We start from the raw sequence: 57,671 nt of genomic DNA, 5'->3' as shown, positions 1-57,671 counted from the left end.
ACCAACGCGTCTACCAGTTCCGCCACCTGGGCAAGTGGGGTATTTCCCGTTCCTTGCTGAACGGGATGCAAATATGGGCAAAGAATTTTTTACAAACAAATATTTTGCCCCTCCGAAACCTCGATTTTTTATCTTTTTTATGGCCCAATCACACAAGGCCTATACTGCCAATGGGTTAATCCATTAATTATCAAAAATTTAAACTTCAAAATTGATAAAAATAGGACTGTCGTACCTTAAACCTAATAATTCTGCCCCATGCCCATGGTTAATGCCAATTTCCAATAAATCCAAGCTATTGAAGAACGCCCAACAATCGCCGGGTTCAACTTCATCGTAATTGGTTTGAAGTTGCTGAAGGGATTCCCTGCCAAAAACAATCTCAAATTTTCCCGGATTTAATTTCTCAAAGACCTCCTTGGGAATATTGGTGATCAGGTTGCCATAGATGTCTACCCGGAGCACATAGCCTACTATTTGTTTCTTGCTCGCCTTAAAGTGTCTTCCCATCATCTTTTTGATGGCTTGTAAAGGACCTCCAAAGTCATGAATGGCTGCACCACTGGCCACTTTGGCGGCTATTGGTGCTAGAATATCTTTTGCCGGAAAGGAACTGTTTTTTATATGAATGTCTGAAAATTTAACAATAATGCCGGGATCATGATCTGCAAGCATGCTCAATACCCCATTGTTTGGCCCTATAAATATATGTTCGTTAAGCTTGATGCCGATATAGCCGTCTGTAATGCTACTTGTAGTATTTAAGGCAACAAGGTGAACAGTGCCCTTAGGAAAATCGTTATAAATAGACCGCAATAGAAAAGCGGCATGGGCGATGTCATACAAAGCAATTTCATGGCTAATGTCAACAATGGTTAACTGGGGATTGATGGATAGCATTTTGGCCTTGACTGCTGGTACATAGTAGTCTGAGTTGCCAAAATCTGAAATGAATGTTACCAAAGCCATATAAGTAAGTCAATTAAAAATTCGTACTTTTGCGTTAAGGATGCACAAAAATAGGTATTTTTAATTTGTTTTTAGAATTAGGTAAACAGAAGAAAACATATTGGTAGAAAAAGTCATTACATTGGAAAACGTTTCCCTCCTGGATTTCCTGGGCTCGGAAAACGAAAATATCAGGCAGATTTCTGCCGCTTTTCCCCAGAGTAAAATTGTTTCTAGGGGCAATGAAATCAGAATCAAAGGGCAAGCGCCGGAAATTCTTAAAATCAATGATATTTTAAACATGCTTTTGGAGCATTTTAACCGCTATGGCTTGGTTACTCCAGAGAATGTGAAGGAATACATTGATTTGGAAGGTGCCCCTCAAAAAAAATCTGAAAACATCAATGCAGTTATTCTCTATGGAAACAAAGGGGTTATCGTTCGTCCCAAATCCCCTAACCAGAAAAAACTTGTCGATGCTTCTTACAAAAATGACCTTGTTTTTGCTTTAGGTCCTGCCGGTACCGGTAAAACCTATATAGCCGTGGCTTTAGCAGTAAGGGCTTTGAAAAATAGGGAGGTAAAAAGGATTATCATTACCAGACCTGCAGTGGAAGCGGGTGAAAACCTTGGTTTCCTTCCCGGAGATCTTCAGGAGAAATTAGACCCTTATCTAAGGCCCATTTATGATGCTTTGAGTGATATGGTGCCTACCGAAAAGCTAAGGTTTTATCAGGAAAATAGGGTGATTGAAATCGCTCCTCTTGCCTATATGAGGGGGCGGACCTTGCATGATGCCTTCGTTTTACTGGATGAAGCACAAAACACCACCTCAGAACAAATCAAAATGTTCCTCACTAGAATGGGGCCTAATTCCAAAGTGATTATCACAGGGGATCAATCCCAGGTAGACCTTCCTACCCGGCAAAAATCAGGTTTACGAGAATCCCTTCGAATTCTAAAAGGAGTAAAAGGAATAGGAGTGGTCAACCTTTCAGGAAGCGATGTGGTACGACATAAACTCGTAAAATCCATTATTGAAGCTTACGAGAAAAATGAAGTGGAAACGAAACCTTCCAAATGACCTTAGCAGTAAAGAAAATCACAGAGGAAAGTTCACTGGAAAAGGCTTTTTATATTCGTGAACAGGTTTTTGTAAAAGAACAAAATGTGGCTCCGGAAGAGGAATATGATTCCTACGAAAACTTGTCCACCCATTTTCTTGTTGTGGAAGGAGACATAGGCGTCGGGACTGCGCGGTGGAGGTTTACCAAAACTGGCATCAAACTTGAAAGATTTGCTGTATTAAAAGCTTACAGAGGGCTTGGTGTAGGTGGAATGTTGGTGAGAGCAGTCTTGGAAGATGTGTTGAAAAATCCCTCAAATAAGAATAAAACAATATATTTGCATGCCCAAGTGACAGCCTTGGGCTTGTATGAAAAGCACGGGTTTGAAAAAGTAGGGGAGCGCTTTATGGAATGTGATATTGCGCATTACCTTATGTATTATAAACCAATAGGAGAATAAACAGAGTATTTAAATTATAGTTAACAGGTTTTTTTTATGAAAAATTTTATAGGTGCATTGTTGTTGGTAGTGTTTTTTGGAGGTATTGAGGCGAAGGCACAATCTCTAGAAAATCCCGGTCTTCCTCAGAATGAGTTGAAATTAAATATTTTCAATACAATCATTAATGGCTCCTTGGAACTTGGTTACGAGCATTTTCTTGACCAAAACCAATCTATTGGTTTGGGAATGACATTTATGGACCGCTTTGCATATGTGTCTGATCAAGGGGAGGGGAAAGATTTTCAGGCCACGAGTGCCACCTTGTCTTACAATTATTACTTTGTAACAGAATCAAACCCATCAGGAATTTATGTGTTTCCATTTTTGAAGTACAGGGGAGGGTCCTTTACGGAAGGCTTGGAGGACGTTGGAACTGTAGAAACTTCCATGAATAGTTTTATTATTGGATTTGGTGCCGGGTATAAATGGGTACACAATGATAAGTTTGCGCTGGGTCCATACATAAGTTTAGCCAGAGGATTTAACGACGAGGTAAGCGATCGCTTTGAGCCGGTAGAATTCAATGGTGGCTTTACCATTGGTTTTAGGTTCTAAAAATACTTTCAATACCTTCTTAATTAGAAGCTCATCAAATCCGGCTGTTTATGCTTGATTTGATGGGCTTTTTCTTTTTTAATATTTTCATATTAGTTGCTATAAGCAGGATGTTTTTCCGATAGTTGATTTTATCCTAAAAGTTAACTAAATTCTATTTCGAAAGTCTTTGGACAAGTTTACACAAAAGAGATATGTCTCTCTCGATCTAAAGATTCATGGACAACTGTCCATCAAGTTGGCCGCTTAATTTTCAGTTAAGCAGTCAGGAGCTTCTGGAGAATACATCAGAAGATTTGTAAGCGTTAGGGTTTTAGGTGTTTTGCCGTCCAAAAATGAAATTCAATGAATTTCCCTTTATTCGCTATACCATTTTCTTTGTTGTTGGAGTTTTATTGTACCCAATAACAAAGCAATTTTTTGGTGAAGCAATTTTGGCTATTCTGCTTTCTTGTTTAATGGGTTATATAGGGTTGACATTTTCCTACAGTCCAAAGAAAAGGACTTATTTTAAGGTGCTACTCCCCTCATTGGCCTACCTCGGTTTGCTTTTTTCCGGAATGTATGTGGCATCATTAAGAGATGTGAATTTAATTCCTGATCACCTGATTCACTTTTCTGAAATTAAAAGTTATCTCGCAAAGGTGGAGGAGGTAGATCAAATCAAACCGAATAGTCGCGGGAATAGACTGTCGGTACAAGCTGTTGAAACCAGCGATGAATGGTTACCGGCTCAAGGAGAAGTTCAAATTTATCACCAAAGTACCATGACTTTAGCGCCGGGAGATGTGATTTATATAGAAGGTGCCCCTCGTTTAATTGCTCCTCCTGCCAACCCGTCCATGTTTGATTATTCGGAATACATGGCCAGAAAAGGGATTTATTTCAGTCATTTTATAGGGAAGAAATTCAAGCTGGTATCTAGGCCGGAAAAAGCCTCTTGGTCTTCCGTAATCGTTGCTTGGCGACAATACTTAAAGGAGAAGATCGAGTTCCATATCAAGGATTCTCAGGCGAAACAAATCGCTTCAGCTTTATTATTAGGGCAAAAACAAGATTTGGATAAGGGGCTGAGCGAAGCTTATGCTACCGCGGGAGCCATGCATATTTTGGCCGTATCAGGTTTGCATGTAGGTATTGTGTATGGCTTTTTTTTCTTACTGTTTAGGCCCACAAAAATGGAAGGATTTAAAAGGGCAGGCTACCTAATTGTGATTGTCGGGGTGATCTGGTTTTATGCCATTTTAACCGGCCTTTCTCCTTCAGTACTTAGGTCGGCCACCATGTTTACTTTTATTTGTCTGGCACAAATGAATTCCAGAAACCCTTCTATTTTTAACCCTTTGGCCCTTTCAGCTTTGTTGCTCTTGGTTTATGACCCTTTTTTGATTTATGCTGTAGGTTTTCAGTTAAGTTATGTAGCTTTATTGGGAATCTTATTGTTTCAACCGCTTATTAGAAAAATGTGGTATCCCAAAAGCAAGGGGCTTAGATACCTTTGGGACATCACCAGTGTTGGGCTGGCGGCGCAATTGACCACTTTCCCTCTTGCGGTTCATTATTTCCATGTATTCCCTACCTATTTTATTTTTACCAATCTGCTAGCTATTCCGGCAGCATTTGTCATCATGTCCATTGGTGTTCCATTCTTATTGTTTGCAGCCTTTCCCGGTTTGGCCAACGTCCTTGGTTGGCTTTTGGATTATGCCATTCAATTTCTGAATCTGGGTATATTCGGTTTGCAGAAACTTCCTTTTGCTCGCATGGATGACTTGTTTATGCATTTGCCTGAAATGATTTTGTACTGGGCCTTTCTTTTTTGCCTTTATCACTGGATTTTGGACAGGAGAAAGCACCGGCTTGTGGCGATATTCGCCTTGGTTTTCGTATTGGGGTTTTATCGGATAATTTTAAGTTTAGATAGGACTTCAGAAGAATATATGGTCATCTACAAGCTTAATAAAGGTGTGGTAATGGATTACAGCCACCAAGGTCAGCTTTATACAATAGAATGGGAGGTAGATCCTGACGAACTAAATTATAATGTTCGACCCCACAGGGTCAAAGTAATGGGGGGCGCTGCAAAGCCTCTTGCTTTTTGGGTCAAGGAGGGACTGTGTGGTATTTCTCTCCCGATGAATAAAGAATTGCTTTTGGATGCCAATACTTTATTGCCAACAACATCTCATGGCTTGACTATGTATTTTTGGGAGAATGGAAAATGGTGGCCTCACCAAGAAGCTAGCCCTCAAAATCCTATTTCTAAAGGAGCGATTAAAATAAGTTTCAACAATTAGGAGCAGACCTTGTGAATGGGGCCAATGAAACGTAATTTGGATAAAAATTGTATGCGATTAGCAGCTCAATTGCCACTCTATGGATAAACAAGATACTTCAGCGCTGGCAATCCTAAAGAAATTCTTTGGGTACCAAGATTTCCGCCCCCTTCAGGGAGAGATAGTTAAGGCTATTTCTGAGGGGAAGGATTCTTTGGTGTTATTGCCGACAGGTGGAGGGAAATCCATTTGTTTTCAGGTGCCTGCCCTGATGAAAGAGGGACTTTGTTTGGTGATTAGTCCCCTAATTGCCTTAATGAAAGATCAGGTAGATCAATTGAAAAGTAGGGGTGTGAAAGCCATGGCTATTCATTCCGGGCTAAGAAAAAGAGAGATTGATACCCTCCTGGACAATTGCGTTTATGGTGATTATAAATTTTTATATGTTTCTCCGGAAAGGCTCAAAACCGAGCTATTCATAGAGCGCTTCAAAAAAATGAATATTAACCTTATTGCAGTGGATGAAGCCCATTGTATTTCCCAATGGGGCTATGATTTTAGACCTTCTTATCTGGAGATAGTCAAAGTAAGAGCGTATTTCCCCGAGGTTCCCATGGTGGCCCTTACCGCATCTGCAACCCTTAAAGTTAGGGCTGATATTAAAGAGAAATTAGAACTGAAAGCACCTTCTGTTTTTGTAAAATCCTTTAGAAGAGAGAATTTATCTTATGCTGTTCGCTGGGTGGAGAATAAGCTGGAAAAGGCTGTAGAAATACTTCAAAAAGTACCCGGTAGTGCCATTGTCTATGTTAGGAGTAGGAAAGGTACCAAGGCTGCCGCACAACAGCTCAGTCAATTAGGGATTTCGGCCACTTTTTACCACGCAGGTTTAGATCAAAATACCAGAAATGATAGGCAGGGAAGTTGGATTAGGGGAGATATACGGGTGATGGTAGCTACCAATGCCTTTGGGATGGGGATTGACAAGGCGGATGTACGGTTGGTGATACACCTGGATCTTCCGGAAAACCTTGAAAACTATTACCAGGAAGCCGGAAGAGCAGGTCGTGATGGCATCAGGGCTTATGCGGTACTTTTGGTTCGAGAAAAAGACTGTATCGCCTTGAAGGAAATGGCAGAAATAGCTTACCCTCCCGAGGAGATGTTAAAAAAAGTTTATCAGTGTTTGGCCAACTATTATCGTCTGGCCGTAGGAAGTGCCAACATGGTAAGCTTTGATTTTGATTTTCTTGACTTTACCAGCTCGTATAATTTAGATATTTCACTCACCTACAATTCCATAAAAGTTTTACAAGAAGAAGCCTTGCTACTTTTTTCAGAGAGTGTATTTCTTCCTTCTTCCTTGCATTTTCTGGTTTCTCAAAGTAAAGTGTATGAAGCCCAGATAGCCTATGCCAAATTGGACCCATTGATTAAATTATTGTTGCGACTGTATGGTGGAGAACTCTTTGTAAACTATATTCATATAAGTGAAAGTAAAATTGCACAACTGCTGAAAGTCTCGGAGAAAGAGGTATTGCAAATGTTGAAGAGAATGGATGAGCTTGGATTGGTAGATTATTCAGGAAGAAAAGATCAGCCGCAAATTACTTTTGTCACCCCAAGGCTGGATGCAGGAGCGCTACCTTTGAACAGAAAGAGAATAAGTGAAAGAAGAGAGGAGGCGGTTAGTAAAGCGGCAGAAATCATAGAATATGTAAAAAATAATAAAATTTGTCGTACGGGGCAAATTGTAAATTATTTTGGAGAGAAAAGTGACTTTACCTGCGGTATTTGCGACAATTGTATACAAAATAAAAAAGATAATAATAAGGCACTTTTAAAGAAAAAATTGATAGATCAAATACTTAAAACTTTAACATCCGGAGTGGCGTTTTCAATAGAGGAGTTGTTTACTGAGATCGGTGAAACCGTAGATGATTTTTCTGTGGGTTTGATTAGAGAATTGGAGGACGAAGGATTGATTTTCACAGAAAAAAATGGTAAAATCAAATTGAAATGAAGTTTATAGATTCATTATTAGGAAATCTGTTTTCCGGAAAAAGCAACCGGGCAGTCATAAGGGAGAATTTTACCCGCTCTCAACAGGAAGAGCAGGAGGTGTCCTTATGGTTGGAAGGGGAAGAAGGGGCAGGTACCTTGAAAATGGTCTATGATAATTACCATTTGAACCGGGCCGGAGTTAATAAACAGCCGGAAGTTCACCTGTTTCAATCTTCCTATGCCAATGGGTTTGCTGTGATATACAGTGATCCATTTACATTGGAGAGCTTTTCTAAATTGTTTTTTGGTTTAGGGCAAAGGATGTTGGATCTGGGGTACAGGAAAGTAAGTATGGACCGTAAAATTGATGATGTAAATGATCAAGTAAGAACGACTGAAAAATTGTACTTTAAGCCTTTGACTTCCGGGGAGGCCATTTCAGGAAAAATTGATCAGCTATTTGGAAATGTAAGCTTAGAAAAGATATATTTAGACAATAAGCCCGACTATCTGAAAGTTCTGGTAACATTGTATTCCGACAGGCAATACCATGATGCCAAACCTTTTGACCAGTTTATGGATAAATTATTCAAAGCAGATTAGTATATGGACAGAGAAAATCTAAAGTGCTTGATTGAAAATTACAGGACACCTTTTGAAGAGGAAAAAGCCATGGTACCCGGGTTTTTGGAACTTTTAAATGATCCTGATGCCTTCAAAAGAGAAAGAAAAGCCGGGCATTTCACAGCCTCTGCATGGATTGTTAATAAAAGACGTACACATGCGCTACTTACGCTCCACAGAAAACTTCAGCGTTGGCTCCAATTGGGTGGGCATGCAGATGGTAATGAAAACCTTTTGGAAGTGGCTTTAAAGGAAGCTCAAGAAGAAAGTGGTTTGCAATCCATTCGATTGGTGGACAAATCTATTTTTGATTTGGATCGGCATGTGATTCCGGCAAATGATAAGGAAGAAAGACATTTTCATTATGATGTAAGGTTTTTAATAGAAGCAGAAATGGATGAGCCGCTTATCATAAGCCCGGAGAGCAAGGACCTTGCATGGGTAGGCTTTGACCTGACGGCAGAACTGGTTGGTTTCAATGATTCAGTATTGCGGATGTTGGAGAAAACAAGTAAATCTGAGATTCTATTGTAAGACTTTTCTTTGTACTTGTTTTTTGTTCAAACCTTAAGTGGATTGTGCACCAAGTATTCTTATCTTTGCAAAAAATTAATGAAATGCATAAAAATATATGGAGTAGCTTCATTGTTCTCTTTTTCCTGATTTCCTGCCAGCCTTCTTCAGAGGAGCTGTTTGAAGCCGGAATAGTGGCTTTGGATGAACAGGATTTTGACACAGCAATTGGGCATTTAAACAGACTGGTGGAAAATGACACTAGCCATGCTCCGGCGTGGAATGCCAGAGGGGTGATATTTTTCCAAACCGGTAAATGGGATGATGCCATTGATTCTTTTTCCCGGTCCATTGAATTGGATGAAAACAACTATAAACCTTTTTTTAATAGGGGGAATGTTTACATGGAAAAGGAGGAATATAAAAAGGCTTTGGTTGATTATAATCGAGCAAACGGCCTTGACTTTAATCAGGTAGATATTTATTATAACCGTGGCCTTGCTCTGTTGGGTCTTGAAATGTATGAAGATGCCTTGATTGATTTTGACAAGGCGCTGCATGCAAACCCTGAACAACCACAGGTATTATTCAACAAAGCAAAAGCCCACCTGGGGAATAATGATCCCTTAACTGCTATTGCCACTTTAGAAGAGTTGATCAGAATAGATAAGCGAAATGGCGCTGCTTTTTACCTTTTGGGTGTAACGGAAATGAGTGCCCTGGGTAACAAAGATAAAGGCTGTGAATATCTTCAAACTGCCTTGTCCTTGGGATACACGCAAGCAAAAGATTGGATTGACGAATTTTGTGCGGAATAATGGCTGAGATTGGTAAAGACATTGAGAAATCGGCAGCATTATTGTCTGAAGGGCAATTGGTTGCTATTCCCACGGAGACGGTTTATGGATTGGCTGGAAATGCCTTGGATGAGAATGCGGTATTGCAGATCTTCAAAGCGAAAAATAGGCCAAAATTTGATCCATTAATTGTCCATTTGCCGGGCATTGATCAGGTGCATGCCTATGTTGAATCGATCCCTCATGAGTTAAAGGCCTTGGCAGAAGCTTTTTGGCCCGGACCTCTTACTCTGTTACTGCCAAAAAAATCCATTATTCCTGACTTGGTCACTAGTGGTTTGGCTAAGGTGGGCGTAAGGGTGCCCAATCATCCAATAACGCGTAGTTTATTGGAGTTGGTGGATTTTCCATTGGCTGCTCCCAGTGCCAATCCCTTTGGCTATATCAGCCCTACAAGTGCCGGCCATGTGGCCAACCACCTTGGAGACAAGTTGTCCTATATTCTAGATGGAGGTACTTGTGATGTTGGTTTGGAAAGCACCATTGTTGGCATGGAGCAAGGTCAGGTGATTATTTACCGGCTTGGAGGAATATCAGTAAATGAAATAGAAAAGTTGGTAGGGAATGTATTGATTCTCCCCCAGTCAAGTAGCAACCCGCAATCTCCGGGGATGCTAAAAAGCCACTATGCACCTAGAAAGCCAATGGTTTTGGGGAATTTAGATGAGCTGATGCAGCAATACCAACATGAAAAAGAAAATTTAGCGGTGCTTTCTTTTAAAAGGTTTTTCCCTGAGGTAAAAGCAACCAATCAGGTAGTGTTAAGTGAGTCAGGTGATTATGACGAAGCCGCAAGGAACTTGTTTTCCGCCATGCGTTCCTTAGATGAAACCCCCGCTACAATAATTTTAGCTGAGGAATTACCGGAAATACATCTGGGTAAAGCGATAAATGATCGGTTAAGAAGGGCTGCTGCCAAATAAAATGTTTATTTTTGACGTATATTTTAAACCTACAAAGCATGAACAATCGAATTAAAACAGTAGATAACGTTGATTTCAGTGGAAAAAAAGCACTTGTAAGGGTGGATTTTAATGTTCCTTTGGATGATCAGCATACCATTACAGACAATACGAGAATCGTATCTGCAGTCCCAACCATCAAAAAAATCCTTAATGATGGAGGATCTGTTGTGCTTATGTCTCACCTTGGAAGGCCTAAATCAGGTCCTGAGGATAAGTTTTCCCTTAGGCATATTATCACTGAGCTGAACAAAGAACTGGAAGTATCGGTAAAATTTGCTAAAGACTGTATTGGCACAGAAGCAACTCAGTTGTCTACAAGTCTTAAGCCTGGTGAAGTTCTACTATTGGAAAACTTAAGGTTTCACAAAGAGGAGACAAAAGGGGACAAGGAGTTTGCGAGAAAATTAGCACAGCACGGAGATATTTACGTAAATGATGCCTTTGGTACGGCACACAGAGCACATGCCTCTACTGCTATCGTTGCTGAGTTTTTCAACGACAAAGTGGCCGGCTATTTGATGCAGGCAGAACTTGAAAATGCAGATAAGGTTTTGGGTTCTCCAGAAAGACCATTTACAGCCATTATGGGAGGAGCAAAAATTTCCGATAAAATCTTGCTTATAGATAAATTATTAGACAAGGTCGATAACTTGATTATTGGTGGGGGAATGTCTTATACCTTTGCCAAAGCTCAAGGTGGAACCATAGGCGATTCATTGCTTGAAGCAGATAAGATGCCTCTTGCTCTTGAGCTTGTAGAAAAGGCCAAGCAAAAGAATGTAAACCTTATTCTCCCTGATGATGCGGTTACCAGCACAGACTTTGCAAATGATGCAGAACAAAGTACAGCCAAAAAAGGGCAAATTCCTGATGGTTGGATGGGATTGGATATTGGTCCGGAAACAAGAGTGAAATTTGCAAATGTTCTAAAAGACTCAAAAACAATTCTTTGGAATGGTCCTATGGGCGTATTTGAAATGAGTAGCTTTGAAAAAGGCACCAAAGCAGTCGCAGAAGCAGTTGTGGCAGCCACAGAAAATGGTTCTTTTACCCTAATTGGTGGTGGAGATTCAGCTGCAGCTGTGAATAAGTTTGGCTTTGGAGAAAAAGTTTCCTTTGTATCTACCGGTGGAGGCGCATTGTTAGAGTTGATGGAAGGAAAAGTGTTACCGGGTGTAAAAGCTTTAGAACCATAAAATTGGGTTAAAGTCAACACAACAAGTTGCTTTAAAAGCAGGACTTGAAAGAAACTTAGGTTTTTTAATTAAACTTTCATTTCTGTGCTTCTTATATATGAATTTTAGTCAGACACCGTTATCTTTATAACGGTGTCTGCTTTTTTACAAGCATTTTTATTGCTGAATCAAATTTAATTACCCGTTGTTCGGTAAATAATTATTGGAGATAAGTGGATGCTAAAGGCTGGGTATATGAAGATGTATTACCCTATTATAGAATTATAGCCTAGAACAGTAGTGAAGGCCTCTACTTCCGGATTGATTTTCATTTGAACCATGTCCATAGAAATTAATCATCTTTCAAAAAGTTTTGGGGAGCAAAAAGTGCTCAATGATATCAGCTTTCAAGCAAGCCCCGGTCAGGTTTTAGGGTTTTTGGGACCCAATGGAGCCGGCAAATCCACCACCATGAAAATTATTACCGGCTATTTACAGGCCGATGCGGGAGAAGCCTTGGTCAATGGGATTTCTGTTAAGAAGCACCCCATAGCAGTAAGTAAATTGATTGGTTACTTACCTGAACACAATCCCTTGTATGATGAAATGTATATTCCTGAATTTTTATCATTTATAGGAGGACTTTACCAAATGAAAAAAAAACATCGCCTGGAAAGGGTGGAAATGGTGATGGACCAATGTGGGTTAACAGATGAAAGGCGCAAAAGAATAGGTAATTTATCCAAAGGTTATAGGCAAAGGGTTGGATTGGCGAAAAGCCTTGTGCATGATCCTGAAATTATCATCTTAGATGAACCTACTACCGGCTTGGATCCCAACCAATTGGTTGAAATAAGGCAACTTATTAAAGCCATAAGCCAAGATAAAACCCTGGTGTTAAGTACGCATATCATGCAGGAAGTGGAGATATTGTGCGACAAAGTGGTGATTATAAAAAAGGGGAAAGTGGTAGCCCAAGATGCCCTACAAAACCTTAAAGCCAAAGCAGGGAAATCTATCGTTTTGTTGGAAACCGAAGAAAGCTTAGAAACCGAATGGATCGATGGACTTTCTTACAGTAGTGTAGAAATAAAACAGCCCGGACAAATGGCTTTTACTTGCAAGGATCCTAAAAAATTAAGAGCTGAGATTATTGAATTGGTTCAAAGCAGGGGACTTAATCTGGTAAGCATTCGACAGGAAGAGAAGAATCTGGAATCAGTTTTTCAAAGCTTAACTCAAAATTAGTAGTATGCTAAGTCTGTTTATAAAAGAGGTCAATGCTTTTTTTAGTAATTTATCTGCCTATCTAATTACCGCTGTTTTCTTGGTTTCATTGGGGTTGATAGTATGGGTGTTTCCCGGAACCAGTGTTTTAGACTATGGTTATGCAGATCTGGAACCTTTGTTTAGTTATACTCCTTTCGTTTTTATTTTTCTTCTGCCGGCCATTACGATGAGGATGGTAGCTGAGGAAAAAAAATCCGGAACTTGGGAGTTATTAAAGACTTCGCCTTTAAAGAATTACCAGATAGTATTGGCCAAATACTTGGCAGCCTTGGTGCTTTTGTTTTTTTCTCTAATTCCTACCTTGGTTTACTATTTCAGTATTGTGCAGTTGGGAGATACCATAGGCAATATAGACAGTGCCGGATTCTTCGGTGCTTATATAGGTTTGTTTTTGGTAGGTGCCTTATTTGCTGCTGTGGGTTTATTCAGTTCCTCTATTACTTCCAATCAAATTGTTTCTTTTGTGCTTGCCGTTTTCTTGTCTTTTCTCTTGTATGGAGGGGTTGGAGCATTGGCCACCTTGAGCTCAGGAGATCAAGCATTATGGTTGCAAGGACTGGGGGCAGACTTTCATTATGAACAAATGGGAAGAGGGGTAATAGTTTCAGAAAACATTTATTATTTCATTGGAATGATACTTACCTTTTTGGTATGTTCCTGGGTTATGATCAATAAAGATGAATAGAAAATACAGCGCTCTACTTTACGGAATCCTGGCCATATCATTGATTTGGTTTTTAGTGCTCAATTTGGACAAATGGTGGTCTTTTAGACTCGATATGACCGAAGAGGGGAAATACAGCATCGGGCAGGCCACCTTGGATATACTCGAAGACATGGACGGTCCTTTGGAGGTAGATATTTTGCTGATGGGAGACCTGCCTCCGGGAATGAAGCGATTTCAAAGAAATATTGAACAAACCCTGAAAACTTTTCGATCCTATAGCCGAGAGGAAATTAGTATTAATTATGTAGATCCTTTAGCTGTTGCAGGGGATAGCAGTGAACAGTATATAATCAAATTGGCAGATTATGGCATCAACCCTACCAATCTCCATTCCAGCAGGAACGGTACACAAGCTACACAACTGATATTTCCGGGGATAGTTTTGAGGTCTCCTTCCAAAGAAGCCGGGGTTTTGCTGTTGAAGGGAGAACTGGGTATGGGGCCTGAGGAAACCTTGAACTTGTCCATTGAAAATTTGGAGTTTGAAATTGGACAGGCCATTAAAAGGTTGTATACCGTAAATAAGCGTGCCATTGGAATAATAATAGGGCAAGGAGAAATGGTCGAGGATGAAGGGTATGGTATGGTGGAGGCGCTCAATGAGGATTTCGAAGTGTATAAAGTCCCTTTTGAGCAAGCCAAAAGCGTGGCGGATCTTTTGACATTTGAGGTCTTGATTGTTGCCGGTCCCAAATCAGCCTATGGAGAAAGGGAAAAATATTTGTTGGATCAATTTCTCATGTATGGGGGCAATATCCTGTTCATGATGGATCAAATGACAATGAATCTTGAAGAAGCAGGAGGGAATGGCACTGTGGCCATGCCTTTTGATTCCGGGATCGATGACCTGCTTTTTCGTTACGGGGTACGGATCAATAAGGATTTGATTAAGGATTTGAATTTTGGCTATTACCCGGTCGTTTCAGGTGAGTTTGGTAATCAACCGCAAATTGTTCCTTTGCCTTGGCCATTTTATGTGCAAGCGGGGAAAATGGCAAACCATCCGATCACCAAAGGCTTAGATTTGGTGCAGTTTCGCTTTGTAAGTAGCATTGATACCGTAAAGGCTGATCAGGTGAAAAAGAAACCTTTAATTTTTTCCAGCAATTATAGCCGAAGAGAAAGCGCCCCTGTTAGGGTGGCCTTTAAAGACATGTCAAAAGAACCTGATATTAAATCATTCAATAGTGGAAGTCTTCCGTTGGTTTACCTTTTGGAAGGTAAATTTACTTCCTTTTTCAAAAACCGTTTTGTACCGGATGAATTTGATGCAAGCAAATTTCTGCCGGAAAGCAATGGAGGTAAGATTTTGGTTGCCGGTGATGCGGATGTTTTTAAAAGCTGGGTAAAACCTCAAGATCAAATACCTCTACCTTTAGGAAACAATCCTTTTTCTGAAAATAAGACTGCCAACAGAACCTTTTTACAAAACACGGTAAATTATATGGTATACCCTGAGGGTATCATTGCCAGTAAAAATAAAGAGTTTGAAATCCGCCCACTAAACAAAGTGAAAATTAAACAACAACGATCCATGTGGCAGGTGATTAATGTGGTGCTGCCGGTGCTGTTGGTGATTTTTATCGGTTGGTTCAAACAATACCTTAGGCAGAGAAAGTATACTAAATGATGGTATTTTTTTACCTGATTTAAAAAATCAAATTAATTTATCGGATCAAATTAAAACCATATGAGGGCATTTGTAATTTTATTTATAACTTTACCCTGTTAAATCCATCGAATTTTAAATTTGCGTCTCAATAGCTTAGAAGCATTGGCTAAAAAGGCTAAATTTGAAGATACCGACCAATAATTTGGATTTGCGATAATTTTTATTGTGACTGAATTAAAAAAAACAAACATATGAAATTTATTGTTTCTTCTTCTTCACTTTTGAAGCATCTCTCTGCAATAAATGGGGTGGTAACCACCAATCCCGTTGTGCCTATTTTAGAGAACTTCCTTTTCGAAATATTGGACAGCAAGCTTACGGTTACGGCTTCCGATTTGCAAACATCAATGACTACGGAAATTGAGGTGGAGGCAAAGGAGGACGGTAATATTGCAGTTCCTGCCAAAATACTGATTGAAACACTAAAAAATCTTCCCGAACAACCTGTAACCTTTAGCATAGACAAGGAAACTTATAGTGTTGAGATCAGTTCAGACAACGGACGTTACAAATTGGCAGGTGAAAATGCTACGGATTTCCCTAGAATTCCTAGTGTAACCAATGCTTCCACTGTGGAGATGTCAACGGATGTTTTGAGTAGTGCCATTGCCAATACCATTTTTGCTACGAGCAATGATGAGTTGAGACCTGCAATGACCGGTGTGTTTATAAACTTAAGCAGTACCAATACTACCTTTGTAGCTACTGACGGACATCGATTGATTCGATATAGAAGGGTTGATATTGCTTCTCAAGAAGCTTCCAGTATAATTGTACCAAGGAAAGCCCTCAACCTTTTGAAGTCTACACTCCCGGCCGAAAATGTACCGGTGACCGTTGAATTCAATAGTAGCAATGCCTACTTTAAGTTCAATAATATCAAGATGATTTGTAGGCTAATTGATGAGCGTTTCCCTGATTATGAAAATGTAATCCCTGCAGACAATAACAATGACATGGTCATTAATAGGCAAGAATTTTTAGGTTCCTTAAAAAGAATTGCTATATATGCCAATAAAACCACCCATCAGGTAAGGTTGAAATTGACAGGAAGTGAATTGCAAATTTCAGCAGAAGATCTTGATTTCTCCAATGAAGCAAATGAGAGACTCTCTTGTGAACATGAAGGAGAGGATATTGAAATTGGTTTTAATGCTAAGTTTTTAGTAGAAATGTTAAACAACATTTCAGCCAAAGAAGTGACCTTGAAGTTTAGTGCTCCAAATAGAGCAGGCTTAATTTTACCTTCTGATCTTAATGAAAACGAAGACATCTTGATGCTTGTAATGCCGGTAATGTTGAGCAACTACGTATAAAATATTAACCTTACATTAAAAATATTTTTTTAAAGCCCTGTTTTTCAGGGCTTTTTTTTGATCTAATTTATTTTCGATAGATCAGGGTTTTGTGCAGAGCTTTTACTATAAATCTGAAATATATCATATCTACTAATAGGAGCTGTAGTCGCTTTAAAATCAGTTGCCTTTTTGCTTTTTAGCAATTTTTTATCGGTTGAAACCCACCTTGAGAAAGTTTGAGGCAAGCATTAGTTACCCTATTAAATAATGCCACTTGAATTTTATTATCAGGGAATTATTTCACTTTTTAGCTGGCTGCTATAATGCCTAAAGCATCGGCTAATTTTACGTTACTTTCTTTACATCCAATTCATTGCTCCACATTTTATCAAATTCGGGTTTAATAAAATGTAGGAAAGGCCAAGCATCGCCAACTTCCTTTGTACTACCGTAATGAGAAGGATTTCACCGGGATTTCTTCTTAAATAACAAATAATTCAAAGTTTAGCATGGAATTTGAATTATATCCCTAAAAAATTGACTAAAAATAAACCGATCGTAAAAATGAGTAAATTAAAAGGTAAAAAAATAGCTTTAATTACAGAGAATGGATTTGAAGAAGTGGAATTTACTTCACCTAAATCAGCATTGGAGGAACAAGGAGCATTGGTGGAGGTGATTTCACCCAATGAAGGGATGATTAAGTCTTGGGACAAGACGGACTGGGGCAAGGATTTCAAGGTGGATAAGCACCTGCAGGAGGCCAATCCTGAAGATTATGATGCTGTATTGATTCCTGGTGGTGTTTTAAATCCGGATAAATTACGTACCAATGAAGATGCAGTGGCTTTTATTAAACATTTCTTCTCTCTGGGCAAGCCGGTTGCTTCCATCTGCCATGGCCCCCAAGTGTTAATTGAAACAGGTGAACTGGCAGGGAGGAAAATGACCTCTTTTCCATCAATAAAACAGGACATTATCAACGCCGGTGCGGAATGGTTCGATAAAGAATGTGTTTGTGATCAGGGACTTGTTACTTCTAGGTCACCAAAAGATCTTGAAGCTTTCAATCAAAAAATGGTAGAAGAAATAGCTGAAGGGAAGCATGAGTTTCAAAATTCACACTGATTCAATAAGCTTAAGGAATCAAAAAATAATAAAAGGGCTTTATACGCAATTCCTGTTTGGAAAGGAGGCGGTAAAGCCCTTTTTTCAACCGGCCTTATGGTATTTGTTGATATTTGTTTTGTTTAGCGCTTGTCAGGCAGAGAAGCTTTTTAAAAATCAAAACCCCTATGAAAATTATCTCAATACCTTGAATAAATCAGGTTTAGAGAATTATGGAATTGCTCAAAGGTGGATCAAGAAGGGAAAGTTGATACATGCATCCAATATGAATTCGCTTAATTTACCTTATAATGAGATGACTTACTTTGACCCTTCGAAGGTGGAAGCACTGTTTCTGCGATACAAGGTAAAAGAAGGAAATAAAGTAAGTATCAGGGCTGATGTATTGACAGATTCCTCAACGGTGTATTTTATCGATGTGTTTAGAAAAGATGTGGATGAGTTCACTCATCTTCACTATTCGAAAGATCAACAGAAAATTGAATATACCGTCAGACAAGATGGAGAGCATGTGCTAAGGGTGCAGCCTGAATTGCTCGGAGGAGGAGCTGTTGTTTTAAGCATAGAAGTCTCAGGATCCCTTGCCTTCCCCTTACCGGACATGCAATCCAATCAGATTGCCAGTTTTTGGGGTGATGCCAGAAGTGGTGGCGCCAGAAAGCATGAAGGAGTGGATGTATTTGCAAAAAGAGGCACACCTGTTCGAGCGGTGGTCAATGGAGTGGTAAGGAGAACCGGCCAAAACCGCTTGGGGGGTAATGTTGTTTGGGTGAATTCAGGAAGGTACAATTATTATTATGCACACTTAGATAGTCAGCTTGTTAGGGCAGGGCAAACAGTGGTCAAAGGAGATACTTTAGGTACGGTAGGTAATACCGGAAATGCCATTACCACTTCTCCGCACCTGCATTTTGGAATATACCGAAGGGGGAGAGGGGCTGTTGATCCCTTTCCATTTATCCAAGCTGCAGAGAAGCCCAAAGAAATTGCTGCTTCAGACAGTGTTTCTCTTAGAGAGTATGGCGTAATTGCTGTAAATAGCGGGAATTTACGTACCTCACCGGATTTGAAATCAAAAGTAATAGCAAAACACCCCAAGTTCACTTTTTTTGACATTTTGGCGAAAAGTGGGGCGTGGTTTAGGATACAATTCCCGGATCAATCAATTGGTTTTGCACATCAGTCTATACTAGAAATCTCAAATCCACAAACCAAGGAAATAGCACTTGAATCAACAGATGCTTTGTATGCGTTTTTTGATCGTGGCTTACTCCCCTCCTCCAACTTTGTGGGACAAGGAAAGGTACTTGGCACTTTCGAAAACATGGTTCATATACAATTAAAATCCGGAATAAGAATATGGATGAAGGAAAGATGAAAGTATTCTGTTGTTGAGAACATACACCTGGCTATGTTCAGCAGCTAATTTTGCTTCACTTTACTTTTTGTTTACTTCCACATTGGAAAACCATATGATTTTTTCTCCATTCTTCATTCGGTGGTCCAGGGCAATCATTAAACCACTAAAATCTTTTTCATTTTCCCAGGTAAAAGCCCTCCCTTCGGCGGCATTCCCTTTTCTAAAAACCCATTCTTTGATCATATTGTTATCATCGACATAAAGGTCGTAGGCATCACCCGGGGTGTAACCATCCTCATTGTTGTATAGGATGGTAAGTTTGGTAGTGGGATCTCCGTTGATGGGAGAGTTTTGGTTTTTAGTGATTTCTGTAGCGTACCCTTCATCCCAAGCCAATTGGAATGGGTAGAGCAACCAATATTTGTCGTTGATGAATTTATGGTCAACATCTTTTAATTGTTCCGTCTTCTCTGCAATTAAGTAAGTGATACTTGTGTCGGCATCTGAATAGGAGACTTCACCTTTGACCAGGTCCCACTTCCAATCTCTGACCATGACGGTAGCACTATCTCTTCTTACATTCCAGGTATAAGAAATGGATTGTACCTCATCTAACTGATCATAGCCATATGCTTTTGCTATTTTCATCGGTAGGGTGTCGTCGGTGGTGTTGCTTACTTGGCTTTCACAACCTAATAACACAAGTAGACTAAATATTAAAGATAGAAATGAAGGTTTCATAATATTATTTTTTAGGTCAGTATAATTCAATGTAATCAAAAAAGGCGATTGGGCCATATGGTTTACGCATTTATTGTTTGCTATGGAGCCATTGATATCTTTTTCCCGGAAAGGCCTTTACAAAGCCCAGAAATTCCAAATTGAGTAGTTTAACCGCCAAGGTACTAATTGGAACATCTAAATCATGACTCAGCCAATTTACTTCCACCTCCTTCTTGTCGAAAATTCTCTCCAGAATTTTGTTCTCCAAGGGATCTAGCAAAGAAGTGTCAGGAAAGACCTTTTGAGCAGGAGACTCTCTTGAATCCATGTCCCAAGACAAGGAGTTTACAATTTCCTTGGAACTCATATAGATGCCGGCTTTCATATTCCTTATCAGGTCGTTGCAGCCTTCGCTGTATTTGGATTGGAGGCTCCCGGGCACAGCAAATACCTCACGGTTATAACTAAAGGCTATTTCTGCTGTGATCAGTGCACCTCCTTTTTTGGCTGCTTCCACCACAATCAAAGCATCTGATAAACCGGCTATGATTCGATTTCTTTGAGGGAAGTTACTTGGGCTCATTTCTGTGCCTAATTTGTACTCAGTAAGCAGTCCGCCACAATCCATCATTTGCTCAGCTATTTTTCTATGTGTGGAGGGGTAAATGGTATTGAGGTCAGAGCCCATCACTCCTATGGTAGGTAAGTTTCGTGCCAAGGCAGCCCGGTGGGCCTCTATGTCTATGCCGTATGCCAATCCACTGATAATGCAGGGCTGAAACCGGGAAAGTTCCTCGGTGATTTGCTGGGTTATATTTTTACCGTATTGGGTAGCTTTTCTGGTGCCCACTATCCCTAGTGTTCTTTCAGGGTTAAGGTCCGTGTTGCCTTTACTGAATAGTACAGGAGGGGCATCAGGGATAGACTTTAATCGACCGGGGTAATTTTCATCCTGAAAGCAATGAACTTGAATTTGGTTTCGATTGGCAGCGTTTATAATTTGCTCCGCCTCTTTGAGATATTTTAGTTTTTTCTTTCTGAAGGCCAGCAATTTGGGGCCAATGCCTTGGATTCTTTCCAACTTGCCGGAGGGTAGATTAAAAAAGGATGCTGCAGATCCACAGTGTAAAATGATTTTTTTATAGGTGCCCGGTCCTAATTTTGGGATCAAACTTAGGGCTACTGCATATAAAAAGTCATTATTCGGCTGGTTTTTCATTCAGATTGTCTTTGATTTCTGTCAAAAAACCTCTGATTTCATGTAGTCTTTGGATCATAGCTGCTTTGTCCTGAACCTTATGCATGTCCCTTTTGATAATCTCTTGGGCACCTGTAAGCGTATAGCCTTTTTCTTTTACCAGATGAAAAATCAACTGAATCTTTTCAATATCATCGATGGTAAATCTACGGTTTCCCTTTTTGTCTTTTTTAGGCTTGATGATGTCAAATTCACCTTCCCAATACCTAATCAAGGAAGTGGCAACCTTAAACTTATCGGCAACTTCGCCAATCGAATAATACTTTTTTTCAATATCTTTTTCTTTGTAAGGCAATTCTCTGGTGTTTTTTTAATCAAAAATATAAAAATTATCCATTATATAGAAGGCAATCCTAGCTATTAATTTTTTATGCTTCCGCAAGATTGAATAGTAGCAAAAAAAAGGCCCTTTCTTCAATTTCTAAAGAAAGGGCCCTTAAATTTTTTTGAATGTTTGCTTTAAGAAAGGGATTGATTTTCTCTGGAAGCCAATTCAAGGATTTTATCAAACTCCGTTGGTTCAAGGTCTTTAAAGAAATAATTGACCGGATTAACATATTTGTCGTCCTTGATTACTTCATAATGTACGTGAGGAGCTGTAGATGAACCGGTGTTTCCTACCGTACCTATTTTGTCTCCTCGTTTGATTTTTTCTCCAACTTTTACATTAAAGTCATTCATATGTGCATACCTGGTTTTGAAACCAAAGCCATGGTCTATAATAACGGACTTTCCATAGCCACCAAATTCGGTCCGAACACGTTCCACAACACCGTCTCCTGTAGAGTAAATCGGCGTACCTTTAGGAGCTGAGAAGTCGATACCGGTGTGCATTTTTTTCACCTTAAGGATAGGGTGTAGGCGTATTCCATAGCCTGAAGCTAGCCTGTTTAACTCCTCATTGTGTATGGGTTGAATTGCAGGGATGGACGCCCAATACTCTTCTTTGTTTAGAGCGGTTTCAGACAGTTCGTTGTAAGATTCCCATTGAATATACAACTGTTTTTTAAGCGTTTCCACTTTGTTGGCCACAGATATAATCATCTTGCCTTGATTAAGGCCTTTTTCTTTGATGTCTTTAAATCTATCAGATCCACCATATCCTGCATTCCTAACCGAATTGGGGATTGGTTCAGATTCAAAAATAACCCTGTATAGATTATCATCTCTTTCTTGGAGGTCAGCCATCATGGTGTTCAATTGTGCGACCTCTTGTTCCAACAGTTCGTAATAAAGGTTAAGCTCTTTGTTTTCCCTTTTTAGGATCAATTCTTTGGGGCTGTCAAAGTAATAATGAAACACGAGAAGGATACCGACAGCTAATATTGATGACAAGGATAAGAATCCCAATACATTTAAAGTAACATCCCATTTGCTCTTAACATACCTTTCGTATTTACAAGTTTTGGGATCGTAATAATATTTTATTCTACTCATTTAACAAATAGTACGTTAAAACTTCTAATTTTGTAATCCGAAAAAACCCAGTCGATTAAGCTACTTTGTAGGGAAGTAGATAGTTGGGTGTTTGGTTACAAAGATAATTCAAAAACTTTAAATATTCCAAGTAATTCATTCTAAGGTAAATAAACATGAATTCCAAACAAATAAGAAGCCATTTCATTGATTTTTTTCAATCTAAAGCGCATCAGTTTGTTCCATCTGCACCAATAGTTGTGAAAAACGATCCCACATTGATGTTTACCAATGCTGGAATGAATCAATTTAAGGATTATTTTTTAGGCAATGAAAATCCTGAACACATTCGCGTTACTAACAGTCAAAAGTGTCTCAGAGTTTCAGGAAAGCACAATGATTTAGAGGAAGTAGGAGTCGATACTTACCATCATACCATGTTTGAAATGATGGGCAACTGGTCATTTGGGGACTATTTCAAGAAAGAAGCCATCAATTGGGCTTGGGAATTGCTCACTGAAGTTTACCAATTGCCTAAAGACAGGCTCTATATCACTGTTTTTGGTGGAGATAAGGCCGATCAGTTGGAGCAAGATGATGAGGCTTTTGATTATTGGGCCGAATTGGTAGAGAAAGACCGCATTCTTTTTTGTTCTAAAAAAGATAACTTCTGGGAAATGGGAGAAACAGGTCCCTGTGGTCCTTGTTCAGAGATTCACTTTGACATGAGGCCTCTGGAAGAAATAAAAAGTATACCCGGCAGGGAGTTGGTAAACGAGGATCACCCCCAAGTTATAGAAATCTGGAATTTGGTTTTTATGCAGTTCAACCGCTTTGCGGATGGGCACCTTAAAGAATTGCCAGCAAAACATGTGGATACAGGTTTGGGTCTAGAAAGACTGGTGAGGGTCATCCAAAATAAATCATCCAATTACGATACAGACTTATTTGCTCCATTTATTGCGAAAATGGAAACCATATCCGGTTTTACTTATGGTGAATCCGAGAAAATAGACATTGCCTTTAGGGTAATTGTAGATCATATTAGAGCCATTTCTTTTACCATTGCAGATGGACAGTTGCCATCCAATAACAAAGCAGGCTATGTTATCCGAAGGATTCTAAGGAGAGCCGTTCGGTATGGATATACCTTTTTGGACCTTAAAAAGCCTTTCTTATTTAATTTGGTGCCTGTATTGGCAGAGAAATTTGGTGAATTCTACCCTGAAATCAATTCACAACAAGACTTTATCACCAAAGTTATCCAGGAAGAAGAGCTCGCATTTTTAAGGACTTTAGACAAAGGCTTAAAAAATCTCGAATCCATCCAAAAAGGATTGGCAGATAAAAATGAAACCACCATCCCCGGGGAGGTAGCTTTTGAATTGTACGATACTTATGGGTTTCCATTGGATTTGACTTCCCTGATAGCTCGTGAGAATGGTCTCAGTGTAGATGAAGAAGGTTTTTCAGCAGCAATGAAAGCTCAAAAAGACAGGTCCAGATCAGCATCAAAGCTAGAAACCGGAGACTGGATTATGGTAAACGACGAGGAAAGTTCTGTATTTGTAGGATACGACACCTTAGAAGCCACCGCTCAAATTATCAAATACAGGAAAATAAAGGATAAAAAGAAAGACCGCTTTCAGTTGGTCTTGACTGAAACCCCTTTTTATGCTGAAAGTGGTGGACAAGTGGGAGATACAGGAACGCTTTCAAATGATGAAGAACGCATTACTGTTTTGGATACTACAAAAGAGAATGACCTTATTGTTCATTGGGTAAGTGCTTTGCCAAAAAATCCTGAAGCAGATTTTAAGGGTGAAGTCAATGCAGATAAAAGGCGTTTGATTAAAAGTAATCATACGGCCACACATTTGCTACAGTCGGCATTGAAGCAGGTGCTTGGTGACCATGTACAACAAAAAGGCTCTTTGGTCAATGATAAGATTTTAAGGTTTGATTTTTCCCATTTCGCTAAATTAAGCCCTGAGGAATTGCATGAGGTAGAAGAAATCGTCAATGGGAAAATTAGAGAAAATATTGCTTTGGATGAGAAAAGAAACATTCCAATAGCTGAGGCGAAAGCCATGGGAGCAACCGCCCTTTTTGGAGAGAAGTATGGGGAACAAGTTCGGGTAATAACTTTTAATCCTTCTTATTCTGTGGAATTGTGTGGAGGCACGCATGTGGCTGCCACAGGGGAAATAGGATTGTTTAAAATTATTTCTGAAAGTTCTATTTCCGCAGGAGTAAGAAGAATTGAGGCTGTTACAGCCCAAGGTGCAGAAGGTTATGTGAAAAAGCAATTTGCCCTATTGGAAGAAATTCAAGAAACACTTAAACACCCCAGAGATCTTGTGGCTGCGATTGAAGGAATGATGACTGAAAGGGCAGCTTTAAGGAAAGAAATTGAGCTTTTGAACCAAAAAGCTACCGAAAAAATTAAAGAAACGTTAAAAAGTGAGGTAAAATCCTTCAACGGTTATAACTTAATATTAGGATTGATTAAATTGCCTAATGCTGAGGCCTTGAAGAAGCTTTCTTTTGAATTAAAAAATGAAATAGAGAACTTGGTAGCTGTTTTAGCTGCTGACATAAATGGTAAGCCGCAGCTGGCTATAGTGGTAAATGATTTGCTTGTGAAAGACAAAGGACTTCATGCCGGAAATATGGTAAGAGAGCTCGCAAGAGAAATCAAAGGAGGGGGAGGAGGCCAGCCCTTTTTCGCCACAGCCGGAGGGAAGGATTCTTCAGGCTTACCGATTGCCTTAGAAAAAGCTGAAACTTTGATTCAGCAGGCATTGAAATAATTTAGCTGAATTCAAATTGTCTTCGTTTGGGGTTGACACTTTGGAACAAAAACTGTAACAATTTAGAAATGATTGAAGATAAGTCCACTACATTAACGGCAGATATTATTAAGGAGAAGTATGAATTGGTGATTGGCTTAGAAGTCCATGCACAATTACTTACTGAAAGCAAGATGTATACTTCTGATGCCAACAGTTATGGAAAAATGCCCAACACCAATATATCGGTGATCACATTAGGACATCCGGGAACTTTACCCAAAGTGAATAGAAAAGCAGTAGAATATGCAGTGAAGATGGGCTTGGCATGTAATTCATCTATTACCAGAAGAAATGTGTTTGCCCGAAAAAATTATTTTTATCCTGATTTACCGAAAGGTTATCAACTGACGCAGGATAAAAATCCAATCTGTGTTGGGGGCTTTGTGCCCATTACTCTCAGTAGTGGAGAGAAAAAAGAGGTAGCCCTTACCCGGATCCATATGGAGGAGGATGCGGGTAAGTCCATGCACTTGGCAGGTGAAGTAGATACATTGGTAGATTTTAACAGGGCAGGGGTTCCACTTATTGAGATTGTAACGGAGCCTGATATGCGTTCTTCTGAAGAAGCATATAATCTTCTTGCAGAAATTAAGAAGTTGGTGGTTTACCTGGATGTCTGTGATGGTAATATGGAAGAGGGATCTTTAAGGTGTGATGCAAACGTGTCTATAAGGCTTAAAGGTGATCAAGAACTAGGCAAAAAGGTGGAAGTGAAAAACATGAACTCATTTAGGAATGTGGCCCGTGCCATTGAACATGAGTTTGAACGCCAGATAGGTTTGCTTGAAAGAGGTGAGGAAATTGTTTCTGAAACCAGGACATTTGATGCTACCACGGGTTTGACGGCCAGTATGCGAACCAAGGAAGATCTTAATGATTACAGGTACTTCCCTGAGCCCGATTTGAGCCCTGTAGTAATTTCTGAAGAGTGGCTTTCGTCCATTAAGGCTGAATTACCCGTTCTTCCTCGTGAATTGTTTGATAAATTTGTAAACACTTATGGGCTTCCTGAATATGATGCAGGAGTTTTAACCGACCAAAAAGATATTGCTTTATGGTTTGAGTCGTTGTGTAAACATACCAACAATTATAAAGCAGCCTCAAACTGGATGATGGGGCCTATCAAGTCTTATTTGAATGAATTAACGTTAAAAATTGAAGATTTCCCTTTAAAGGTAACACAAATTGCCGCCCTAATAGCCTTAATCGATGAGGGCAAAGTAAGTTTTACAGTAGGTTCTCAAAAGATTTATCCACAGTTAATAGCCAATCCGGGAAAAACACCTTTGGAAATTGCTCAAGAATTAAATTTAATTCAAGACAGCAACGAAGACTCCATTAAACCGTTGATAGAGGAAGTTCTGTCGCAGAATGAAGCCAAAGTAAAGGAGTACAAGTCCGGTAAGAAGGGGCTCATGGGTATGTTTATGGGGCAGGTTATGAAAAAATCTAAAGGCAAGGCTGACCCTAAGGTGGCCAGCAAAATTTTAACAGAATTATTGGATAATTAATTTTATGAACGTCTTAACTAAGAGTATGTTTTCATTGGGCTTAATAGCCATGCTGTTGTCCGCATGTGGGGAAGAAAAGAAAGAGGTCTTTGATGGAAATGTCACCATTTCCGGTGAATTGAAACAAATTCCTGAAGGGGAGGTGGTATTGTCTGTTTACGATACAGATAAAATCACTGTTCTTGATACAATTGAAGTTCAAGGAGGTTCATTTAGTTACGATTTAGAAATTGACAAGCCAAACTTCTATGATTTAGACTTATATGGTGAAAAAACCATTCGTTTGGCCTTGTACCAAGAAGATGTACAAATAAAATACGATTTTGAATCTGAGGAATTGACTGTTGAAGGTTCTGCCGACAGTCATTTGTTATTCAGAATAGATGAGCTGACGGCTGAATACCAAGAAGAGGCCAATGCATTGAATTCTGCCTTTTATGAAGCCATGACTGAAAAAGATCAGGCTAAAGTACAGCAAATACGAGAACAAGCCGTAGAGATGGGGATGAATCAAGCCGAGCGTATCAAGGGAGTGATTGCGGAGGCGGAAGGTAGTTTTGCAGCATTGGCAGGGATAGGCATGCTAGATCCCGGGAAGGACTTTAACTTTATGGATAGCGTTGTTACAGCCTTAGGTGATCAGTATCCTGACATGAAATTAATTAATACTTGGGAACAGGAATTGAATGAAATGAGGGCCCTTTCTATAGGGCAGCCTGCACCTGAAATTTCTCTGCCCAATCCTGAAGGTGAGATTATCAATCTTTCTGATTTAAGAGGTAAATACGTGATGGTGGATTTTTGGGCTGGCTGGTGTAAACCTTGTCGTGATGAAAATCCAAATGTGGTTAGGCTATACGAAAAATACAAAGCAGAAGGGTTTGAAGTTTTTGGCGTGTCACTCGACAGAACCAGGGAAATGTGGACAAAAGCCATAGAAGAAGATGGCTTAACTTGGACCCAAGTTTCCGATTTAAAATATTTCAATTCCACAGCTGCCGCTACTTATCAGATCAATGCGATACCGGCTACGTATATGATAGATCCAGATGGCAATATTATGGCAAAAGATTTGAGGGGTAAATCCTTGGAGAGAAAGCTTGCCGAAATATTTGATTAAATGAAGAAATTACCGTTAAAATAAACATTCCTAAATTTAGGAATTTAATGATATATTAGCATTTTAATAAAAAATAAAATCAATTATTAGCTATGTTTATGTTTTGTAAAATTAATAGCTTTAATTGAAGGTCTTTACTTAATAAAATTAATTGAAAATATTTTAGACTGAGTAAATTCAAACCAACTTTATCGCCGTTCATTACTTAAATTGTGCAGAATAAAAATAGAAGCAAATTTCAAAAAATACTTAAAACAATCATCTACCTAAAGTAAGCGCCTTGAAGATTGTGGAATTGAACTACAATTATTCCCCACTCTAAATGGCCATTACCATTAACTTAAAAACCATTCAATTCTTATGAAAAAAAGGAACCTTAAATTCCCCTTGACGCGGTCATTGACTGTTATGCTATTTGTTTTATTAGCTATGGGAGCTTGTAAAAGCAAGAAAAAAGTGGTTGAGGCTGCGCCTGAACCCGTACCGGTGGAAGAACCCGCCCCTCAACCAGAACCGGAACCTCAACCCTCAGCAGAGGAAGTTGCCGTTGGGAAATTAGAAAATTATTTCAACGCAGTAGCAAATGCTTCTAACGTTCAAAGTGCTAACAATACCATCAGAGAAGCTTTAGGGATGTTTTCAAATCAGAACACCCCGGTATTAATTGTAATTCACGAAGAGTCAGGTACAAAAGACTACGATGAGCCAACGACCATAGAGAGGTACCTAAACTATCTTAAAGACACCAAGAAAAATCTAAACTTTATCAGCGATATCAGAATGGATGGATCAGGAAAGGTCACAGAATTAGAATTAAGAAGAAGATAATTAATAAATAAATAGAAAGTAAGTTATTATGAAAAAATATATTCCATCCCTGCTTATCTTTTTCCTGGCAACAAGCATCTCCGTTTTCGCTCAGGATGAAAGCATTAGTCCCCAAAGAAAGCAAGCAATCGACTCTCTTGCCTTAGAGAAAGTTAAAGATTTAAGTAAATATATCAGTATCATCGGAAGTAAGGAAACACAGTTTTCTGAAGCTACGAGAGTTATGGATCGAGCAGAAGAACTATTCGCTCCTGATGCTGAAATGGGCGTTTCCTCTGTCAATACCAATGAGGTAGCTTACTATAAAATCAGAAGGTACTTCGAAAGACTAATGGCACTAAATTACGATAGAGTGAACATCAGCTGGTATGATATCCACTATATTTCAGATCTTGAGAGACAGCCTGACGGAAGGTATGTAGGCGTAATTACCATATACCAAAGATTTGAAGGAACTTCTCAGGAGGCCGGATTAAATTATAGGGATACCACCAAGAAGGACATAACCATCTATGTGGAGAAAAAACAAACCCAAATTTCAGGTAGAACAATCGAGTTTTGGGATGTGTTGTTGGGAGATGTGAGAGTGACTGAAACATCAGCATGAGAATAGTATTTGCAACGTTAATTACAATAATCTTATCAATTTTTTCCGCGCCGGGGCAGACCTTCAATAGCTCCGGCCGGATAGTTGATGATGGCAGGTTCGCTGCCGCTACCAAACAAGTCAATCAATTTTTCAGACGATTTAATGCAGAGGAAAGCAAAGAAGGAGATGTAAGGTATAACCCGGGGGATGAGAAATACCACGATCTTGCCCTTAGAAAATCTTTTATCAATATCCTTTTTGACAATGAAACCTCAGGGATTAGCAATGAGCTTAAAAGAGAGTTTATAAGTCATGTTACTTCCGAAACTTACCCCCAATATCTAAATTTTCACGGCGGAGACTGGTTCGCAGAACTTAATACTGTTTTTACCTATAATGGTAAAAGACAAGATGTGGTACTGTTTTTGAAGTTACAGCCTCAGGGTTTGGGATACGAGTGGGTTATAGACAATGTCAATTTCCCCCCTTTTACAGCTGTATTTGATAAGCCCAAAGGAGATGAGAAAAAATTTCTTCACCCTTTAAGCCATGAATTAGGTTTTATGAACCTAAGGAAGGCTATCGTAGACAACCCAAAACCGGAGTCCTATACCCCGGATGGTTTTCAACCAGATTACCTTACATTATTTCTTTATGAAATAAAAAGTAACAGGTTGAAATTTGAAACAGTTAAGGACACCAAATTCCACTTTTTTCAAATTGACAAATGGTACTTTGAGTTAGGTCAGTTTAATAGACCCGGATTTAATACCGGTTGGTTGATCGCCAATTTGATGAAGTTAGAGGAAGGTGACAAAGAAATTATATTGAACTATATCTATGACAGGGATTAAAGTAAATGCATTTATCCTGATTTTATTTTTTTGTAATGCTCCATTGATACTAGCTCAGGACCTTGGAGGATATACCAAACAGGAAATCAAAGAATTTGGCCAGCAGGCTGAAGATCAGGTTCGTTTCTTGCAGTATTTCCTAAATACAGTGGGTAGTGGTGAAACCTCTGCCAGGGACAAAGATGTAATAATTAGGGAAAGCTATAAGAAAATATTCAGGGATGAAAATGTGCAAATTGAAGATGATTTACTTCTTGATAGACAGGTTATTACCAATAAAAGTATAGTTTCTTACCTAAAAGACATTGAATTCTTTTTTAAGGATGCTGCTTTCGAGTTCAAAATAAAAGAGGTAAAACCTAAATTGAATGACTACGATGAGTTGTTTTTTGAAATATCTCTGGACAGAACCTTAACAGGCCTGGGGCTCGAAAATGAAAGCATTGAAAACACAAAACCTCGGTACGTAGAAATTAATCTGGACCGAGATTCTAATGAACTAAAAATAGCAAGTATTTATACTACCAAGCTGAGTAGGGATGATGAGCTATTGGAATGGTGGAGTACGCTTTCCTTGGAGTGGGAAACCTTGCTAAGAGAAAAATTTGACATAACTGAAGATTCTGTAGCGCTGGATATGCTCTATAAGATATCTGCCTTAGATACCTTAGACCTATCAGGTAACAAGCTTCTGGTAGATATAGCACCTATTCACGTTTTTAGAGATTTAAAGTACGTTGACATTAGCCGTACTCAGATCAAAGAGCTGAGCCCTATTAGCAATATTACTTTCCTTTCTTATCTGGATATCTCCAACACGCCCACGGATGATATACAATTTATTAAGTATTCAGATAAACTAACTTACCTTAATATCTCCGGGACCAAGGTGACCAATATTGATGAATTGACAAGCCTTAAAAACCTTAACACTTTTAAAGCTGCCAAAACACCTTTAATGGGATTTGGCGTATTAGAGAATTTTAAAAATATTGAAATCCTAGACCTGGAGGAAAGTGGTTTCAACAATATTGAAAACCTCAAAAACTTAACGCAGCTAAAAGTTCTAAACATTAAAGGCAACTATCTGATTAATTTTGGCTTTTTATCTGAGCTAAAGCAATTGAAGGAAATAAATCTTGAAGAGACCAATATATTAGATTTGTCTCCTCTGGCATCTTTGCCTTCACTTTGGCGGGTAAATATCAATGGTACGGAAGTTAGCCAATTGGATCCTATTAATGGTTCTGCTTCAATAAAAAGAGTTTATGCAGATAGGACAAGTATCTCCGAAAATGCTGCTGAGATCTTTACCAGGGCTAACAGAGGCATTTTATTAATCCACAATGTGGAAAACCTCCAAACTTGGTGGCAAACCCTTCCTGATGGTTGGAGCCAGGTGCTGGTCGAAAAATTACCTGCATTAGGTCAAGGCAAGCCCAGCATAGAAACTCTTTCTTCTTTGGTCAACATGGATTCCTTGAGTTTAGACAATAGCAAGATTAAAAATCTAAGGCCTGCGCTTAAGTTTAAGAGCATTACTTACTTGTCATTAGAGAACACCATGATAGAAGACCTTTCTCCCTTGGCAGAAATGAAAAATCTTTTGCATATACATGGAGATTATAGTGCTGTAAATAATCTCAATGCCCTTCAGGAGCTCACAGGACTTAAACGTCTTTCTTTTGTAGGGACGAATATTGAATCAGTTGAACCCCTTAAAAGCCTGCCTTCTCTAGAATATGTCAATCTGGATGATACCAAAGTGCCGGAATGGAATGTACAGGAATTAGCGAGTGTGTTGCCCAATACCAATGTGATTTTCAGGTCTCAGGCCTTGGAATCTTGGTGGACCGGCCTCAATCAAGGTTGGAAGAAATTGATTTCCGACAATTATAACTTAAAGGATAATCCTGATACTTGGGCATTGCACCAAGCTACAGCCAGTTCAAGAATGGAAATAATAGGGGCCAATGTTTTAGATTTAGAACCACTGCTTGTTTTCTTCAACTTGAAAGAGCTAATCATTAAGAACGTTCCTCTCCAAGACCCTTCAGCTATTTCAAGGCTCGAAATGCTAGAGGAACTTCAAATTACTGAGTCTCCTTTTAGAGATTTGAATGTGGTGGCACCTTTATCCAATTTGGAAACACTCAATGTTTCTAATACAGCTGTTAGCGAGTTGGATCCCCTTAATTCTCTGGAAAGGCTAAAGCACCTGAATTTGTCCGGGACAAATATATCAAACCTTAAAGGTTTGGAAATGCTTTATGATTTGCGATCCTTAGATATAGCCAGTACCGGGGTGAGAAGCTTAAAGCAAATCACTCACCTAATAAATTTAGAAAGTTTGGTCTGCTTTAATACAAGATTAAGTAATCGGAATGTGGAAAAATTTAAAGCTGAATTGCCAAACTGTGATGTGAGGTATTATTAATATTGCATCAAAAAAATAAAGTAAAAAAAAATCCCCGATTTTCTCGGGGATTTTTTTTAGTCCTTGATAAAGGAGCTCAGCATCCAATGATGTAATTCTACGCTCTTTATAAAGGCTATTAGCATATCTTCTGTAGCACTATCACCCAAGTCAGCAACTTTGATAGCACAATCATTCATATTGTCTACCAGTATTTGAAAGTCTTCGAGTACTTCATTTACCATTTCTTTAGAACTTAGATCAGTCCCTACTTCCTTGATGTCAGCATACTTTAAGTAGTCTTTCATCAAGCTGTATGGAGTCATTCCAAATACCCTGATTCTCTCTGCTATCAAATCAATGTTGGCAAAGGATTCTGTGTATAACTCTTCAAATTTCTCATGTAAATCAAAGAAATCACCTCCTGTAACATTCCAGTGAAAGTTTCTTAATTTCTGATAGTGAACATGATAATTTGCCAAAAGTTGATTCAATGAAGCCACTATTTTTTCTGATTCATTCTTATTGTATCCAAGTTTTTTAAAAACTCTTTTTTCCGATTTGGTGCTCATAATTTTCAATTTATCTTTAAAAATAATTTGATCTTTTGTCCTTATATGACCATAAACTATGCCAATTGTAGCTTTTCGGCTTGGTAAATAACAACTTATTAGATTATATAGACTGGGCTTTTCTCTGGCTTGTATCATACTGGTTTATTAATTATACCGAAGGCTGTTAAAGACATTTGTTCATTAAAAAATCGATTTATTATGAAATGAGGAGTTTTTTATCTGATAAGAACCTGATTTAAGCTCATTCTAAGAATTCCACCCATATTCTTGCAGCGAAGAAAATCAAGGTTTTTGTAGTGTTTTGCCAATTCATTTTTCAGGCTTTCAATATTTGATTCTTTGGATAGCACATCTTTCTCCATGCTATTTAGGATATCAGTGATTTCCTTGGGTGAGCTTTTTAATCGAGTAGCGATCAAAGCTCTTTCCTCTTTCTGATATTGATTCATGGATTCCTGTGTTATATGTTTGATTCCTAGCTGGATCAGGGCATTGTTTTGTTTAAAAAATTGAGGTAAATAGATTGTTTTTTTTCCTTCATAGGATTGTTGGTCAAAATCAATTGACCTGATTCTATAATGGGTTTCTTCAAAATCAGGGGTTACATCAATTACAAAGTTAGAGGAATGCATGTCACCCAAGAGTCTTACAAAACACCTTTCATTGAATTTAACAAACTCTTTAGAAAGTCGAATGGGATTTAGGAGAGGATCATAAAGATGCTGTTTCATAAACTGCTCTCCGGGAATGCCGGCTATATGTTCTTCTATTAGGGTGTTTCTATAGACCAAATAGCCAATTCTATTGGGAGACAAAAGATGCTCTAAACCCAAGCCATATACCCTTGATGCATCGGCGTTTTTAATATAGAAATAGTCAAAATTATCATTGATACGATTGACTATTCTTACCCTAAATGGTTGTGTATTGCCATACGTGCACAGGTCTATCCTGTCTACATACAAATGTTGCATGACTGACATGTCACCATCAGCTTTTAGTAGGGCATATATTTTTTTGACCTTATAATGAATCTCATTTCTATCGGACTCATCATAAAATACAGTTTCCCACAAAGTGTCATTTCCTTTGAAATCATAAAGGGCAATGGAATTTGTAAACCTAAGTAATTCCTTGTAATGAATAGGTATATCTACTTCTCTACCATATTTTATCAAGTATTTTCTTAGATTTTCACTGATGGGGTATACGATCTTTTTTTTGCTAATTACTGCCATACGCTAAGTATTTTATGGCCTTAAGTTTTCTCCTCGATAATTTTTTCTTGCTTTCTTAATTTACGATCAAATAGGAATGGACCAAAAGGAAGTATAGAGGCAATTAATCCTAGTAAGGCGGTTCTGAAATGCCAACGTAATTTTCTGGATGTTGGGAACATCACAAGTATATACAGCATAAAAAGGACACCGTGAATCCAACCAACATAGGTCACCATGGCCGGTAAATCGAAAATGTATTTTAAAGGCATGGCAATAAAAACCAAAACAAGCATGGAAATACCCTCTGTAATACTTACAATTCTAAACCGGTGTAATATGGCTAACCGTTCTTCATTTGTCATTTTACTATTTTTTAATATTGAAAAATATTTGCAATGTATCCCATAGTTTTCTCTTTAGCGGTACGTTTTTTTCTAAGGTATCTAAATCGTCTGCAAAGAAATAACCAATGGATTCCTGTGTAATTTGATAATTTTCTTTTTTCATCCCCATCAAGGGATGGTATATGGTCCCGAATAGGATCATCTTTTCAGGGTTAAGTTGTTCCAAAGGGTCCTCGTTGCTTCCTTTTAATGAAAGTTCTGATACCAATGCGATGTCTTTTAAGGAAAGATTTACCGCACTGAAGATCTTAAATAGAAATGCCCTGCTGCTTTCTTTAAGCTCATCTCCCTGATAGATTACCAGAATTGATTGCTTGAACTCCCCTTCATAAGGAATGGGTTCCGGATCATGCTCTTTTACCATCGCCGGAGATTCCGGCTCATTGGCTTCTTCCGAGCCAGAAGAGGAACCCAAATCCAGCCTTGAGGCAATTTTATTTACAGCGAGCTTTTCTTTGACTTCCTCTTGGAGTACAAAGATTTCATCGGTTAGAAATAATGACAGTTCTTTTAAGTTCATCTTTTTGGAATAAGCTTATGAAAGTACAAAATTTATTCCTTTTGACCGATCCCATCGATATCAAAAAGGGCTAATAATTCTGTGGCATCCTTAGGATCCATTCTTTTAGCAAGAATGAGCCGGAGTTGTCTTCTTCTTAATGCCCCTTTGTATAGTTCTACTTCTTGCTCATTAACAGGTTTTAGTTCGGGAACTTTCACAGGTTTCCCTTCACTGTCAACGGCCACAAAAGTGAAGAATGCTTTGTGTGAGGCATACTTGCTATTGGCCGGAATGTCCTCTGCAAAAACCTCTATGTAAATCTCCATGGAAGTGTTAAATGCCCGGGTGACCTGTGCATTTAAAGTGACAACGTTACCTAGAGCGATTGGGTTTTTGAATGAAATATTATCTACCGATGCAGTGACCACAATTGAGTTGGAATGACGTTGGGCAGCAATAGCCGCTACCACATCCATCCAATGCATCAATTTACCGCCCATTAAGTTGTTTAGGGTATTGGTGTCATTCGGAAGCACCATTTCTGTCATGGTAACCACCGAATCCTTTACATGCTTGAATGATTTTTTCATAGTCAGGTCTTATATTCCCAACCTTCATCTCCCCGAAGGGGAACAAATGAAAAGTTGTCAAAAGATTCTTTCATAATCTGTTTGTTGGTTTGTTTAGTTAATTTTAACATTTGCTGCTTTCTTCGATCTCCTACAGGTATTACCAGGATCCCACCTAATTTCAATTGCAATAACAGGGTCTTAGGAACTACAGGTGCACCTGCAGTCACAATGATTTTATCGAATGGAGCCTGATTTGGTAAACCCAAACTTCCATCTCCAAGATAATGTTTTATTTTAACCCCAATCTTAGGTAAAAACTTTTTCGTTCTTTCATACAAGACCTTATTGTATTCAATGGAATGAACGTTTGCTCCCAGACAATACAAAATTCCTGCCTGATATCCCGATCCTGTCCCTATTTCCAATACTTTTTCCCCTGGGTGTATGTTCAATAACTCGGTTTGAAACGCAACCGTGTAAGGCTGGGATATGGTTTGCCCTTCTCCTATGGGAAAGGCCTTGTCTTCATAGGCATGACTCAGTAGGGCAGAATCGAAGAAGAAATGCCTGGGTAAATTGTTAAAAGCTTCCAGAATGGCTTCATTGTGAATGCCTTTGCTTCTCAATGTTTGTATCAAAGCTCTCCTTTTGCCTTTATGTAAGTAACTATCTTCCAGTTTAAACATGTTTTTGAATGCTTCATATTCTGATTGGATTGCTAAGTTAATGCTAAAAATGCCTTACTTTGTCATCTAATCAGGAATTATACCAAGGTTTTCAGGTTTCAATTGAAATTAGTCATTTCTTTAGGCATAGCCAATGATTTAGAATTGAACCAGCCTTATTGAGCAATCGTTTATGAAGAATAAATCCTAGAAGAAGGAGGTTTAGGCATTAATTTGAGATGGATGAAAGCCTTTTTTGAAATAGGATTTTTGCTAGTAACGGTCAAATATATAAAACAATGTTTACAGGAATAATAGAAGCTATTGGCAAGGTTAAAGGCATAACGGAAGAAGGAAGTAATATCCATTTTGATATTGAAAGTCCCCTGGCCTCAGCCTTAAAAATCGACCAATCCCTTAGCCATAATGGAGTTTGTTTAACAGTGGTTGCAGTCCATACCAATGAGTACAGGGTTACAGCTATAGACGAAACCTTACAGAAAACCAACCTTGGCAAACTAAAGGTTGGGCATTTGGTTAATTTGGAAAGATGTATGCCTGCCGATGGAAGGTTTGATGGCCACATTGTTCAAGGACATGTTGACCAAACAGGGGAGCTTTTATCTGTTGATTCGGTGGATGGAAGCTGGGTGTTTAATTTTTCATACCAACCCGATAAAGGAAATGTCACAGTAGAAAAAGGATCAATCTGTGTCAATGGTACAAGCCTTACCTGTTTCAATTCAAAAGAGGGGCTATTTAGCGTAGCGATAATTCCATATACTTATGAAAACACCAATTTTCACTTGTTACAACCTGGAGATATTGTCAACTTGGAGTTTGATATTATTGGAAAATACATCCAAAGAGTGCTCAAAGGTTACTGAGTCGATTTTTGGTTTTATTCTCCGTCCAAAATGCTTTCACTTTAATGATTATCCAGTAAACTAGCCAACCTGATAGAATGCCAACCAGCGCCCCAACAAGGACATCACCCGGATAGTGTACACCCAAATATATTCTGGTATAAGATACGATGGCCGCCCACAAGAATAACCAACTAAAATTGGGGATCTTTTTGGCTCCTACCTTTTGGAAATAAGCAGCCAGACCAAAAGTATTGGCGGCGTGAGATGAGGCAAAACCATACAATCCACCACAACCCGAATAATTTAAAATTATGCCCTGCCAGCGGGGATCATGACAAGGACGTAACCTCTCAAAAAATGGTTTCATAAAGGCTGAAGTAAATTGATCAGCCAGTAAAATCACTAGAATTAGGCCTAGGATGTACCAAATACTATCCATTTTGTATACTCTTACGAGAAGAAATAATAAGAATATATAGAAAGGTATCCATATGTATTTGCCAGTAATGAGCAACATTACAGGATCCAACCAAGAAGCGTATATTTGATTCAAAAAAAGGAAAAGCTGTTCGTCCCAGTGTGCGATGCTATCAATCATAGGCTAATCTTTAATCCAGTTGATTCCTTTTTTCAACAGTTCAAGTGTTTTTGAAGCTTCACTTCCCGATTCAGGTGTTTGGTTATAAACCCAGTTGGCTTCCGGAGGCATACTCATTAAAATGCTTTCTGTGCGTCCATTGGTGTCCAACCCAAATTTGGTGCCTGCATCCCAAACTAAATTGAACTCTACATACCGACCTCGCCTCAATGCTTGCCACTTGAGCGCTTGCTCACCATAGGGGAGCTTATGGTTTTTGGCCATAAAATGGCAATAAATATTTGGGAATAAATAGCCCAATCCCTCAACAAAAGAAAGCAACTTGAAGAACGGCATTTTTTCATTGGCGCTTAACCGGTCAAAGAAGATACCTCCAATTCCTCTGGTTTCTTTTCTGTGAGGAATGTAAAAGTATTCATCTGCCCATTGCTTAAACTTTTCATAATAGGAAGCATCATAAGCATCACAATGTGCTTTTAGCTGCTTATGAAAATAACTCGCATCTTCCAAGTCCACAAAGTGAGGCGTCAAGTCAATTCCCCCTCCAAACCAATAGGTGCCATTGCTCATCTCAAAATAGCGGATGTTCATATGGATAATAGGAACCATAGGGTTTATGGGATGGATAACAATGGAAACCCCGGTAGCAAAAAAATCAGCCTCTTCCAGAGAAAGCTTTTTTAGGATTTTTTCCGGTGTTGGGCCATGAACAGCAGAAAATGCTACCCCGCCTTTGGCGATAATTTCACCGTCAGTTAACACTTTTGTAGCTCCACCACCACCTTGGGGTCTTTCCCAAAGGTCGGTTTTAAACTTTCCTATTCCATCTTCCTTTTCTAAGGCCTCACATATATGATGTTGTATTTTTTGAAATCTTTCCGCAATGATTTCTTTTTTTATTTTTTCCATGCTAAATGGGTAAATTAATGGGGCTAAAATGGATAGCCTATACCAATATTAAATACTTGTTGTCCTTTCTCACCTAGAGGATTTTCGAGAGACAATTTATCGAGAATAAACCTTTCTTTTTCCGGCCTGGCAGGATCATATGCCTTAATCCCCATATCCAGTCTCAATACCAAAAAATCAAAATCCATTCTCAAACCTATACCTGTTCCTACGGCTATTTCTTTGTAAAAACGATTGACTTTAAAATCAGTTCCCTCCCTTGACGGGTCAACAGCAAAAGTCCAGGTATTCCCGGCGTCCACAAATATGGCTCCGTCAAAATAACCAAATAATTTCCTTCGGTATTCAAACATTGCCTCAAATAATATTTCACCGGGTTGTTCAAACCTGTAATCAAAAGTCCCATCATCATCTAAGTCCGGAGTAAAGCTGCCCGGACCTAGCCTTCGTGGCTGCCAAGCCCTGATGCTGGTACTCCCTCCGGCAAAAAAATACTTCTCATAGGGCAATACGCCGCCGCTGATACCATAAGGCTTGGCCAAACCTAAATTAAGTCTGTAGGCAAAGGTGCTTTTATTACTTAGTGGGATATATTTTCTAAAATCAGACTGAAATTTTAAAAACTGAAAATAATTTAAAGTATTATCACCAAATTTTTCAGGGTCAATCCAGTTGAAAGTGGTGCCCCCACTCTCCATAAAAATTCGCCACATAGAAGCTTCATTTTTCTGGAATAATCCATATTGATTAAAATTAATGATTACCTGACCGGAAATGCTACTTACATAGGAGGGAAGAAAGGAGTTAATCAGGTTATTGCCTTGCGCTTGCAATTCTTCAAGACGTTCCCTAAAAACCGAATCCAAGTCGGAACGGATAAGGTTTGCGTCCAAAAGGTTGATAGTAAACTGTTGTTTTAGGTTTCTGGTACCCCAGTTGTAAGCCAATATGGTATTTAAGGCCTCCCTCATATATTCAGGACGATTTACAAAGCTGTAGCCCAATAAGGTTCTGGTTCTGGGATTATACCGACCAAATTTTTCTAGGGTCCCAAAATTAAATGGAACCAAAAACTGCGGGAAAATTATAGAGGCTGAAGTAGATAGTTCCCGGCTCCTGTATACACCGCCTTCTGTGGTAGCTGAAGCAACCCCTTCCAAACCTGCCCTAAAATTAAACTCGAAAATTTCCAACCCTTTGAAAATATTTCTGTTTTGTAGAGAATGACTGAAGAATGGTCCTGGCAGCTGTTCTGTAACACTGGCTCCAAGTTGATTGGTTATTTGAAACTTTTGGTTGGGCCTTGTGTATATATTGGTATTGATGATATTTGCTAAGGTGTCGAAAGATATGTTTACAAACCTAAACATATCCAAATTGGCCAATTGCCGTTGGGTTTCTATGACTGCATTTTTATTGTACAAATCACCTTTTTGGAGAAAAATTCTAGAACTGATTATTTTTTCTGAATAATTGTCTTGGTACATGGAAAATTTGATGTCATTCCAGAAAGTCTGTTCCTTTTCATCTGCAATAAGATCACTCGGAGGAGCTATAGAAAAAGTGATCGAGTCCAAGATGTATTTCTCATGGTTTTTACCTGAGTTTGGTTTGTTGATGATTTGTTCCACTACCACGTGTTTCTCCACCGTATCTTTGTAAACATTGTATTCGATAAAAGATTTGGAAAATGCATAATATCCATTTGCCTTTAATATATCTTCTATTCTTTGCCTTTCCTTAGTGATATTCGATTGACTATACCTCGCTCCGTTTTTTAATAGAGAATGTTTCTGATTGGTTCTCAGAACACCATTTAATGTAGTATCCTCATTGGTGTTGAACAAGCTATCTATAATATATGGGCTGTTTTCGGTGATTAAATAGGTAAGCTTGGCCTTTTGTTTGTTGCTGTCAATTGCTGTTCTCACTTTGGCGTCAAAAAAACCGTTATTTTGAAGATAGATAGCTATTTGCTGTGCTGAAACAGCTGTTTTTATACTGTCTAAAATGACTTTAGGATTACCTGTACGCATAAACCAATTGCCATATTCTAGTTTTTTCTCCAGGCCATTTATTTTATTATTAAGCTTGTTGTATCTTTTTTCTACTTTTGTTGAGGTGTTCCCTTGCCTTATTTTTTCTGCAGAACTTTGGATGGATTGCTCTGCCTCCAGTATTTTTTTGGCAATTTTACTGCTGTCATATAGTGCATTGCCCAAATTGTAAACCATCACTCCCGGAGAAATATTGATCAGTGGAATTCTTGTATTAGGCTTTTGCTGAATAAGATTTTTAATTGCCTCGCCATCACTTTTAACAACCCCTTGGGTGCTAACATCAGTAAGCAAAAGTTCACCCTCCTGGAGTCCCCTGGTCAGGGAACAGCTCCACAATAAATGGATCAAAAAAAGAAAATTTATATATTTGGTCTTCTTCACTACAACACTCATGGCTAATGCTAAGCAAAAATACAGTTAAGTTTATTAAATCCTTGCACCAGAAAAAATTCCGTAAACAAGAAAGTGCATTTTTTGTGGAAGGAGCTAAAAATGTAACGGAATTATTGCTTTCCAATTATACGGTTAGCCATCTACTTTGTACGGAAAAATACTTAGAAGAAAATGCTTCACTGCTAACCGGTTTTTCTGGAATTAAGGTTGATGTTAAGCCTAAGGAATTGGCTTCATTGGGTACTTTTTCATCAAATGATCAGGCACTTGCAGTGGCTAAAATAAAAGAGAATAAGCCTTTGACTCTTGGGAATGACCATTTGATTCTTGCGCTAGATGACGTAAGAGATCCTGGCAATTTGGGTACTATTATCAGAATTGCTGACTGGTATGGAATCGAGAAAATATTGCTTTCAAAAAATACGGCCGATGTCTATAACCCAAAAGTATTGAATGCAAGTATGGGATCCTTCACTAGGCTAAGTTTTGAGTATGTAGACTTGTTGGAGAAATTAACGGCATCTAACCTTCCAATATATGGTGCTTTCTTGGAAGGGAAAAATGTTCATCATTTAGAAAAAATGAGTACCGGTATTTTATTGATGGGGAATGAATCCAATGGTATTTCTGGTCAACTTGAAAAAATTGTCACCCAAAAATTGACCATTCCTGCGTTTGGTGAAGCAGAGTCTTTGAATGTTGCCATTGCCACGGCAGTACTTTGTGACAACTTAAAAAGAAATATGCCTTAATTATACATCAATTCATCCTGGTCCATGAGTCCATAAAGTAAAGAAAAAGGTACAATTGATCGACTTATTATTAATCATGAAGGGGATATGGTTTTGTAACAATACCGCCGGATCATAGAAATTTATTCTACTAACCTTTTGCCCAAAGGCAAAAAAATCAACTATTGGATTCAAATAACCGTACATTGGTTAACTACAATCAAAACTGGAAACATGAACAAACTTATTATAATAGTTTTTCTTTCAGCCCTTATAGTGGCTTGTCAGACAAATACTGGAAAACAAACTCAAATCCAATACCCCTCAGATTTTACCAAAGTACTTGAAGCTCACGGAGGTATCGATCAATGGAAAAAAGGAAGAACATTAAACTTTAGGATTGGAGATCCTACGGACGGCCAAAAGCACACGGTTGACCTGCACAGTAGAATGGATAAGATAACCACTTCTGATTATGAAATTGGTTTCGATGGTATTAAAGCTTGGGTTTTAAACAAAGAAGGAAAATATCAAAGGAATCCTACTTTTATGCATGACCTTATGTTTTATTTTTATGCCATGCCTTTTGTTCTTGCAGATGAAGGTTTGAATTATGAAAAAATAATAGACAAAGAGATAAAAGGGGAAACCTATCAGGGGATTAAAATAAGTTTTGAGCCTGGAGTGGGAAATTCTTCCGGTGATGAATATTACCTATACTATGATCCGGAAACTTATCAAATGGCCTGGCTTGCCTATAAGGCTACATTTGGAAAAGACAAAAAACCGGAATGGCCTAATTTTATCAGTTATGACAAATGGTCTAATGTAGGTGGAGTACTTCTTCCAACCTCTATTGCCTGGTACTCAACTGAAGAAGGACAAATAGGAGAAGAAAGAAATAGGGTAGATTTTAATTCAATCAATTTATCTCAGGAGGCCCAACCGGAAGCTTTTTATTCCAAACCTGAGAATGCTGTTTTTGCTGAAGAAGAATAGATTGTGCCATTTTATTCATTGCTGCTAAATAAATTGGCTCCCTTATCGGTTGGTTTTTACACCATTTGGGTGCTTCATCATTTATATTTTAACCTGAATTATGGAATAGATAGTCGTCTATTGCGTATATAGTTTCAAGCCATTTTTACGGGCGATATCCCTCCGTAGAAATGGCTTTTTTTAGTACTACTTTTCCAATTGGGGAATAACTGTATTCAATCTAGCCTGATTTTTTAAATAAAATGAAATCATTTCATCCACTGAATTTTGGAATTCATCTATCAAAAGATGCTGTCTAACGAGTTTTTCACTTCTCAAGCACTAATTATTATAGGTTTGTATCATTCGAAACAGGAAAACTTTTAAAACTAATAGATATGAAAAACAATAGCTTACTTCTGATCTTTGGATTTGCGGCTTCATTATTTGCCTGCGACCCAATCAATGAAATTTCTGAAACAGTAACTCAGGCTGATCAAAATGGATTAAATATACCTTCAGGATTTGATTTTGCCACTACTACTTCAGTTAATGTTGACCTTTCAGCAAAGGGAAGTGATAATGCCCCCTTGTCTAATGTGGTGTATAAAATATACAAAGGAAATCCTCAAAAAGAGGGTACATTGTTACAAACAGTGAAATTGGATGAACAAGGAAGTGCTTCTGTTACAATAGACCTTCCAAGTTATCTAGACCAGGTTTTTATAACCTCCGATTATATAGGAGTTGAACCAATGGCTATAGTGCCGATTTCCGGTGGGCGAATTAGTTATAGTTTTGATGCGGCAAATCCTTCTATTTTAGCGGACGAATTTTTCGAAACAACTGCAACTAATGCCTTTGAAAGAATTTCTGCCAGCAGTGAAACCTTCATGACCTTAGGATCTTGGAATTCAAAAGGTAAACCAAGGTATCTTGTAGGTTCAGATGAAATAAGCGATCAACTCTTGAAAAATATTAATTCAAGCCTTCCGGAAAATGAAGACCTTAGAAGAAGTAACCCTGAGGCGATAAGTGATAAATACAAAAGAGAGCTTTTCGTAAGTGAAGATGCAGAAGTATGGGTGACTTATGTGCATACTGGAGGAAGTTATAGAAATGCCATTGGTTATTATTGGTACAAGGAAGGAGAAGCTCCAAAAACTCCGGCGGATATCAAGAACAAAACAATAATTTTCCCTAACGCTCAATACGGCGTGCTGCATTCGGGCAATAAAGTGAAATTAGTAGGACCTAAAGATGGCGCTTTTGAAAAAGACACTTATATCGGCTGGTTTTTGATTTCCAATGGCTGGCAAGGAGGAAACTTGACCTACGGCAATGGCGTCTTCTATGCTGACAAAAATTTAAATACCTTTAATGAAAAAGAGGAGCTTAGAGATCAAATGGTGTTTTTATATGATGCTACTGAGCAAATTTTGTTGATGGGATGGGAGGACATTCGAAGAGATTACAGCGGGTGTGACCATGATTTTAATGATGTAATGTTTTATGCTACCTGGAACCCCATTACGAGTGTGGACTTAACAGATTATGTGCCGATAGACACCGATGTGAAAGATAAGGATGAGGATGGAGTAGCCGATAGTGAAGATGAATATCCTGAAGATTCCGAAAGGGCATTCAATAACTATTCTCCCGGAGAAAATACTTTTGGAACCCTGTTGTTTGAAGATTTATGGCCAAGTTTTGGAGATTATGATTTGAATGATTTGGTTATTGATTACAATGTTAATGAAATTTCAAATGGCAATAACCGTATCAAGGAAATTGAGTTGACTACAGTAGTTAGAGCCACAGGAGCAGGCTATCGCAATGGTTTTGGAATTCAATTACCGGTATCATCAGATGAAGTGTTAAGTGTAGAAGGAACAAGATTGAGTACAGGTACCATCAAGACTTTGTCAACCGGTGTGGAACAAGGACAGAAATTAGCAACAATCATTGTAATGGATGATGTGAATGACAATCTTCCTGTAATGGCCAATGTTATGGCAGGAAACACTCATCATGGTACAGATACAGTAAAAGTTAAGATTGTATTCAAAGAATCAATAAGAAAAGCAGACCTTGGAGCTGCCCCTTATAATCCGTTTATGATTATCAATCAGGACAGGGGTAGAGAAGTTCACCTGATGAACATGGAGCCTACAGATCTTATGGACACAGAGTGGTTCAGCACGGCAGATGATATTAGTGCCATTGGTGAAGGTACTTATTTCACAAGCAATAAAGGCTTCAACTGGGCATTGCATATTCCACAAAGTATTTCCTACACCCAGGAAAAAGTAGATTTTACAAAGGCTTACACCAAATTTTCTGAATGGGCTAAGTCCGGTGGGAACTCTTACCAAGGCTGGTACCTCAATACAGATGGGCAAGTAAATTCCGACGTCATTTATAAATAATTCAATTGTTAAAATAACATTTTTTTAGGCCTTCCCTCCGCTTGGGAAGGCCTTTCTTTTTTTGCCTTCACATTTCTTGAATAAAGTGTTCATGAGAGGAGATCACTATTTAAACCGTATAAGTTGGTCCTACCAGTTGGGACATCGAGGTCAAATGATTCATCTACATACCCAAGCAATTTAATGAGAAAGGGTATTTAAGATTCCCTTCACCGACACCTTTACTTTGTTTTTGTGTTAAAAATTTTGCCCATTCATTAACGGATCTTAATCGTTTTTAAAGGAGCAAAATATTTATACTGTATCCATGCAAATACTATACTTACCTATTAAAACTTCTAGAATAAAATGTGAAGAAACCATTCCCAAATCTTAGAAAAGCCAGTTTCCTAACTATAAGATAGGATTGGCTATAGAGTATAAATGAAAAAGCCCTAAAAGAGACTGTAAATAATTTCCAATGGTACACCAAGGCCAAAGGTTTAGAACTGAAAAAAAAAATATCTCTAAGCAATAAAAGCCCGGATGATGGCTTCAGTCTTAATACAAAGTGAATTGAAGATAATCAAATTTTTTCAGGGTGGGGAGGCATGGCCCGTCCAAGCACTAAAATAAGTTGGCCAGGCTATTCCGAGATTATTTACCCAGGAATGTATAATTAAGAATAAGGTTTGTGTGAAAAAGGTTGACCTTATTGTACACCCAAGCGGGTCGAAGATGCTCCTGATCCAAAGCTGTTTTGCCCATTAGAATCAAATGGAAGTTCAGACCTTTCATCCAATTTTTTGGAACATAGCGTGCCCCTATATTGGCCTGAGCATAGCTGGGCATGGCGTATTTGTTTTTCTTAGGATCAGCAGGGTTTGGAAGAAAATAGACACCCATATAACTGTACAATTGTAAGGAGGCTTTAGGTAAAGCATGTTGGAAAAAAGTGCTGATGGCATCTACTTGACCGAGGCCCTCATTTCTTTCTCTAGGGATAAACGTATAAAAGGGGTCTTTTCCCCACTCTCTAGGGCTTAAAAACCGTCCATTCCCTTGCATTTTTGTGTAATTTACATGCCATAAGCTTCTTTTGGATTTGATTCCCAGCTTTCCGCTAATCACCCAATTGAAATCTTCCGGGTTTTTATACCTTAGGCTGATTTCTTCATTTCCACCTTCCCCAATCCCATGTTGGACCGTAGCCAGAATACCGGAAATTGCTTGAAGGGAATTGTTGGGTAACTTCCAGTTTTTGTCCCATTGGGCCAAGTAACTACTGTAGATATTGTTTACAAGATTATGATTAAGGAGTAAGATGGAGTTGGGTTGAAACTTGTATTTTAGACTAAGGATATGAATATAATCCGAATTGGTATTTCCTGCATATTCGGAAGGCTGTCCAGTGACATCTCTTCCTACGGGGTACATGCCAATACTTTCCCCAATAGAAAACCAATTTCCTGTAGACCGGGGAGAAATCCCTGTAATTAGGTGGTGGTTTATCGAAATCATCGGGTTTATTTGAAGTTCCCAGTTGATGCCTTCTACATACGTGGGACTCAAACGCCCATCCTGAGCGTTAATAAATGGCGTATTTACCTCCATACGGCCAAGTTTTGCTTTAAAGTCGGCATAAGCGTATTCCAAGTGGAGGTTGCCTATTTTGCCAAAGACAGTCCTATCCAAATGGTTTACATCAAATAGGCCAACCTCATATCGGTTTAAATTGGGTACCTGAGAATCTAGGGTGCCAAAATCAGAACTTAAAATTTTAAGAAAACCCAAGTACTCTGCTTTTATCCGGAAATGATAAGGCAGCTTGCTCATTAATGAAAGCTTGGCCATTTGGCCCCAGGCATGTTCATTTTTAAAATCATCTGCATAGGATGTGCTCATAAAATAGGAGCGAAGTCCTATACTCATTTCTGGTTTCCAAATTGTAGAATCCTGCTGAGCATGGCCGGAATCCCAAAGTATCATACCAATCAACAATGTAAATATCTTTTTCATTATTCCTTATTTTCTTGCAGCTACGATTTCTTGATAAGGACCATATTTGTGCTGCTTTTCGGAAAACTCATCCGCATAGGGGCCAAATGGATGGTCCATTGGTTTTTTACTGATATCCGGCCAGTCTCCTGTGAGATCTTTATTAGGTCTAGGCATGGAATTGACAAAGGCTGCAAGATCCCAAGCTTCTTCATCACTGAGAAGAGGCTTTCTATAGGTTGCCCCCAAAGGCATATTGGCTTTAACATAGCCTGCAAACCGTGACAAACGGTACAAACCTGCACCATCATTATAACTGGAAGCCCCCCAAAGTGGAGGGTAAATGTAGGAAGTGCCGGAAATGGCTTTCAATCCCTGCCCTTCTGTTCCATGGCAAACCATACATTTTTTTTCATATATAGCCTTTCCCTGAATAGGGTCTGCCGACCGGTCCAACAATCCCAATTGGTAAATTCCGGAGCCTTTAGGTTTATGCCCTCTAGGAACATCTTTCCCTATCCATTTCAAATAGGCTACCATTGCCTTCATTTCTTCACTGCTCGGATCTAAAGCTTCTCCGTTTAAACTTCTTTGAAAGCAATCATTAATTCTTTTAGGAATGCCTTCTGATAGCCCTGACCTAGCCCTTATTTTAGGGTAATTGGCGGCAACTCCGCTGAAGTTATTGCCAAAGGGGATGGTTCCTGCTTCCAGATGACAATTTTGACAGTTCATCCCATTGGAGATGTGGAGTACCTTACCTTCCGGGCCAAGGTACTCTGAAGTATGGGAGATGAGTTCCTGTCCATAGCTTAACTGTTCTGCATTAGGAGCGTTTTCCATTGCAGCCATGTTCGGTGCTGTCCAGACTTCTTCGGTAACCATTTTTATCGAATTATCCTTTATAATACCCGGCTGTGGAACTTCCATGCCCACTTGGAAGCTGGAAGGAGAAGACCAAAAGCTTAGGAATAATAATGCCCCAAGAAAAATACTGAGAGTCACCAACAATAAGGATAAGCTTAAAAGACCTCGAGCCAATACAATAAATATTTTAGAATAATCTTTCACATTTTTATTTTTTGTCTGAAGCAAATTTACCTGCTATCAAACCCTGTAAAGGTGATTTCTATCACATACAGGTTATTATTGAAGAATGGAGAAAACTTTAGCCTATTCAAGCAAGGTTAAATCAATCTTATTTTTGGCTTAGCAATCAATACTAAGAATAACAGTTAGGAAAAGGCCAAATAAGCGCAATCCAATTCCGACTTCTCGGGCCTAAGAGCTTATGGTTCGAACTGACATGAATTAATTTGGTCTAAAAGAAGAGCTAACCGGTAATTGTTGAAATATCAATAGCTCAGAACAATTACTTACAATATTTTTCATAATCAATATTCTTTGAGGTCTTTCAAACTGATTCAGGTCAAGTTATCTGTATGTATGAAAAACCACAATAGGATGGTTTAAACAGAGGTTTTACAATGTTTTTAAATCTAATTAAAAATTAATCTAAATAAGTATTGCATAAAAAAATGGGTATCCGTAATATTGCATTCAATTAGACTAAATCTAAATAGAAGCGGATTTTACGAACTGCATATTCTCAAGTTAAGAAAGGGGATTAGTCATAACAGACACTCTTGAAAAGGTTTGGATAGATAATATCAAGTAAATAAAAGTAAGTGTCAATTTTAACAATTGATTGCTTAACCATACGAATGAAAGGCATGAAGATAACTTTACTACCAGAATACATAAGAATAGGTTTAATTACTGTTCTATTTTTTTCGGGTCTTGCTTCTCAGGGTCAATCTCTACATGCGGCCATCGTAAAAGGTAAAATTCTCGATTCAGGATCAAATCCAATACCTGGAGTAATAGTTAGAATTAAAGACAGTCCCTATACTGCGATCTCATCTGTGGACGGTAGTTATCAAATCAAAAATGTCCCTAAAGGTAATTTCGAGCTGCTACTTTCATGCATGGGTTACCAAGAGCATTCCAAAAACGTAGTGGTTGATGTAGAGGAGGCCGTTGTTCAGTTGGATTTTTTATTGACGGAATCTACCACCGATTTGGAGGGAGTTGTTGTGCAAGGACTATCTGTTAAAAGTGAGATAGAAACCAAAGGCTTTGCCGTGGAGGTTGTGGAAACCCAAAAAGCAGCCTTGCAATCCATTCAGACCAATGACTTGCTTAACCGAACCGCGGGGATTAGGGTTAGGCAAAATGGTGGAATTGGCTCACGTGTAGACTACAATTTGAATGGAATGTCCGGAAACTCTGTAAAAATTTTTATTGATGGCCTTTCCATTTCTACTTACGGTTCTTCCTTTAGTTTAAACAGTATTCCCCCAGCATTAATTGAGCGGATTGAAGTTTATAAAGGAGTTATCCCTGCACACCTGGCAGACGATGCACTGGGAGGTGCCATCAATGTAATCCTGAAAAAGGGTGTGGTCAACAACCTTTCAGCCTCTGTATCTTATGGTTCTTTCAATACCCTTCAGAGCAACCTTAATGCTGCCTATAGAGATAAAGCCACAGGTTTTACCACAAAAGTCTCCGCTTTTTACAATTCTTCTGACAATGATTATGAGGTATGGGGAAAATTTGTAAGGAATATTCTGGCGAACGGAAGGTATGATTATGTACGTGCCAAGCGATTCAATGATGCTTATCGCTCTGTGGGTGGAAAAATTGATTTAGGGTATACCAATGTAAAATGGGCAGATCAGTTTTTCTTAAGCTATACCGGATCCGATGATTATAATGAAATCCAACATGGTACTTATATGTCCATACCATATAAAGGGCGATTTGGTACTTCTCAATCTCATGTTTTGGGGCTAACCTATTTGAAAGAGGACTTAGGTATCAAAGGTCTTGATGTTAATTTTAACGGCTCTATAAGTAAAATTAACGAGGTGGTAACAGATACAGTCAAGTGGAATTACAATTGGTTTGGTGAAAGGAGTTTAGGACTGAACGGAGACCCGATTCTAAGACCCTCCGGTGCACAGCAAGGGGCTCCTACCATGAATCATATCGATAGAAATGTTGCCACATTCCGTGCCGGAGCCAGCTATGAAATCAATCCCAATCACAAATTATTCTTGGGGCAATCTTACTACTCCATGGATAGAGACGAACAGGACTTTATGAAAAGTGCTGTAGAGAGAGAATTTATTGGTACGCGTGACTTGCAGAAAAGCATTACCTCTCTTAGTTATGAACTGGATATGCTACAGTCCAAATTAAAGGGAAGTGTTTTTGGAAAGTACTATTACCAAGGGATTGATAGAATGAATCCAATGTTGGTAGAAGAAAATGGAACCACTTCTCGGGTGGAGGATCGTGTGAAAAGCAATAGAAATACAACCGGTTATGGAGCAGCTTTTTCTTACAGGTTAATTGGATCATTAACCATACTGGCTTCTGCAGAAAAGGCAGTGAGGATGCCTTCAGAGGGAGAGATTTTTGGTAGCCCCGGTGACAATATTGTGGAGAACCTGGGCATTCGGCCGGAGATAAGCGATAATCTGAACTTGGGTTTTATATTAGGAGACTTTGAACACAGATCTCACACCTTTTCTTTCTCCGGTACAGGCTTTATTAGAGATACTCAAGACAAGATTATTCAACAAATCAATCCAAGAATCAATGATGCTGTACAAACCAATCCATTCGAAAATTTGGGTAAAACCAAATCCATTGGTTTTGAAGGACAGGTGAAATATACCTTTGGAAATTCTTTTAGAGCCATATTAAACGTTTCTAAATTCAACTCTCAATACAACACCAAGTTTGATTCCAATGGAAATGTCTATGCAAATTATGGACAACAGATTCCTAATGAGCCTTTTTTTACCATTAATAGCTCTATGGATTACACTTTTAGAGATGTGGTCAAACCAGGCTCTCTGTTAAGGCTGTCACACTATTTCGGTTTTGTAGATAGGTTTTATACCACCTGGTTAGAGATTGAAGATTTCAGAACACCACGTCAATACATCAATGATATAGGTGCTACTTATACTTTTCCTGATCGAAAGTTGGCAGTTAGTGTGGATTTGCGCAATGTATTCGACAAGCAGGTCTATGATAACTTTGCTGTGCAAAAACCGGGTAGAGCACTTTATGTCAAACTCAATTATACCATAGGAAATTTTAGATAAACCATGTTAAATACAAATACATACAGAATAATGTTCAAAAATTTTAATCTAAGTAAAAGATTACTTTCCCTAGGAATGGCAGCTGCATTGGTATCCATGGGAGCCTGTGTCCAAGATGACGATGTAACACCTGAAGAAGAGGAGGAATTAGAAGCGGATCGTTGGGTGACCCTTGCGGGAGCTTTTATGGGAGAAAACGCCGGAGATGGGAATGGTGGAACCAATATTTATGCGGTCAGCTTTGAAGATGCGATCAATCCGGAAACGGAAATAGATATATTTAATAATGGGGAACCGGTAAAATCCAACCGGACTGCCAGGTTGCAGGTTTCTCAAGATGGAGGGACTTTGTTTAATATTGCCTATGGTGGCGAAAATGGCGGAGAATATTCCAAGTTTGATATCCGTGGTGGTGCAAACTTTGTTCAGGAAGATGTTACCGTTAATATTTCCCAGTATGCAGGAACTTCTCCACGATGGAGTAAACTATACAATGGAGATAAAAACGGAATTGCTGTAAATATAGCCAATCTTGCTGCCAACAATTCAGAAGAAGGAAATCCCGAAGAGGAATTTAAATATTATAGAGGAACAGCTACTGTTTTGGATTTGGATTTGCAAGAAACCCTTATTTCTAACTATAAAACTTATGAACTTCCTTTGTCTACAGAAGAAGAGCTTGCAGGTCACGCAATTTTTAGGTTAGATGCCCCTGTTTTAAATCAAGCCGGTGATAAATTGCTTATCGGCACCTGGATGAGGAAATATAACCCTGCAACCGGTGAGAGAGAAACGGAATGGGATAGATTGGGTACCAAAACCCTTGTTGTGGATTACCCTTCCTTAGAAAACCCTACGCTTATTACCTCCACACAGGCTGATGGAGACTGCTCCGGCTATAGAAGTAATGTCAATCAACTTGCAGACGATGGTTATATTTACCAAGCTACTACCAGAAATAGCAATGGTTCTCATATATTGAGAATTGGATCTAATAATGAATATGACAACACCTATGCTTTGAGTCTTGATGATGCACTCGGACTTACAGATACTTATGTGGATGCCTGGAAGTATGTAAGCAATGGCATAGGTTATGCGCTGATCCGTCACGGGGAAGAAGATCAGGGATATGTTGTTCGAATGGACCTTAACCAAAAGACTGCTTCTATTGTGCAGGGATTACCTGATGATCCTGATGTGAGGTTTAATCAGTTCCAAAGCTTTTTGGTAAGTGGAGATGATTTGATATTACCAATTTCACCTCTTGGACAAGATGGAAATGTTTACATCCTACACAGCCAAACCAATCAGGTGACCAAAGGTGCCAAGTTAATCAATCAGCCGGGTAACCACTTTATTGGCGCATTTTAAGAAAAAAATATCCGATACAAGAAAGACCTGCACTTCCAGTTGGATTTGCAGGTTTTTTTTTGATATTAAGTCTAAAGCAAGTGCCCTAATATTAAGAGGAATAAAAAGACTGATTTACGATTTGGGTTTAATCCAAAATATGCAATAGACAATCTATTACTTGCTGAAATCGCTTCAAAATACCCAATCGTTGCTGTTTTCAATTTCACTATAGCAGTGCTATGCTAAAATCTCCAAACAGCCTGATTTTCTTACGATTGCAACACTCCCTGAGAAAGTTCAGGACAGGCATCACGAATCCTATTACCTAATCCGGGTTTAAACATTGATACTTATTTTAATATTTAAGTTTGATTCTTTTGCTATTTCCTTGATAAAAGTGTTATTTAATTGTCCTAATTGACGATTCTTTACCTAAATTAACCTCGGATTTATAGCGTAACGAACGAATAACCGTTGCTAAATGCCTGAATGAAAGACAATATTTATCTTTTGTTCTAGGGTAAGGAGGCATTGCTGCTGCCTGTTTTTGATCAATGTTGTGGCTGTTTTATTTGAGAAATACCATGGCCGATCACTTGAATTCTAGGCAAAGGTTTTGGCTTTCTTCTTCTGTAACCTCTACAATGCAAAAAATGAAAAATGATTAATCTGGACCAAATGAATACTATACCCACGGAATCAGTAGGAAGTGTTCCTCGATCCCAAGAACTACAGGAAGCTATAGTTGCCTTTTCTGAAGGTAATATATCCCTTAGGGATATAAATAGATATTTTGATGAGGCGGTAAAGGAAACGATTGAAGCTTTAGAAAATACCGGCTCCACGATCATCACCGACGGGGAACAGGCCAAAACAAGCTTTGTAACTTATCCCTTGGATGGGCTTGATAATTTAGCTCCGGGAGGTGTTACCATTCCTTTTGAAGATGGCCATAGCCGCCAATTACCAAAGTTGACCAAGGGACCGTTTTCTTATTCCACCTTTGCTGGAATTTATCTTCCACGAGCAAAAAAGTTTACCAACCTCCCCTTAAAACAGGCCGTAATCTCTGCTTCAGCCCTGAGCCTTCTGTACCCGGAAGAGGGATTGCCTGATTACTCCCAGTCTCAGTTTATTGAAGATTTAATCAACCAAGCAGAAGGAGATATTAGGAGTTGCTTTAACAATGGAGCCTATCATGTACAGGTGGATTTCACTGAGGCAAGGCTTTCCCTTAAACTTGATCCTTCCAAAGCACTGTTGAAACAATTTATAGAGCTTAACAATAAAGTGTTAAGCAGATTTACAGATAAAGAAAGAAGCCGGATAGGGTTTCACACCTGTCCGGGAGGTGATCATGACAGCACCCACAGTGCTGATGTGAGCTATACAGAATTAATTCCGCTATTTCTTTCCCTAAATTGTGGTAATTTCTACATGCAAATGGCCAATGAAAAAGATGCACCAAAGGCCTTGAAAATGATAGGTGAAAATCTTGGAGCCAACCAAAGGGTTTATATAGGAGTGATTGATGTGATCAACGAAGTTGTGGAAACCCCTGAAATGGTTTGTGATAGAATAATGACAGCTGCAGAATACATACCTGTTAGTCAGTTAGGAACTACTGACGACTGTGGGTTTTCTCCATTTGGAGATGATATTGCCACGAGTCGTGAGACTGCATTTGCTAAAATAGCAGCACGTGTGGAAGGGACAAAAATGGCTTCGGAAAAATTGATGGTAAATGCCTGAAAGATAATGAATTCATTTTAAAAGGATTACCATCTAATTTTAGGGTACTGTTGGGTCACAGTTCGAATACTCCCATTAATCTTTACGCCATACGTAATCCCCTTTAGCGGGGATAGGATTATAGCCGGTAGCCTTGGCCACCGGATTAAATAATGATCAATCCATCATGATTTTGGCGGTATTGTTGCCCATTTCCATAACAATGCTGACAAAATCCCAACAAAATATTTCTTTACGAAACTACCCATTAATCTTTACGTCAAACGAAAACCCCTTTAGGGGTGATATTTATATAGCCGGTGGCCCTAGTCACCGGATTAAATAATGATCCACCCATCTTCCTAATGATCGTTATTTTCTTTTGGTAATGAATTGACCTTATAATCTGAATTTTACGGGGACGGGGTGATTTCTCTGAATATCCACTGTTCATTTTTTTCCCCTGAGTAAGATATAAGCCAGGACAGGACTTGAATGAATTATAAATCAGGGCAGCAGGCCCTGAGGGAATTATAAATCAGGGCAGGCTTGACTTAAAAACGAACCAAAAAAATCAAGGCTGTCAAATTTTATTTCAAATGATGGACAAGGTGTATGGAAAATATTTCATTTACATTACCATCATTTGATTTTTGGAGCTGGACTCCAGGCTAAAAATGAGTGGATCTCCTTGTTGGAGCTAACTCATTTTTTTAACGCCCTCCATCCAGCACCAAAAACCATAATCTTTGAAGGCCGAGAAATGTCTAAAATAACCTGCTGTCGTAGATTTCAAGTCTACCAAACCATCAATTTATTGACTGAACCCTGAAACCATAACCTACCCATTCCTTAGTAAAATCGTGCACCAAGACCTATGAATACACCAAGCCCTAAAGGGGCGCAATATCTCAGCCAAGGGTGTCAGCCCTTGGTAAGGAAAATTATACACATCTTGATTTTGGCGGTATTGTTGCCAATTTTCAGCAACAATGCTGACAAAATCTTTTCAGTTAATTTATGGCGGGATAGGCTCATTCGACCTATCCAATGGATTATAATTCATTTTTTTTTTATCCCATACTTCCCCAATCACTTCTAAAACCATAAAAACTTAGTTATTTTTAGAGTGTATTACTCGAATTAAACTTATAATGTGCTTTAGTATAAGACGTAGCGGATGAAAAACTTAATCATTATTTTTTTGCTTATCGCCTCTGCCAACTCTTGTACAAACAAGTACCGTAAAAAAACTTCTGAACCAATCAATTTTGAATTTGCAATCATCAGGCCAACAGTAGATGAACGCCAATTCATAGTTCAAGATTTTTCGGAAACTTGGATTCCTGACACCATCGACTTAATTATCGTTGAGCAACTAATTAAGGATGCTGTCCAAAAGAATAAGGCAGCCCTACTTACAAGAGCCTCTCTACCCAACTATTTTCGACAATATGTAGGGTTTCTAAACGCCTCTGGCGAACGGATGGTTTGGGTAAACGCACTCTGCGAAATTAAAGAAGGTATGGTTGAGAAGAACGGAGAATTTTTTCTAGAACCATGGCAATGGAGGGAGGAACTGATAATTGTAGAGGATGGAGGCCATTGCTTCTGGAATATCCTCATCAACTTAGACAAGTATGAATGTTTCAAATTCTTTATTAATGGAGTAGCATTTACACCTGAAAATAAACGGTATAAAATGATGTTTGGTAAATGCTAATAGATCCATATATGTGTCCTAAAATTTTACTCAAAGTGTATATTTGGTTATATTGCTCTTGATAGTTTATCAAATGGACACGATTTTATTGAAGAGTTGTGTGCTTGATTTTAACAACACTATTAACCAATTAACCCCTCTATAAAATGGATACAAGGCTGAATAAAATTTTCATTTTGTTGCTTGTGATTGGGGCCTTTCTTGGGTCCAGGCCCGGATATTCACAGCAAAGAGATGGCCCTCCGAAGGTAGCGCAAGAAGAACAAATAGACACTGCTGAAATTGATTTTGAAAATCAGAACATTGGATTTGTTTCAACCTTTGTCAGGACACCTTTTGTGATTTTTGTGTTTTTGGGCACGTTTTGCGGCGCTTTTTTCTCGATCGTTACTGAATTTCTAGTTAATATTTTTCAAGGGTTTGACAATGGTTACCCAAATACCAATTTAATTTGGGAATTGGGCTGGAATAAAATTATAAGTAATTGGTGGTGGCAACCAAGTTTATGGTGGCATTTGGCCATTGCTATTGTCTTTTGGTTACGCGTGATCAAATGGAAAGATTTTTAAAGCCTTTCTAAAATTTGTCGATACCAGAATGGCTTTTGATTAAATAAATTCGACCAGATTTCAAAAGCCTAACCAGCTACTCCCAAACCCCACGGGAGGACTTCAGAAGTACCCCCGTGGCCTTTTCTACTCCGATTTACTGACAGGGAACGGCACCGGAGCACCAAAAACTGACAAGGCTAATGGGCAAAACCGGAACTTTAATGGTCTTTAGTGCAATCTCCGGTGGCTTTGGACAAAAAAATAGGGTGCAGTATAAAAGCCATCTTTCAATAATTTTTGGGCAACATAAGCAACTTTTTAACCCGGGTTTTGCAATCGGATTTCCCTAGTTTATGGGAAGGGTTGCCATCCAAGAAAATCAGTATTTTTGGAGATTGGGGGATAGTAGGAGATTTATTAAATGCTTTCCCATAGAGTTTTTTTTATTCCATAATTAACCCTATCTCCAATAACCTCCCAAATTCCCCACCCCTAACTAGTCATAAACACCTCTTTTTGAGTACTAAAAAGAAAAAGTTATGCAAATCAAGATATTTTATAGCCTCTTTCTGGCATCCTTATTACTGATAAGTTCCTGTGAGCAAAAAAGTACTTCTGCTGATGTACAAGAAACCGAAACCAAAACCCCGGCCAATTGGGCCGAAAGACTGGGGTATCCGGAAGGGAAGAAAGTCATTATGCTGCATGCAGAT

At 38.7% G+C, this 57,671-nt stretch carries 49 protein-coding genes and 1 tRNA gene (2 of these 50 running past the window's edge); 33 read left to right on the top strand and 17 right to left on the bottom strand.

Translation table 11 applies throughout. The annotated features are described in order from the left end of the window. Both ACYVHJ_RS04470 and ACYVHJ_RS04465 read right to left on the bottom strand, forming a co-directional pair. Positions 1-32, bottom strand: a tRNA-Leu gene (locus ACYVHJ_RS04470) (it extends 50 nt beyond the left edge of the window). Positions 33-198: 166 nt separating this feature from the next. Continuing rightward, the gene (locus tag ACYVHJ_RS04465) at positions 199-969 is read right to left on the bottom strand and encodes an SAM hydrolase/SAM-dependent halogenase family protein (protein ID WP_460512897.1); all 771 of its coding nucleotides are present in this window, start codon (positions 967-969) and stop codon (positions 199-201) included. 100 nt (positions 970-1,069) lie between these two features. Between ACYVHJ_RS04465 and ACYVHJ_RS04460 the strand changes: the two genes are divergently transcribed. The 16 genes from ACYVHJ_RS04460 (at position 1,070) to ACYVHJ_RS04385 (ending at position 18,979) form a co-directional block, all read left to right on the top strand. After that, complete coding sequence (locus ACYVHJ_RS04460; protein WP_339902253.1) at positions 1,070-2,032, top strand: PhoH family protein; 963 nt, start codon at positions 1,070-1,072, stop codon at positions 2,030-2,032. Beyond that, a complete protein-coding gene (locus tag ACYVHJ_RS04455) occupies positions 2,029-2,475 on the top strand; it encodes a GNAT family N-acetyltransferase (protein WP_460512894.1) in 447 nt (148 codons plus the stop codon). The genes ACYVHJ_RS04460 and ACYVHJ_RS04455 overlap by 4 nt, the downstream gene beginning before the upstream one ends. A 36-nt stretch (positions 2,476-2,511) precedes the next feature. Beyond that, positions 2,512-3,072, top strand: coding sequence for a DUF3575 domain-containing protein (locus ACYVHJ_RS04450; RefSeq protein ID WP_460512892.1), 561 nt, complete (start codon positions 2,512-2,514; stop codon positions 3,070-3,072). A 335-nt stretch (positions 3,073-3,407) separates the two neighbouring features. Further along, a complete protein-coding gene (locus tag ACYVHJ_RS04445; protein WP_460512890.1) occupies positions 3,408-5,369 on the top strand; it encodes a ComEC/Rec2 family competence protein in 1,962 nt (653 codons plus the stop codon). A 79-nt stretch (positions 5,370-5,448) separates the two neighbouring features. Next, positions 5,449-7,371 carry a RecQ family ATP-dependent DNA helicase gene (locus ACYVHJ_RS04440; protein WP_460512888.1) on the top strand — a complete coding sequence of 641 codons (1,923 nt, stop codon included), beginning with the start codon at positions 5,449-5,451 and terminating at the stop codon, positions 7,369-7,371. Next, positions 7,368-7,955, top strand: coding sequence for a hypothetical protein (locus ACYVHJ_RS04435; protein ID WP_339902248.1), 588 nt, complete (start codon positions 7,368-7,370; stop codon positions 7,953-7,955). The genes ACYVHJ_RS04440 and ACYVHJ_RS04435 overlap by 4 nt, the downstream gene beginning before the upstream one ends. Positions 7,956-7,958: 3 nt before the next feature. Continuing rightward, positions 7,959-8,510: an NUDIX hydrolase gene (locus ACYVHJ_RS04430; protein WP_303611635.1), complete on the top strand. Its 552-nt coding sequence runs from the start codon at positions 7,959-7,961 to the stop codon at positions 8,508-8,510. Between the two features lie 83 nt (positions 8,511-8,593). Then, positions 8,594-9,307, top strand: a complete 714-nt coding sequence (locus tag ACYVHJ_RS04425; protein WP_339902247.1) for a tetratricopeptide repeat protein — start codon at positions 8,594-8,596, stop codon at positions 9,305-9,307. Beyond that, positions 9,307-10,269 (top strand): L-threonylcarbamoyladenylate synthase, encoded by a 963-nt coding sequence (locus tag ACYVHJ_RS04420; protein WP_460512885.1) that lies wholly within the window; start codon positions 9,307-9,309, stop codon positions 10,267-10,269. The genes ACYVHJ_RS04425 and ACYVHJ_RS04420 overlap by 1 nt, the downstream gene beginning before the upstream one ends. Positions 10,270-10,307: 38 nt before the next feature. Then, a complete protein-coding gene (locus ACYVHJ_RS04415) occupies positions 10,308-11,507 on the top strand; it encodes a phosphoglycerate kinase (RefSeq protein WP_339902245.1) in 1,200 nt (399 codons plus the stop codon). A 318-nt stretch (positions 11,508-11,825) separates the two neighbouring features. Continuing rightward, positions 11,826-12,734 carry a gliding motility-associated ABC transporter ATP-binding protein gene (gene gldA, locus ACYVHJ_RS04410; RefSeq protein WP_460512882.1) on the top strand — a complete coding sequence of 303 codons (909 nt, stop codon included), beginning with the start codon at positions 11,826-11,828 and terminating at the stop codon, positions 12,732-12,734. Between the two features lie 4 nt (positions 12,735-12,738). Beyond that, positions 12,739-13,461 carry an ABC-2 transporter permease gene (gldF, locus tag ACYVHJ_RS04405; RefSeq protein ID WP_460512880.1) on the top strand — a complete coding sequence of 241 codons (723 nt, stop codon included), beginning with the start codon at positions 12,739-12,741 and terminating at the stop codon, positions 13,459-13,461. Beyond that, on the top strand, positions 13,454-15,133 hold the full coding sequence (gldG, locus tag ACYVHJ_RS04400; RefSeq protein WP_460512878.1) for a motility-associated ABC transporter substrate-binding family protein: 1,680 nt from the start codon (positions 13,454-13,456) through the stop codon (positions 15,131-15,133). The genes gldF and gldG overlap by 8 nt, the downstream gene beginning before the upstream one ends. 233 nt (positions 15,134-15,366) lie before the next feature. Further along, positions 15,367-16,491 carry a DNA polymerase III subunit beta gene (gene dnaN, locus ACYVHJ_RS04395; protein ID WP_303611641.1) on the top strand — a complete coding sequence of 375 codons (1,125 nt, stop codon included), beginning with the start codon at positions 15,367-15,369 and terminating at the stop codon, positions 16,489-16,491. A gap of 546 nt (positions 16,492-17,037) precedes the next feature. Beyond that, positions 17,038-17,601: a type 1 glutamine amidotransferase domain-containing protein gene (locus ACYVHJ_RS04390; protein WP_339905300.1), complete on the top strand. Its 564-nt coding sequence runs from the start codon at positions 17,038-17,040 to the stop codon at positions 17,599-17,601. Next, positions 17,579-18,979 carry a peptidoglycan DD-metalloendopeptidase family protein gene (locus ACYVHJ_RS04385; protein WP_460512875.1) on the top strand — a complete coding sequence of 467 codons (1,401 nt, stop codon included), beginning with the start codon at positions 17,579-17,581 and terminating at the stop codon, positions 18,977-18,979. Before ACYVHJ_RS04390 ends, ACYVHJ_RS04385 begins: the two co-directional genes overlap by 23 nt. A 60-nt stretch (positions 18,980-19,039) precedes the next feature. On the opposite strand, the gene ACYVHJ_RS04380 is transcribed toward ACYVHJ_RS04385, so the two are convergent. From ACYVHJ_RS04380 to ACYVHJ_RS04365, 4 genes are all read right to left on the bottom strand, one after another. Next, entirely contained in the window at positions 19,040-19,702 is a 663-nt protein-coding gene (locus tag ACYVHJ_RS04380; protein ID WP_339905298.1) for a hypothetical protein, read from the bottom strand. Positions 19,703-19,772: 70 nt separating this feature from the next. Continuing rightward, entirely contained in the window at positions 19,773-20,903 is a 1,131-nt protein-coding gene (gene dprA, locus ACYVHJ_RS04375; RefSeq protein WP_460512873.1) for a DNA-processing protein DprA, read from the bottom strand. Beyond that, positions 20,884-21,237 carry a MerR family transcriptional regulator gene (locus ACYVHJ_RS04370; protein ID WP_339904208.1) on the bottom strand — a complete coding sequence of 118 codons (354 nt, stop codon included), beginning with the start codon at positions 21,235-21,237 and terminating at the stop codon, positions 20,884-20,886. The genes dprA and ACYVHJ_RS04370 overlap by 20 nt, the downstream gene beginning before the upstream one ends. 164 nt (positions 21,238-21,401) lie before the next feature. After that, the gene (locus tag ACYVHJ_RS04365) at positions 21,402-22,379 is read right to left on the bottom strand and encodes a M23 family metallopeptidase (protein WP_339904206.1); all 978 of its coding nucleotides are present in this window, start codon (positions 22,377-22,379) and stop codon (positions 21,402-21,404) included. Between the two features lie 155 nt (positions 22,380-22,534). On the opposite strand from ACYVHJ_RS04365, the gene alaS reads away from it, so the two are divergent. The 7 genes from alaS (at position 22,535) to ACYVHJ_RS04330 (ending at position 32,552) form a co-directional block, all read left to right on the top strand. Next, entirely contained in the window at positions 22,535-25,171 is a 2,637-nt protein-coding gene (gene alaS, locus ACYVHJ_RS04360) for an alanine--tRNA ligase (protein WP_460512871.1), read from the top strand. 68 nt (positions 25,172-25,239) lie between these two features. Then, complete coding sequence (gene gatB / locus ACYVHJ_RS04355; RefSeq protein WP_339904202.1) at positions 25,240-26,724, top strand: Asp-tRNA(Asn)/Glu-tRNA(Gln) amidotransferase subunit GatB; 1,485 nt, start codon at positions 25,240-25,242, stop codon at positions 26,722-26,724. 4 nt (positions 26,725-26,728) lie between these two features. Further along, positions 26,729-27,844, top strand: coding sequence for a redoxin domain-containing protein (locus tag ACYVHJ_RS04350; RefSeq protein ID WP_460512868.1), 1,116 nt, complete (start codon positions 26,729-26,731; stop codon positions 27,842-27,844). 360 nt (positions 27,845-28,204) lie between these two features. Next, complete coding sequence (locus ACYVHJ_RS04345; RefSeq protein WP_339905411.1) at positions 28,205-28,672, top strand: nucleoid-structuring protein H-NS; 468 nt, start codon at positions 28,205-28,207, stop codon at positions 28,670-28,672. 28 nt (positions 28,673-28,700) lie between these two features. After that, positions 28,701-29,279: a hypothetical protein gene (locus ACYVHJ_RS04340; protein WP_014018714.1), complete on the top strand. Its 579-nt coding sequence runs from the start codon at positions 28,701-28,703 to the stop codon at positions 29,277-29,279. Next, positions 29,276-30,115, top strand: coding sequence for a hypothetical protein (locus tag ACYVHJ_RS04335; protein ID WP_460512866.1), 840 nt, complete (start codon positions 29,276-29,278; stop codon positions 30,113-30,115). The genes ACYVHJ_RS04340 and ACYVHJ_RS04335 overlap by 4 nt, the downstream gene beginning before the upstream one ends. Further along, the gene (locus ACYVHJ_RS04330) at positions 30,102-32,552 is read left to right on the top strand and encodes a leucine-rich repeat domain-containing protein (RefSeq protein ID WP_460512864.1); all 2,451 of its coding nucleotides are present in this window, start codon (positions 30,102-30,104) and stop codon (positions 32,550-32,552) included. The genes ACYVHJ_RS04335 and ACYVHJ_RS04330 overlap by 14 nt, the downstream gene beginning before the upstream one ends. Before the next feature lie 56 nt (positions 32,553-32,608). Here ACYVHJ_RS04330 and ACYVHJ_RS04325 read toward each other — a convergent pair whose 3' ends face one another. The 6 genes from ACYVHJ_RS04325 to ACYVHJ_RS04300 form a co-directional block, all read right to left on the bottom strand. Then, positions 32,609-33,103: a Dps family protein gene (locus ACYVHJ_RS04325; protein ID WP_339903078.1), complete on the bottom strand. Its 495-nt coding sequence runs from the start codon at positions 33,101-33,103 to the stop codon at positions 32,609-32,611. 218 nt (positions 33,104-33,321) lie between these two features. Next, on the bottom strand, positions 33,322-34,344 hold the full coding sequence (locus ACYVHJ_RS04320; protein WP_339903077.1) for a hypothetical protein: 1,023 nt from the start codon (positions 34,342-34,344) through the stop codon (positions 33,322-33,324). A gap of 20 nt (positions 34,345-34,364) precedes the next feature. Next, positions 34,365-34,688 (bottom strand): DUF3817 domain-containing protein, encoded by a 324-nt coding sequence (locus ACYVHJ_RS04315; protein ID WP_339903076.1) that lies wholly within the window; start codon positions 34,686-34,688, stop codon positions 34,365-34,367. 4 nt (positions 34,689-34,692) lie between these two features. Beyond that, positions 34,693-35,250 carry a hypothetical protein gene (locus ACYVHJ_RS04310; RefSeq protein WP_460512861.1) on the bottom strand — a complete coding sequence of 186 codons (558 nt, stop codon included), beginning with the start codon at positions 35,248-35,250 and terminating at the stop codon, positions 34,693-34,695. 32 nt (positions 35,251-35,282) lie between these two features. Then, positions 35,283-35,822 (bottom strand): acyl-CoA thioesterase, encoded by a 540-nt coding sequence (locus tag ACYVHJ_RS04305; RefSeq protein ID WP_460512859.1) that lies wholly within the window; start codon positions 35,820-35,822, stop codon positions 35,283-35,285. Between the two features lie 2 nt (positions 35,823-35,824). Next, the gene (locus ACYVHJ_RS04300; RefSeq protein WP_460512857.1) at positions 35,825-36,490 is read right to left on the bottom strand and encodes a protein-L-isoaspartate O-methyltransferase family protein; all 666 of its coding nucleotides are present in this window, start codon (positions 36,488-36,490) and stop codon (positions 35,825-35,827) included. 278 nt (positions 36,491-36,768) lie between these two features. Between ACYVHJ_RS04300 and ACYVHJ_RS04295 the strand changes: the two genes are divergently transcribed. Next, complete coding sequence (locus tag ACYVHJ_RS04295; RefSeq protein WP_460512855.1) at positions 36,769-37,356, top strand: riboflavin synthase; 588 nt, start codon at positions 36,769-36,771, stop codon at positions 37,354-37,356. Here the strand turns inward: ACYVHJ_RS04295 and ACYVHJ_RS04290 are convergent. From ACYVHJ_RS04290 to tamL, 3 genes are read right to left on the bottom strand one after another with little or no spacing between them, the layout of a single operon-like run. Beyond that, positions 37,343-37,936: a phosphatase PAP2 family protein gene (locus tag ACYVHJ_RS04290; protein ID WP_460512853.1), complete on the bottom strand. Its 594-nt coding sequence runs from the start codon at positions 37,934-37,936 to the stop codon at positions 37,343-37,345. The two genes, ACYVHJ_RS04295 and ACYVHJ_RS04290, sit on opposite strands and share 14 nt — an antisense overlap. 3 nt (positions 37,937-37,939) lie before the next feature. Then, the gene (hemF, locus tag ACYVHJ_RS04285; protein WP_339903070.1) at positions 37,940-38,845 is read right to left on the bottom strand and encodes an oxygen-dependent coproporphyrinogen oxidase; all 906 of its coding nucleotides are present in this window, start codon (positions 38,843-38,845) and stop codon (positions 37,940-37,942) included. 23 nt (positions 38,846-38,868) lie between these two features. Further along, positions 38,869-41,253 carry a translocation and assembly module lipoprotein TamL gene (gene tamL, locus ACYVHJ_RS04280; protein ID WP_460512850.1) on the bottom strand — a complete coding sequence of 795 codons (2,385 nt, stop codon included), beginning with the start codon at positions 41,251-41,253 and terminating at the stop codon, positions 38,869-38,871. Between the two features lie 50 nt (positions 41,254-41,303). Here tamL and ACYVHJ_RS04275 point away from each other — a divergent pair, with 50 nt between their 5' ends. The 3 genes from ACYVHJ_RS04275 (at position 41,304) to ACYVHJ_RS04265 (ending at position 45,436) form a co-directional block, all read left to right on the top strand. Next, entirely contained in the window at positions 41,304-42,050 is a 747-nt protein-coding gene (locus ACYVHJ_RS04275; RefSeq protein WP_460512848.1) for a TrmH family RNA methyltransferase, read from the top strand. Positions 42,051-42,263: 213 nt separating this feature from the next. Then, on the top strand, positions 42,264-43,028 hold the full coding sequence (locus ACYVHJ_RS04270; protein WP_460512846.1) for a DUF6503 family protein: 765 nt from the start codon (positions 42,264-42,266) through the stop codon (positions 43,026-43,028). A 377-nt stretch (positions 43,029-43,405) separates the two neighbouring features. After that, a complete protein-coding gene (locus ACYVHJ_RS04265) occupies positions 43,406-45,436 on the top strand; it encodes an LruC domain-containing protein (protein ID WP_460512844.1) in 2,031 nt (676 codons plus the stop codon). A gap of 636 nt (positions 45,437-46,072) precedes the next feature. Here ACYVHJ_RS04265 and ACYVHJ_RS04260 read toward each other — a convergent pair. Beyond that, positions 46,073-47,434, bottom strand: a complete 1,362-nt coding sequence (locus ACYVHJ_RS04260; RefSeq protein ID WP_460512842.1) for an OprD family outer membrane porin — start codon at positions 47,432-47,434, stop codon at positions 46,073-46,075. A gap of 6 nt (positions 47,435-47,440) precedes the next feature. Then, positions 47,441-48,484: a c-type cytochrome gene (locus ACYVHJ_RS04255; protein WP_339903601.1), complete on the bottom strand. Its 1,044-nt coding sequence runs from the start codon at positions 48,482-48,484 to the stop codon at positions 47,441-47,443. Between the two features lie 662 nt (positions 48,485-49,146). On the opposite strand from ACYVHJ_RS04255, the gene ACYVHJ_RS04250 reads away from it, so the two are divergent. The 6 genes from ACYVHJ_RS04250 to ACYVHJ_RS04225 form a co-directional block, all read left to right on the top strand. Continuing rightward, a complete protein-coding gene (locus ACYVHJ_RS04250) occupies positions 49,147-51,597 on the top strand; it encodes a TonB-dependent receptor (RefSeq protein WP_460512839.1) in 2,451 nt (816 codons plus the stop codon). A gap of 30 nt (positions 51,598-51,627) precedes the next feature. After that, on the top strand, positions 51,628-52,971 hold the full coding sequence (locus ACYVHJ_RS04245; RefSeq protein ID WP_460512837.1) for a hypothetical protein: 1,344 nt from the start codon (positions 51,628-51,630) through the stop codon (positions 52,969-52,971). A gap of 660 nt (positions 52,972-53,631) precedes the next feature. Further along, positions 53,632-54,705, top strand: coding sequence for a uroporphyrinogen decarboxylase/cobalamine-independent methonine synthase family protein (locus ACYVHJ_RS04240; RefSeq protein WP_460512835.1), 1,074 nt, complete (start codon positions 53,632-53,634; stop codon positions 54,703-54,705). A 1,159-nt stretch (positions 54,706-55,864) separates the two neighbouring features. After that, on the top strand, positions 55,865-56,407 hold the full coding sequence (locus ACYVHJ_RS04235) for a hypothetical protein (protein ID WP_460512833.1): 543 nt from the start codon (positions 55,865-55,867) through the stop codon (positions 56,405-56,407). 146 nt (positions 56,408-56,553) lie between these two features. Beyond that, positions 56,554-56,976 carry a hypothetical protein gene (locus ACYVHJ_RS04230; protein ID WP_460512831.1) on the top strand — a complete coding sequence of 141 codons (423 nt, stop codon included), beginning with the start codon at positions 56,554-56,556 and terminating at the stop codon, positions 56,974-56,976. A gap of 521 nt (positions 56,977-57,497) precedes the next feature. Further along, positions 57,498-57,671: the beginning of a polysaccharide deacetylase family protein gene (locus tag ACYVHJ_RS04225; RefSeq protein ID WP_460512829.1), read on the top strand. It continues 822 nt past the right edge of the window; only the first 174 of its 996 coding nucleotides appear in the window; its start codon is at positions 57,498-57,500; its stop codon lies beyond the right edge, outside the window.

The organism is Cyclobacterium sediminis (genome assembly GCF_054781075.1).
The sequence above is the reverse complement of the archived record's forward strand: the minus strand, read 5'-3'. Positions and strand labels throughout refer to the sequence as shown.

Bases quoted from the DNA above. Each gene is read 5' to 3' on its own strand.
- ACYVHJ_RS04230 (WP_460512831.1), top strand. From the start codon at position 56,554: ATGGATACAAGGCTGAATAAAATTTTCATTTTGTTGCTTGTGATTGGG.
- gldA (WP_460512882.1), top strand. From the start codon at position 11,826: ATGTCCATAGAAATTAATCATCTTTCAAAAAGTTTTGGGGAGCAAAAA.
- ACYVHJ_RS04465 (WP_460512897.1), bottom strand. From the start codon at position 969: ATGGCTTTGGTAACATTCATTTCAGATTTTGGCAACTCAGACTACTAT.
- gldF (WP_460512880.1), top strand. From the start codon at position 12,739: ATGCTAAGTCTGTTTATAAAAGAGGTCAATGCTTTTTTTAGTAATTTA.
- ACYVHJ_RS04240 (WP_460512835.1), top strand. From the start codon at position 53,632: ATGAATACTATACCCACGGAATCAGTAGGAAGTGTTCCTCGATCCCAA.
- ACYVHJ_RS04425 (WP_339902247.1), top strand. From the start codon at position 8,594: ATGCATAAAAATATATGGAGTAGCTTCATTGTTCTCTTTTTCCTGATT.
- ACYVHJ_RS04260 (WP_460512842.1), bottom strand. From the start codon at position 47,434: ATGAAAAAGATATTTACATTGTTGATTGGTATGATACTTTGGGATTCC.
- ACYVHJ_RS04270 (WP_460512846.1), top strand. From the start codon at position 42,264: ATGAACAAACTTATTATAATAGTTTTTCTTTCAGCCCTTATAGTGGCT.
- ACYVHJ_RS04365 (WP_339904206.1), bottom strand. From the start codon at position 22,379: ATGAGTAGAATAAAATATTATTACGATCCCAAAACTTGTAAATACGAA.
- ACYVHJ_RS04295 (WP_460512855.1), top strand. From the start codon at position 36,769: ATGTTTACAGGAATAATAGAAGCTATTGGCAAGGTTAAAGGCATAACG.
- dprA (WP_460512873.1), bottom strand. From the start codon at position 20,903: ATGAAAAACCAGCCGAATAATGACTTTTTATATGCAGTAGCCCTAAGT.
- ACYVHJ_RS04420 (WP_460512885.1), top strand. From the start codon at position 9,307: ATGGCTGAGATTGGTAAAGACATTGAGAAATCGGCAGCATTATTGTCT.
- ACYVHJ_RS04325 (WP_339903078.1), bottom strand. From the start codon at position 33,103: ATGAGCACCAAATCGGAAAAAAGAGTTTTTAAAAAACTTGGATACAAT.
- gldG (WP_460512878.1), top strand. From the start codon at position 13,454: ATGAATAGAAAATACAGCGCTCTACTTTACGGAATCCTGGCCATATCA.
- ACYVHJ_RS04320 (WP_339903077.1), bottom strand. From the start codon at position 34,344: ATGGCAGTAATTAGCAAAAAAAAGATCGTATACCCCATCAGTGAAAAT.
- ACYVHJ_RS04235 (WP_460512833.1), top strand. From the start codon at position 55,865: ATGAAAAACTTAATCATTATTTTTTTGCTTATCGCCTCTGCCAACTCT.
- ACYVHJ_RS04330 (WP_460512864.1), top strand. From the start codon at position 30,102: ATGACAGGGATTAAAGTAAATGCATTTATCCTGATTTTATTTTTTTGT.
- ACYVHJ_RS04385 (WP_460512875.1), top strand. From the start codon at position 17,579: ATGAGTTTCAAAATTCACACTGATTCAATAAGCTTAAGGAATCAAAAA.
- ACYVHJ_RS04390 (WP_339905300.1), top strand. From the start codon at position 17,038: ATGAGTAAATTAAAAGGTAAAAAAATAGCTTTAATTACAGAGAATGGA.
- ACYVHJ_RS04350 (WP_460512868.1), top strand. From the start codon at position 26,729: ATGAACGTCTTAACTAAGAGTATGTTTTCATTGGGCTTAATAGCCATG.
- ACYVHJ_RS04245 (WP_460512837.1), top strand. From the start codon at position 51,628: ATGTTCAAAAATTTTAATCTAAGTAAAAGATTACTTTCCCTAGGAATG.
- ACYVHJ_RS04315 (WP_339903076.1), bottom strand. From the start codon at position 34,688: ATGACAAATGAAGAACGGTTAGCCATATTACACCGGTTTAGAATTGTA.
- ACYVHJ_RS04345 (WP_339905411.1), top strand. From the start codon at position 28,205: ATGAAAAAAAGGAACCTTAAATTCCCCTTGACGCGGTCATTGACTGTT.
- gatB (WP_339904202.1), top strand. From the start codon at position 25,240: ATGATTGAAGATAAGTCCACTACATTAACGGCAGATATTATTAAGGAG.
- ACYVHJ_RS04445 (WP_460512890.1), top strand. From the start codon at position 3,408: ATGAAATTCAATGAATTTCCCTTTATTCGCTATACCATTTTCTTTGTT.
- ACYVHJ_RS04300 (WP_460512857.1), bottom strand. From the start codon at position 36,490: ATGTTTAAACTGGAAGATAGTTACTTACATAAAGGCAAAAGGAGAGCT.
- alaS (WP_460512871.1), top strand. From the start codon at position 22,535: ATGAATTCCAAACAAATAAGAAGCCATTTCATTGATTTTTTTCAATCT.
- ACYVHJ_RS04430 (WP_303611635.1), top strand. From the start codon at position 7,959: ATGGACAGAGAAAATCTAAAGTGCTTGATTGAAAATTACAGGACACCT.
- ACYVHJ_RS04435 (WP_339902248.1), top strand. From the start codon at position 7,368: ATGAAGTTTATAGATTCATTATTAGGAAATCTGTTTTCCGGAAAAAGC.
- ACYVHJ_RS04265 (WP_460512844.1), top strand. From the start codon at position 43,406: ATGAAAAACAATAGCTTACTTCTGATCTTTGGATTTGCGGCTTCATTA.
- ACYVHJ_RS04380 (WP_339905298.1), bottom strand. From the start codon at position 19,702: ATGAAACCTTCATTTCTATCTTTAATATTTAGTCTACTTGTGTTATTA.
- hemF (WP_339903070.1), bottom strand. From the start codon at position 38,845: ATGGAAAAAATAAAAAAAGAAATCATTGCGGAAAGATTTCAAAAAATA.
- ACYVHJ_RS04305 (WP_460512859.1), bottom strand. From the start codon at position 35,822: ATGAAAAAATCATTCAAGCATGTAAAGGATTCGGTGGTTACCATGACA.
- dnaN (WP_303611641.1), top strand. From the start codon at position 15,367: ATGAAATTTATTGTTTCTTCTTCTTCACTTTTGAAGCATCTCTCTGCA.
- ACYVHJ_RS04250 (WP_460512839.1), top strand. From the start codon at position 49,147: ATGAAGATAACTTTACTACCAGAATACATAAGAATAGGTTTAATTACT.
- ACYVHJ_RS04290 (WP_460512853.1), bottom strand. From the start codon at position 37,936: ATGATTGATAGCATCGCACACTGGGACGAACAGCTTTTCCTTTTTTTG.
- ACYVHJ_RS04450 (WP_460512892.1), top strand. From the start codon at position 2,512: ATGAAAAATTTTATAGGTGCATTGTTGTTGGTAGTGTTTTTTGGAGGT.
- ACYVHJ_RS04455 (WP_460512894.1), top strand. From the start codon at position 2,029: ATGACCTTAGCAGTAAAGAAAATCACAGAGGAAAGTTCACTGGAAAAG.
- ACYVHJ_RS04340 (WP_014018714.1), top strand. From the start codon at position 28,701: ATGAAAAAATATATTCCATCCCTGCTTATCTTTTTCCTGGCAACAAGC.
- ACYVHJ_RS04415 (WP_339902245.1), top strand. From the start codon at position 10,308: ATGAACAATCGAATTAAAACAGTAGATAACGTTGATTTCAGTGGAAAA.
- ACYVHJ_RS04440 (WP_460512888.1), top strand. From the start codon at position 5,449: ATGGATAAACAAGATACTTCAGCGCTGGCAATCCTAAAGAAATTCTTT.
- ACYVHJ_RS04310 (WP_460512861.1), bottom strand. From the start codon at position 35,250: ATGAACTTAAAAGAACTGTCATTATTTCTAACCGATGAAATCTTTGTA.
- ACYVHJ_RS04275 (WP_460512848.1), top strand. From the start codon at position 41,304: ATGCTAAGCAAAAATACAGTTAAGTTTATTAAATCCTTGCACCAGAAA.
- ACYVHJ_RS04335 (WP_460512866.1), top strand. From the start codon at position 29,276: ATGAGAATAGTATTTGCAACGTTAATTACAATAATCTTATCAATTTTT.